At 63.2% G+C, this 46130-nt stretch carries 48 protein-coding genes; 27 read left to right on the forward strand and 21 right to left on the reverse strand.

Annotated features, from left to right (window positions below):
• Positions 1-17: 17 nt before the first annotated feature.
• Positions 18-740 (reverse strand): monofunctional biosynthetic peptidoglycan transglycosylase, encoded by a 723-nt coding sequence (gene mtgA / locus J4E53_RS11060; protein WP_060740192.1) that lies wholly within the window; start codon positions 738-740, stop codon positions 18-20.
• Positions 741-813: 73 nt separating this feature from the next.
• On the opposite strand from mtgA, the gene J4E53_RS11065 reads away from it, so the two are divergent.
• The 4 genes from J4E53_RS11065 (at position 814) to trmB (ending at position 3060) form a co-directional block, all read left to right on the forward strand.
• A complete protein-coding gene (locus tag J4E53_RS11065) occupies positions 814-1185 on the forward strand; it encodes a DUF423 domain-containing protein (protein ID WP_060740193.1) in 372 nt (123 codons plus the stop codon).
• A 90-nt stretch (positions 1186-1275) separates the two neighbouring features.
• Positions 1276-1476, forward strand: coding sequence for a sulfur carrier protein ThiS (gene thiS, locus J4E53_RS11070; RefSeq protein WP_060740194.1), 201 nt, complete (start codon positions 1276-1278; stop codon positions 1474-1476).
• Between the two features lie 54 nt (positions 1477-1530).
• Positions 1531-2325, forward strand: coding sequence for a thiazole synthase (locus J4E53_RS11075; protein WP_060740195.1), 795 nt, complete (start codon positions 1531-1533; stop codon positions 2323-2325).
• A 9-nt stretch (positions 2326-2334) separates the two neighbouring features.
• Positions 2335-3060: a tRNA (guanosine(46)-N7)-methyltransferase TrmB gene (gene trmB / locus J4E53_RS11080; RefSeq protein WP_014340682.1), complete on the forward strand. Its 726-nt coding sequence runs from the start codon at positions 2335-2337 to the stop codon at positions 3058-3060.
• Positions 3061-3205: 145 nt separating this feature from the next.
• On the opposite strand, the gene J4E53_RS11085 is transcribed toward trmB, so the two are convergent.
• The 9 genes from J4E53_RS11085 to J4E53_RS11125 all read right to left on the reverse strand — a co-directional run bounded on the left by J4E53_RS11085 (position 3206) and on the right by J4E53_RS11125 (position 9923).
• Positions 3206-3529 (reverse strand): DUF3392 domain-containing protein, encoded by a 324-nt coding sequence (locus J4E53_RS11085; protein ID WP_060740196.1) that lies wholly within the window; start codon positions 3527-3529, stop codon positions 3206-3208.
• Positions 3530-3547: 18 nt separating this feature from the next.
• A complete protein-coding gene (gene hemW, locus J4E53_RS11090; protein WP_092474683.1) occupies positions 3548-4747 on the reverse strand; it encodes a radical SAM family heme chaperone HemW in 1200 nt (399 codons plus the stop codon).
• Positions 4744-5340: an RdgB/HAM1 family non-canonical purine NTP pyrophosphatase gene (gene rdgB, locus J4E53_RS11095; RefSeq protein ID WP_103308877.1), complete on the reverse strand. Its 597-nt coding sequence runs from the start codon at positions 5338-5340 to the stop codon at positions 4744-4746. The genes hemW and rdgB overlap by 4 nt, the downstream gene beginning before the upstream one ends.
• On the reverse strand, positions 5337-5771 hold the full coding sequence (locus tag J4E53_RS11100) for a DUF4426 domain-containing protein (RefSeq protein WP_060740199.1): 435 nt from the start codon (positions 5769-5771) through the stop codon (positions 5337-5339). Before J4E53_RS11100 ends, rdgB begins: the two co-directional genes overlap by 4 nt.
• A gap of 25 nt (positions 5772-5796) precedes the next feature.
• Positions 5797-6417: a methionine biosynthesis protein MetW gene (metW, locus tag J4E53_RS11105; protein WP_060740200.1), complete on the reverse strand. Its 621-nt coding sequence runs from the start codon at positions 6415-6417 to the stop codon at positions 5797-5799.
• Between the two features lie 7 nt (positions 6418-6424).
• On the reverse strand, positions 6425-7564 hold the full coding sequence (locus tag J4E53_RS11110; RefSeq protein WP_046063237.1) for a homoserine O-acetyltransferase: 1140 nt from the start codon (positions 7562-7564) through the stop codon (positions 6425-6427).
• A 217-nt stretch (positions 7565-7781) separates the two neighbouring features.
• Entirely contained in the window at positions 7782-8372 is a 591-nt protein-coding gene (locus tag J4E53_RS11115; RefSeq protein ID WP_060740201.1) for a YggT family protein, read from the reverse strand.
• A gap of 10 nt (positions 8373-8382) precedes the next feature.
• Entirely contained in the window at positions 8383-9201 is an 819-nt protein-coding gene (gene proC, locus J4E53_RS11120) for a pyrroline-5-carboxylate reductase (RefSeq protein ID WP_060740202.1), read from the reverse strand.
• A 35-nt stretch (positions 9202-9236) separates the two neighbouring features.
• The gene (locus J4E53_RS11125) at positions 9237-9923 is read right to left on the reverse strand and encodes a YggS family pyridoxal phosphate-dependent enzyme (RefSeq protein WP_060740203.1); all 687 of its coding nucleotides are present in this window, start codon (positions 9921-9923) and stop codon (positions 9237-9239) included.
• A gap of 54 nt (positions 9924-9977) precedes the next feature.
• On the opposite strand from J4E53_RS11125, the gene J4E53_RS11130 reads away from it, so the two are divergent.
• A complete protein-coding gene (locus tag J4E53_RS11130; protein ID WP_060740204.1) occupies positions 9978-11012 on the forward strand; it encodes a type IV pilus twitching motility protein PilT in 1035 nt (344 codons plus the stop codon).
• Between the two features lie 162 nt (positions 11013-11174).
• On the opposite strand, the gene J4E53_RS11135 is transcribed toward J4E53_RS11130, so the two are convergent.
• Complete coding sequence (locus J4E53_RS11135; protein WP_060740205.1) at positions 11175-11786, reverse strand: C40 family peptidase; 612 nt, start codon at positions 11784-11786, stop codon at positions 11175-11177.
• A 249-nt stretch (positions 11787-12035) separates the two neighbouring features.
• On the opposite strand from J4E53_RS11135, the gene J4E53_RS11140 reads away from it, so the two are divergent.
• Positions 12036-12464, forward strand: a complete 429-nt coding sequence (locus tag J4E53_RS11140) for a TM2 domain-containing protein (RefSeq protein ID WP_060740206.1) — start codon at positions 12036-12038, stop codon at positions 12462-12464.
• Between the two features lie 118 nt (positions 12465-12582).
• On the opposite strand, the gene J4E53_RS11145 is transcribed toward J4E53_RS11140, so the two are convergent.
• From J4E53_RS11145 to gshB, 7 genes are all read right to left on the reverse strand, one after another.
• Positions 12583-13854, reverse strand: coding sequence for a dihydroorotase (locus J4E53_RS11145; protein ID WP_060740207.1), 1272 nt, complete (start codon positions 13852-13854; stop codon positions 12583-12585).
• Entirely contained in the window at positions 13851-14855 is a 1005-nt protein-coding gene (locus J4E53_RS11150) for an aspartate carbamoyltransferase catalytic subunit (RefSeq protein ID WP_003177495.1), read from the reverse strand. Before J4E53_RS11150 ends, J4E53_RS11145 begins: the two co-directional genes overlap by 4 nt.
• A 24-nt stretch (positions 14856-14879) precedes the next feature.
• Positions 14880-15386 (reverse strand): bifunctional pyr operon transcriptional regulator/uracil phosphoribosyltransferase PyrR, encoded by a 507-nt coding sequence (gene pyrR / locus J4E53_RS11155; RefSeq protein ID WP_060740208.1) that lies wholly within the window; start codon positions 15384-15386, stop codon positions 14880-14882.
• Positions 15387-15471: 85 nt separating this feature from the next.
• The gene (gene ruvX, locus J4E53_RS11160) at positions 15472-15909 is read right to left on the reverse strand and encodes a Holliday junction resolvase RuvX (protein WP_003177497.1); all 438 of its coding nucleotides are present in this window, start codon (positions 15907-15909) and stop codon (positions 15472-15474) included.
• Positions 15909-16478 (reverse strand): YqgE/AlgH family protein, encoded by a 570-nt coding sequence (locus J4E53_RS11165; RefSeq protein WP_053126215.1) that lies wholly within the window; start codon positions 16476-16478, stop codon positions 15909-15911. The genes ruvX and J4E53_RS11165 overlap by 1 nt, the downstream gene beginning before the upstream one ends.
• A gap of 220 nt (positions 16479-16698) precedes the next feature.
• Entirely contained in the window at positions 16699-17595 is an 897-nt protein-coding gene (locus tag J4E53_RS11170) for an energy transducer TonB (protein WP_060740209.1), read from the reverse strand.
• A gap of 76 nt (positions 17596-17671) precedes the next feature.
• Positions 17672-18625: a glutathione synthase gene (gene gshB, locus J4E53_RS11175; protein WP_060740210.1), complete on the reverse strand. Its 954-nt coding sequence runs from the start codon at positions 18623-18625 to the stop codon at positions 17672-17674.
• Positions 18626-18849: 224 nt separating this feature from the next.
• Here gshB and J4E53_RS11180 point away from each other — a divergent pair, with 224 nt between their 5' ends.
• The 17 genes from J4E53_RS11180 to madM all read left to right on the forward strand — a co-directional run bounded on the left by J4E53_RS11180 (position 18850) and on the right by madM (position 37803).
• Positions 18850-19278: a PleD family two-component system response regulator gene (locus tag J4E53_RS11180; protein WP_060740211.1), complete on the forward strand. Its 429-nt coding sequence runs from the start codon at positions 18850-18852 to the stop codon at positions 19276-19278.
• 48 nt (positions 19279-19326) lie between these two features.
• Positions 19327-19692, forward strand: coding sequence for a twitching motility response regulator PilH (gene pilH / locus J4E53_RS11185; protein ID WP_003206465.1), 366 nt, complete (start codon positions 19327-19329; stop codon positions 19690-19692).
• A 10-nt stretch (positions 19693-19702) separates the two neighbouring features.
• A complete protein-coding gene (locus J4E53_RS11190) occupies positions 19703-20242 on the forward strand; it encodes a chemotaxis protein CheW (protein WP_060740212.1) in 540 nt (179 codons plus the stop codon).
• Positions 20243-20400: 158 nt separating this feature from the next.
• On the forward strand, positions 20401-22464 hold the full coding sequence (locus J4E53_RS11195; RefSeq protein WP_060740213.1) for a methyl-accepting chemotaxis protein: 2064 nt from the start codon (positions 20401-20403) through the stop codon (positions 22462-22464).
• A 186-nt stretch (positions 22465-22650) separates the two neighbouring features.
• A complete protein-coding gene (locus tag J4E53_RS11200; RefSeq protein WP_103308876.1) occupies positions 22651-28587 on the forward strand; it encodes an Hpt domain-containing protein in 5937 nt (1978 codons plus the stop codon).
• The gene (locus J4E53_RS11205; RefSeq protein WP_060740215.1) at positions 28580-29059 is read left to right on the forward strand and encodes a chemotaxis protein CheW; all 480 of its coding nucleotides are present in this window, start codon (positions 28580-28582) and stop codon (positions 29057-29059) included. Before J4E53_RS11200 ends, J4E53_RS11205 begins: the two co-directional genes overlap by 8 nt.
• A gap of 198 nt (positions 29060-29257) precedes the next feature.
• Positions 29258-29887 carry a nucleotidyltransferase domain-containing protein gene (locus J4E53_RS11210; protein WP_103308875.1) on the forward strand — a complete coding sequence of 210 codons (630 nt, stop codon included), beginning with the start codon at positions 29258-29260 and terminating at the stop codon, positions 29885-29887.
• Positions 29850-30275, forward strand: coding sequence for a hypothetical protein (locus tag J4E53_RS11215; RefSeq protein WP_103308874.1), 426 nt, complete (start codon positions 29850-29852; stop codon positions 30273-30275). The genes J4E53_RS11210 and J4E53_RS11215 overlap by 38 nt, the downstream gene beginning before the upstream one ends.
• A gap of 254 nt (positions 30276-30529) precedes the next feature.
• Positions 30530-32200: a malonate decarboxylase subunit alpha gene (gene mdcA, locus J4E53_RS11220; protein ID WP_103308872.1), complete on the forward strand. Its 1671-nt coding sequence runs from the start codon at positions 30530-30532 to the stop codon at positions 32198-32200.
• Positions 32201-33076, forward strand: coding sequence for a triphosphoribosyl-dephospho-CoA synthase (locus tag J4E53_RS11225; RefSeq protein ID WP_060740217.1), 876 nt, complete (start codon positions 32201-32203; stop codon positions 33074-33076). It begins immediately after the preceding gene.
• On the forward strand, positions 33076-33375 hold the full coding sequence (locus J4E53_RS11230) for a malonate decarboxylase subunit delta (protein ID WP_003206454.1): 300 nt from the start codon (positions 33076-33078) through the stop codon (positions 33373-33375). The genes J4E53_RS11225 and J4E53_RS11230 overlap by 1 nt, the downstream gene beginning before the upstream one ends.
• Complete coding sequence (locus J4E53_RS11235) at positions 33368-34219, forward strand: biotin-independent malonate decarboxylase subunit beta (RefSeq protein ID WP_103308871.1); 852 nt, start codon at positions 33368-33370, stop codon at positions 34217-34219. The genes J4E53_RS11230 and J4E53_RS11235 overlap by 8 nt, the downstream gene beginning before the upstream one ends.
• Positions 34216-35019, forward strand: a complete 804-nt coding sequence (mdcE, locus tag J4E53_RS11240) for a biotin-independent malonate decarboxylase subunit gamma (protein WP_060740219.1) — start codon at positions 34216-34218, stop codon at positions 35017-35019. Before J4E53_RS11235 ends, mdcE begins: the two co-directional genes overlap by 4 nt.
• Positions 35013-35636, forward strand: a complete 624-nt coding sequence (locus tag J4E53_RS11245; protein WP_177431710.1) for a malonate decarboxylase holo-ACP synthase — start codon at positions 35013-35015, stop codon at positions 35634-35636. Before mdcE ends, J4E53_RS11245 begins: the two co-directional genes overlap by 7 nt.
• A complete protein-coding gene (gene mdcH, locus J4E53_RS11250; RefSeq protein ID WP_103308870.1) occupies positions 35633-36553 on the forward strand; it encodes a malonate decarboxylase subunit epsilon in 921 nt (306 codons plus the stop codon). The genes J4E53_RS11245 and mdcH overlap by 4 nt, the downstream gene beginning before the upstream one ends.
• 67 nt (positions 36554-36620) lie before the next feature.
• Entirely contained in the window at positions 36621-37037 is a 417-nt protein-coding gene (madL, locus tag J4E53_RS11255) for a malonate transporter subunit MadL (protein ID WP_060740222.1), read from the forward strand.
• A gap of 1 nt (position 37038) precedes the next feature.
• On the forward strand, positions 37039-37803 hold the full coding sequence (madM, locus tag J4E53_RS11260) for a malonate transporter subunit MadM (RefSeq protein ID WP_060740223.1): 765 nt from the start codon (positions 37039-37041) through the stop codon (positions 37801-37803).
• A 137-nt stretch (positions 37804-37940) separates the two neighbouring features.
• Here madM and J4E53_RS11265 read toward each other — a convergent pair whose 3' ends face one another.
• Positions 37941-38855 (reverse strand): LysR substrate-binding domain-containing protein, encoded by a 915-nt coding sequence (locus J4E53_RS11265; protein ID WP_060740224.1) that lies wholly within the window; start codon positions 38853-38855, stop codon positions 37941-37943.
• Between the two features lie 158 nt (positions 38856-39013).
• On the opposite strand from J4E53_RS11265, the gene trhA reads away from it, so the two are divergent.
• Positions 39014-39631: a PAQR family membrane homeostasis protein TrhA gene (gene trhA / locus J4E53_RS11270; RefSeq protein ID WP_060740225.1), complete on the forward strand. Its 618-nt coding sequence runs from the start codon at positions 39014-39016 to the stop codon at positions 39629-39631.
• Positions 39632-39757: 126 nt separating this feature from the next.
• Here the strand turns inward: trhA and J4E53_RS11275 are convergent, their stop codons facing one another.
• On the reverse strand, positions 39758-40477 hold the full coding sequence (locus J4E53_RS11275) for a 16S rRNA (uracil(1498)-N(3))-methyltransferase (protein ID WP_060740226.1): 720 nt from the start codon (positions 40475-40477) through the stop codon (positions 39758-39760).
• A 156-nt stretch (positions 40478-40633) separates the two neighbouring features.
• Complete coding sequence (locus tag J4E53_RS11280; protein ID WP_092177031.1) at positions 40634-42040, reverse strand: adenosylmethionine--8-amino-7-oxononanoate transaminase; 1407 nt, start codon at positions 42038-42040, stop codon at positions 40634-40636.
• A 246-nt stretch (positions 42041-42286) separates the two neighbouring features.
• Between J4E53_RS11280 and J4E53_RS11285 the strand changes: the two genes are divergently transcribed.
• The 3 genes from J4E53_RS11285 (at position 42287) to J4E53_RS11295 (ending at position 46049) form a co-directional block, all read left to right on the forward strand.
• A complete protein-coding gene (locus J4E53_RS11285) occupies positions 42287-44041 on the forward strand; it encodes a flavin monoamine oxidase family protein (RefSeq protein ID WP_103308869.1) in 1755 nt (584 codons plus the stop codon).
• An 827-nt stretch (positions 44042-44868) separates the two neighbouring features.
• Positions 44869-45420 carry a cytochrome b gene (locus J4E53_RS11290; protein WP_060740229.1) on the forward strand — a complete coding sequence of 184 codons (552 nt, stop codon included), beginning with the start codon at positions 44869-44871 and terminating at the stop codon, positions 45418-45420.
• Positions 45421-45452: 32 nt separating this feature from the next.
• On the forward strand, positions 45453-46049 hold the full coding sequence (locus tag J4E53_RS11295; protein WP_025215936.1) for a YceI family protein: 597 nt from the start codon (positions 45453-45455) through the stop codon (positions 46047-46049).
• The last annotated feature ends 81 nt before the right edge of the window (positions 46050-46130 follow it).

Consider the following 46130-nt stretch of genomic DNA (forward strand, 5'->3'; position numbering starts at 1 on the left):
GGGTTTCAGTGTCTGGGCTACTGCGCCCAGGGCGCTCGCCGCGAACGATCGAGCTCCAGCAGGTAGCTGTCGCCCCCCAGCTGGCTCATCTGCTGGCGAATCCAGCCTGCCCGCCGTAGCACATAGGGGCTCGGCCGGCTGGCGCTCCACTTCCGCGGGTTGGGCAATACCGCCGCCAGCAGGCTGGCCTGTTGCCGGGACAAGGCGTCGGCGCTGGTGCGGAAGTGGTGGCGTGCTGCGGCTTCCGCCCCGAACACACCGTCATCCCACTCGACGCTGTTGAGGTACACCTCAAGGATCCGCTGCTTGGGCCAGAGCACCTCGATCAGCGCGGTGAACCAGGCCTCCAGGCCTTTGCGCAGCCAACTGCGGCCCGACCACAGGAACAGGTTCTTGGACACTTGCTGGCTGAGGGTGCTGGCGCCGCGAATCGAACCGCCACGCCCATTGTGAGCGAAGGCGGCCTGGATCGCGCCAATGTCGAAGCCCCAGTGCTCGGGGAATTTCTGATCTTCACCAGCGATCACCGCCACCTTGAGGCTGTCGGAAATCCGGTCCCAAGGCTGCCAGGTGCGTTGCAGGTCGATCGGCTCACCGCCGAACCAGGATTCAACCTTGCGCTCGATCATCAGTGCGGTGAACGGCGGCGGCACCACGCGAAACAGCAGCACCAGCACGACGCTGCCGACGGCGAACCAGAGCAGGGCTTTAAGGAATCGTCGAAACAATAAACGCAGCATAGAGATGGCTTGGCCGAACCCGTCGAGCGGGCCATTATACAGACCCTGTCCACCGAGTCTGACTGGAGTTCCCATGTTGCGTAGCTTTCTGATGCTGGCGGCTTTTTTCGGTTTTACGGGCGTGGCGCTGGGGGCATTTGCCGCCCATGGCCTGAAAAATCGCCTGAGCGCCGATTACCTCGCGATTTTCCACACCGGCGTCACCTACCAACTGGTGCACACCCTGGCGTTGCTGGGCGTTGCGTTGCTGGCCACGCACATTCCCGGACGCGTCGTCACCTGGGCCGGGATTGCGTTTGTCATCGGCATCCTGTTGTTCTCCGGCAGCCTGTACCTGTTGACCCTGACCGGTATCAGCAAGCTGGGCATCATCACCCCGTTGGGTGGCGTGGCGTTCCTGATCGGCTGGTTGTGCCTGGGGCTTGCCGCCTGGCGGCTGGGCTGACCTGCCGGTCCATTTCATGACGAATGGCTTGGGTCGCCCTGACTGATCGGGCTAGAATGCCAGCCCCTAAAAATGATGGCGGCATCCGGCATGCGCATTCAGTTGAACGGCGAACCCCTTGAACTGCCCGACGGTGAAACCGTTGCGGCCCTGCTGACCCGTCTGGAACTGGCTGGACGTCGCGTCGCGGTGGAGCTCAATCTGGATATCGTCCCGCGCAGCCAGCACGCCGAAACCACGTTGAACGACGGCGATTCGGTCGAAGTGGTCCACGCCATCGGTGGTGGCTAGCCGCCTCGGTTTCGCAGCATTTCGCAAGAACCTCACCCCAACAGAGGATTTCCCATGAGCATCGTTCGTAGCGACAAGCCCTTCGTCCTGGCCGGTCGTACCTACCAGTCGCGCTTGCTGGTAGGTACCGGCAAATACCGCGACATGGAAGAAACCCGCCTGGCCATCGAGGCCTCGGGCGCCGAGATCGTGACCGTCGCCGTGCGCCGGACCAACATCGGCCAGAACCCGGGCGAACCGAACCTGCTGGATATCCTGCCGCCGGATCGCTACACCATCCTGCCGAACACCGCCGGTTGCTTCGACGCCATCGAGGCCGTGCGCACCTGCCGCCTGGCCCGTGAGCTGCTCGACGGCCACAACCTGGTGAAGCTGGAAGTGCTGGCGGACCAGAAAACCCTGTTCCCCAACGTGATCGAAACCCTCAAGGCCGCCGAAACCCTGGTCAAGGAAGGTTTCGACGTGATGGTCTACACCAGCGATGACCCGATCATTGCCCGTCAACTGGCGGAAATCGGCTGCATCGCGGTCATGCCGCTGGCCGGCCTGATCGGCACTGGCCTGGGGATCTGCAACCCGTACAACCTGCAGATCATCCTGGAAGAAGCCAAGATCCCGGTGTTGGTGGATGCCGGTGTCGGCACCGCCTCCGACGCCACTATCGCCATGGAGCTGGGTTGCGAAGCGGTGCTGATGAACTCGGCCATCGCCCACGCCCAGCAGCCGGTCCTGATGGCCGAAGCCATGAAGCACGCCATCGTCGCCGGTCGCCTGGCGTACCTGGCCGGCCGCATGCCGAAAAAACTTTACGCCAGCGCCTCCTCGCCGCTGGATGGTCTGATCAAGTAAGAGCCATTGATGACTGAATCGAACGACACGCCGGTCCTGCCGGAAGAAGGCGAAGAGCGCCAGCACCGCCGCATCAAGAGTTTCGTGATGCGCGCCGGGCGCATGACCGAAGGCCAGCAGCGCGGCCTGGAGCAGGGCGCGCCGCTGTTTGTCCTGCCCCTGGCCGATGCACCGGTGGATTTTGACCAGGTGTTCGGCCGCTCGGCCCCGCGCTCGCTGGAAATCGGCTTCGGCATGGGCCACTCGTTGCTGGAAATGGCCGCCGCTTCGCCGGAGCAGGATTTCATCGGGGTGGAAGTCCACCGTCCCGGTGTCGGTGCGCTGCTCAACGGCGTGCTGACCCAAGGGCTGACCAACCTGCGGGTCTACGATTGCGATGCCATCGAAGTGCTCAACCGCTGCGTGGCCGACAACAGTCTCGACCGGCTGATGCTGTTCTTCCCGGATCCTTGGCACAAAAGCCGGCACCACAAGCGCCGTATCGTCCAGGCGTCGTTCGCTGAACTGGTGCGCAGCAAGTTGAAGGTCGGCGGTGTGCTGCACATGGCCACCGACTGGGAACCCTACGCCGAGTACATGCTGGAAGTGATGAACGTTGCCCCGGGCTATCGCAACCTGGCCGAAGACGGCAAGTGCGTGCCACGCCCGGCCGAACGGCCGATCACCAAGTTCGAACGCCGTGGCGAACGGCTGGGGCATGGGGTTTGGGATTTGAAGTTCGAGAAGGTGGCGTAAGCATCAGAAGATCCTGTTGAAACAGGATCCCTTGTGGGAGCGAGCTTGCTCGCGATGAGGGCATGACATCCAACATCAATGTTGACTGTTATACCGCCATCGCGAGCAAGCTCGCTCCCACATTTGTTTTGTGTAATGGTCGAAATCAGCGCCGATCCGCCACCACGCCAATCAACACCAGCACCACCAACAACACCGGCGCCAGGCTGTAGTTGTTGAACTGGCTCAAGCCCCTGACGATCCATGGCGTGGCATAGATCAGCGCGGCACCGCTGCCGATCATGCACAGCAGGGCGATCAAGGGGACGCGCAAGGCGCCGGCGATGCTGCCCAGGCGTTGGTCGACCCAGCCCTTGATGTCGGCACCAAACAGCACCAGCAGGCAACCTACCAATGCCAGGGAGATTTCCGACAGGTTGCTGCGGCTCCAGCGGGACACGGTGGCCAGCAGGTCGAGTACCAGATCCATTCGATTTCCTTGTGTTGATCAGCTCAGAAATGTCTGCAGCAAGTCATTGAGAAACAGCTGTCCGCGCTCGGTGGCCGCCAGACGTGTCGGTTCGACCTGCAACAACCCGCTTTGTTCGGCCTCGCGCCGGCCTTCGGCCAGGCTTTGCAGGGGCAACCCGGTGCGTTCCGGGTACAGCCGCGCGTCCACGCCTGCGGTCAGGCGCAGGGCGTTCATCAGGAACTCGAACGGCAGTTCTTCATTGGCCAGGGTTTTCTCGCCAGCCTGGAAGCTTTTGGCCGGATTGAGATAGTCCTTGGGCAGTCGGGTCTTCCAGGTGCGCACGATGCGCCCGTCCGGATGGCTGAGCTTGCCGTGGGCGCCGGCGCCGATGCCGATGAAGTCGCCGAAGCTCCAGTAGTTGAGGTTATGCCGCGCCGCCCGACCGGGCTGGGCGTAGGCCGAGACTTCGTATTGGGCGTAGCCGTGTTCGGCCAGCAAGGCCTGCCCGGCTTCCTGGATATCCCACAGCGTGTCGTCTTCGGGCAAGGTCGGCGGTTGGTTCCAGAACACCGTGTTCGGCTCCAACGTCAGCTGGTACCAGGACAGGTGAGTCGGCTTCAAGGCAATGGCCTGGCGCAGGTCGCTCAAGGCGTCGTCGAGGGACTGGTCGGGCAGCCCATGCATCAGGTCCAGGTTGAAGTTGTCGAACCCGGCCTGGCGGGCCATGCCGGCGGCGCGCACCGCCTCGTCACCGTTATGGATCCGCCCCAGGGCTTCGAGCTTGGCCTGCTGGAAGCTCTGGATGCCGATGGACAGGCGGTTGATGCCCAAGGCCCGGTAAGCGACGAATTTTTCTTGCTCGAACGTGCCGGGGTTGGCTTCCAGGGTGATTTCGATGTCCTGGGCGAAGGGTATCCGCGCCTCGACCCCCTTGAGCAATCGGCCCAGGGCCTGGGCACTGAACAGGCTTGGCGTACCGCCTCCGAAGAAGATCGAGCTCAGTTCGCGGCCATGAACCCCGTGCAGGTCCTGATCGAGATCGGCCAGCAAAGCATCGACGTATTCCTCCTCCGGCAGCTGCGGGCTGGCGGTATGGGAGTTGAAGTCGCAATAGGGGCATTTGCGTACGCACCACGGGATGTGGATGTACAGCGCCAGGGGCGGCAGCACCGGGAGCGGCGCCCGCGGGGTTTGTGCACCGCCATGGATCAGGGGGGCGGGGGCGTCGTCGGTCATTGCAGGCCCAGGCGTTGACGCAGCAGGGCCATGGCACGGGCGCGGTGGCTCAGTTGGTTCTTTTCCACCGGCCCCAGCTCGGCGCTGGAGCAATTGCGCTCTGGCACCCAGAACAACGGGTCGTAGCCAAAACCGTGCTCGCCGCTGGCTTGGGTAAGAATGCGCCCGTGCCACAGGCCTTCGCAGAGGATCGGCAGCGGATCGTCGGCGTGGCGGACCAGGGCCAGCACACAGACGAACTGCGCGCCGCGCTCGGCTTCGGACACGTCCTTGAGGGCATCGAGCAGCTTGGCGTTGTTCGCCGCGTCACCCTTGCCGTCAGCGTAACGGGCCGAGTAAATGCCCGGTGCGCCGCCGAGGAAGTTCACGGCCAGCCCGGAGTCGTCGGCGAGCGCCGGCAGGCCCGAGATGCGTGCGGCATTGCGGGCCTTGAGGATGGCGTTTTCCACGAACGACAGGCCGGTCTCTTCCGGTTCCACCTGGCTGAATTCGCCAATCGAGCGCAACTGCACCGACCCGCCAAGCATGGCCTGCAGTTCCTTGAGTTTGCCGGCGTTGTGGCTGGCCAGTACGAGTTGGGTGAGGTTCATCATTCGCCGGGGAACAGTTCCTGGTTGAAGTTGATGGTGTTGATCTTGTCGCCGGTTTGCACCTTGATCTCGAAGGTGCGGGTTTCCTGTTGGTCCACTGGATACTGGGCGATGTAATAGATCGCGCCTTGTTCGGTGATCTGGCGGAAGGAGAGGGGGACTGTCTTGCTGGTCAGGTCCTTCACCGTGCCGCTGACGTCGGCGATCAATGGCTTGCCGCTTTTGATCACCGAGACATTGATCACACCTTGGTTCTTGCTGCGAATCAGCTCGGCAGCCTTGGCGATCTCCGGCGTCAGGAAGGTGGAGTTGAACGTGTTGTAGTGCACGGTGATATCACCGAACACTTCCTTACGCTCGCCCTTGATGACGTCGGCGGCCATGGCGCCCACGCTCAGGCAAGCGGTGATGAGAAACAACGCTAGACGTTTCATGTCGTGCTCCTGGTGAGGCCGGGGCTTACACCGCGACCTGGTAATCGGCAAGGCCTGGGCTGCTGACCCGATAGATGCCTATTTCACCTAACAGATTAGGCCATAGCTTGCTGGCCCACCCGTGGCGGTGCTGCTGGTCCACGGCCAGGCGATCGATGACCTTGGCTTCGCGTTCGCGGCACAGCGCTTCGAAATCCTTGAAGGTGCAGAAGTGGATGTTCGGCGTGTTGTACCAGGTGTAGGGCAGGAAATCCGAAACCGGCATGCGTCCCTTGCTCGCCAGGTACCAGCGGCAGCGCCAGTGACCGAAGTTGGGGAAGGTGATGATGCACTGGCGCCCGACCCGCAGCATTTCGTCGAGGATCTTGTCCGGGTAGTGCACCGCTTGCAGGGCTTGGGTCATGACCACGATGTCGAAGCTGTTGCTGGCGAAGTTGCCCAGGCCCTTGTCCAGGTCCTGCTCGATGACGTTGATGCCCTTGGCGACGCATTCGGCAATGTTGTCCGGGTCGTTTTCCAGGCCGTAGCCGGTGACCTGTTTGTTGTCCCGCAGCCAGGTCAGCAGTTCGCCGTTGCCGCAGCCCAGGTCGAGCACGCGGCTGCCGGCGGGGATCCATTCCTGGATGATGTCCAGATCGGCTCTCATGGCGTCCTCACAGCGTTATACGGTTCATGTAGTTGCCGAACGCCTGCAGGTAGCGCGGGATCGGGATCAAAAAGGCGTCGTGGCCCTGGGGCGCGTCGATTTCCAGGTAGCAGACGTCCTTGCGCGCGGCCATCAGCGCGTCCACCAGCTCCCGCGAGCGCGCCGGGGAGAAGCGCCAGTCGGTGGTGAACGACATCACGCAGAACTTGGCGGTGGCATTGGCGAAGGTTTTCGCCAGGTTATCGTCGAAGTTCGCCGCCGGATCGAAGTAGTCCAGCGCCTTGGTCATCAACAGGTAGGTGTTGGCGTCGAAACGCCCGGAGAATTCTTCACCCTGATAGCGCAGGTAGCTCTCGACCTGGAACTCGACGCTGTGGAAGTCGTAGTTGAGCTTTTCGCTCTTGAGGCCACGGCCGAATTTCTCGCCCATGGAGTCGTCGGACAGGTAGGTGATGTGCCCGACCATCCGTGCCAGCATCAGCCCGCGCTTGGGAATCACGCCGTGTTCCTGGAACGAACCGCCGTGGAATTCGGGGTCGGTGAGGATCGCCTGGCGCGCCACTTCGTTGAAGGCGATGTTTTGCGCCGACAGCTTGGGGGCCGAGGCGATTGCCAGGCAGTGGCGCACGCGGTCCGGGTAAGTGATGGTCCATTGCAGGGCCTGCATGCCTCCCAGGCTGCCGCCGATCACGGCGGCCCACTGGCCGATACCGAGGCGGTCGGCCAGGCGGGCCTGGCTGTGGACCCAGTCTTCCACGGTCAGCACCGGGAAATCGGCGCCGAAGGGCTTGCCGGTGTCCGGGTTGAGGCTGCTGGGGCCGGTGGAACCGTTGCAGCCGCCCAGGTTGTTCAGGCTGACCACGAAGAACTTGCTGGTGTCGATGGGCTTGCCCGGGCCGATGCAACTGTCCCACCAGCCGGGCTTGCGGTCGTCGATGCTGTGGTAGCCGGCGGCGTGGTGATGCCCCGACAAGGCGTGGCAAATCAGCACGGCATTGCTCGCCGTGGCATTGAGGGTGCCGTAGGTTTCGTAGATCAGGTCATAGGCTGGCAACGAACGGCCGCAGGCCAGGGCCAGGGGCTCGCTGAAATGCGCCGTTTGCGGCGTCACCAGACCAACGGAATCGGGGGGAAAGGCAGCTGGCATCGACCCTGCTCGCGTTGAAATGAGGCGTAAGTCTAAAGACCGCTGTGGCGGGCGGCAAGCAAAGGGCGGCGCTGATTCTTCGGTGAACGTAGACCCTGTGGGAGCAAGGCTTGCCCGCGATGGGGCCGATGCGGTCTTTTGGGGACCGAGGCGCCTGTTTCGCGAGCAAGCTTTGCTCCCACTGAGAGAGGTGCTGACTGATCAGGCCGGTATCGGGTCAGATCAGCAGCCGCAGGATTTCCGGCATCATGGTCATCGCCGCCAGGTTGTTGATCACCAGCATGTCGATCAGCTTGAGCACCATGAACGCCAGGATCGGCGAGATATCCAGGCCGCCCAGGTTCGGCACGATGCGACGGAACGGCGCCAGGGCCGGCTCGCAGATCTGGTTCACCAGTTCGGCCCCCGGGTTATGGCTGCCCGGCGCGACCCACGACAGGATCACGCTGATGATCAGGGCGAAGAAGAAGATCTTCAGGAACAGCGCGGTCACGCCAATGAGCGACCAGATCAGCAATTGCAGCGGGTTGCCGGTGGTGCCGTAGGTCAGCAGCAGGGTCAGGGCCATCAGCGCCATTTGCACGAGGATCGCCAGGACCAGCGACGACATGTCCAGGCCGAACAGGCTCGGGATGATCCGGCGCAGCGGCTTGAGCAGCGGCTGGGTGGCCTTGACGATGAACTGGCACAGCGGGTTGTAGAAGTTGGCGCGCACCAGTTGCAGCACGAAACGCAACAGCACGATCAGCAAGTACAGGCTGCCGAGGGTTTGCAGCACGTAGACCGCTGCAGTGTTCAATCCAATCATGAATGGCTCCTTATTGGCCCAGTTGTTCGGCCATTTCGGCCGAGCGGTGCGCGGCGGCGCCGAGTGCTTTTTCCACCAGGGCTTCGAAGCCCCCGGCCTGGAACGATTTGATGGCCGCTTCGGTGGTGCCGGCCGGCGAGGTCACGCGACGACGCAGCTCGGCCGCATCGACGTCGCTCGACACCGCCATGTGCGCGGCACCGAGGGCGGTCTGCAAGGTCAACTGGGCGGCGGTTTCCCGGGTCAGGCCAAGTTTTTCGCCAGCGGCGGTCATGGCTTCGATCAGCAGGAAAAAGTACGCCGGGCCGGAGCCGGAGACGGCGGTGACCGCGTCCAGTTGCTGTTCGGTGTCCAGCCACAGGGCCAGGCCGACGGCCGACAGCAGCGTTTCGGCCTGCTGGCGTTGCTCGGCGCTCACGTGTGGCGTGGCGAACAGGCCGCTGACGCCCTGGCGCAACAGCGCCGGCGTGTTGGGCATGCAACGTACGATCGGCTGCTCGCCGAGCCAGTTGTTCATGCTGGCACAGGTGATGCCAGCGGCAATCGACACCACCAGTTGATGGGGCTTGAGGCTGGGGCGAAGGGCTTCGCAGACGGTTTTCATCGCTTGCGGCTTGACCGCCAGCACGATGACGTCGGCGCCGTCGATGGCCTGGGCATTGTCGGCGAAGGTTTCGATGCCGTGCTCGGCACTCACTCGGGTGCGGGTCTCTTCACCCGGATCGCTGGCGCGGATCAGCGAAGCGTCCAGGCCCTTGGCCCGCAGGCCGCCGATCAGGCTGGCGGCCATGTTGCCGGCGCCGATGAAGGCAATACGCGTGTTGCTCATGACAGGTCCTTATAAAGAGATGAGTCGGTCATGGTTCAGGAGTGACCATAGTCGCGGGCACCAAACAGGGCAGTACCGATGCGCACCCAGGTGGCGCCTTGGGCAATGGCCGACTCGAGGTCGTGGCTCATGCCCATGGAAAGCGTGTCCAGCGGCAGTGCCAGGCTGGCTTGCAGGCGTTGAACGGCGGCGAAGGCTGCATCCTGGGCGGCACGTTCTTCGGTGGGTTCGGGAATCGCCATCAGCCCGCGCAGCTTCAGGCGTGGCAAAGCGCTGATGGCGCTGGCCAGGGCGGGCAGGTCCGCCGGGGTGCAGCCGGATTTGCTGGCTTCACCGCTGACGTTGACCTGAATGCAGATGTTCAGCGGCGGCAACTCGGCCGGGCGCTGCTCGGACAGGCGCTGTGCAATTTTCAAGCGATCCACGGAATGCACCCAGTCGAAGTGTTCGGCGATAGCGCGCGTCTTGTTCGATTGAATGGGGCCGATGAAGTGCCAGATCAAGGGCAGGTCGGTCAATTCGACCTGTTTGCCCAGGGCCTCTTGCAGGTAATTCTCGCCGAAGTCCCGCAGGCCGGCGGCATAGGCTTCACGCAGGGCCTGGGCAGGCTTGGTCTTGCTCACGGCCAGCAGTTGGACACTGCCTTCGGCACGTTGGGCGGTCTGCTCCGCCGTGCGGATGCGCGAACTAACCTGAGCAATGTTGTCTGCTATCGTGGACATAAAGGAAGCGCCAGCGGTGAGGTTCGCGGCATTCTACTGGAATTGAGGAGCGCTATGGATATCACTGAACTGCTGGCGTTCAGCGCCAAACAGGGGGCGTCGGACCTGCACCTGTCCGCCGGGCTGCCGCCGATGATCCGCGTGGATGGCGATGTGCGACGGATCAACCTGCCGGCGCTGGACCACAAGCAGGTGCATGAGCTGATCTACGACATCATGAACGACCGGCAACGGGTGGATTACGAAAAGTTTCTGGAGACTGACTTTTCCTTCGACGTGCCGGGCGTCGCGCGATTCCGGGTCAACGCCTTCAACCAGAATCGCGGCGCGGGGGCGGTGTTCCGGACCATTCCGTCGAAAGTCCTGACCATGGAAGACCTGGGAATGGGCGAGGTGTTTCGCAAGGTGACCGAATCGCCGCGCGGGCTGGTGCTGGTGACCGGGCCGACCGGTTCGGGCAAGTCCACCACCCTGGCGGCCATGATCGACTACCTCAACAGCCATAAGCACCATCACATCCTCACCATCGAAGACCCTATCGAATTCGTTCACGAGCCGCGCAAATGCCTGATCAACCAGCGCGAGGTGCACCGCGACACCCAAAGTTTCTCCACGGCGCTGCGTTCAGCCCTGCGGGAGGATCCGGACGTGATCCTGGTGGGCGAGATGCGCGACCTGGAAACCATCCGCCTGGCGCTGACCGCCGCCGAAACCGGGCATCTGGTGTTCGGCACCTTGCACACCACCTCGGCGGCCAAGACCATCGACCGGGTGGTGGATGTGTTCCCGGGCGATGAAAAGTCCATGGTTCGCTCGATGTTGTCGGAGTCGTTGCAGGCGGTGATTTCCCAGGCGCTGATCAAGAAGATCGGCGGCGGCCGGATCGCGGCGCATGAAATCATGCTGGGGACCTCGGCCATCCGGAACCTGATCCGTGAAGACAAGGTGGCGCAGATGTACTCGTCCATCCAGACCGGCGGCTCGCTGGGGATGCAAACCCTGGACATGTGTTTGAAGGACTTGGTGAACAAGGGCCTGATCAGCCGCGAACATGCCCGGGAGCGGGCGCGTACGCCGGATAATTTCTAGGGGATCTGTCAGGAGATTTGCAGCGCTTTTGCAGGCCTCATCGCGAGCAAGCTCGCTCCCACATTTGATTTGCGGCGGACACAATTTCTGTGAGCACTGAAAATCAAGTGTGGGAGCGAGCTTGCTCGCGATGGGGGCATCAGCTGTGACACAAATGCTTGATCAGCGCTGAACCACGCGCAGCGCACCTGGTTCTTTCGGCAATACCCGCTTGGCCACTACGTAGTGGGTGTCCCAGTACGGCTTGTTCAAGGTGTCGATGGTCACCGACTTGCCACGGCGTGGGGCGTGGATGAAACGGTCGTTGCCCAGGTAGATGGCCACGTGGTTGACCCGGCGGCTCTTGAGCTTGAAGAAAATCAGGTCGCCGGGCTTGAGATCCTTGCGCTCGACTTTCTCGCCATGACCGGCGGCCATGGCGTTGGACGTGCGTGGCAGATCGAACGTGGCGTCGTTGAAAGCGTATTTCACCAACCCGCTGCAATCGAAGCCTTTACTTGGGCTGCTGCCGCCCCAACGATAAGGTGTGCCGAGTACATTCACGGCGCGGCTCAGCACGTTGCTGCTCGCTTTGGTCGCCATGGGCGGCACCAGCTTGCTGTTGGCCGTGCCCACGCGCTGGACGCTTGGCTTGTTCTTGCTCGAAGGAGCAGAAACATGGGATTTCGGGGTGTAGCCGTTGACGTTGGGAAGACGTTGCTCACGATTGGTGGCGTGGGCGGCCAGTGGCAATAATAGGCAAATGGTTAGCCATGTCTTGAAAAATGGACGCATTAGGCAAGGCTCTTAAAGGTTAGCGCGCAACTTTATAACAGCTTTTTTTGCCATTCCGAGGCCGTTTGTCGATTCGAAACCCAGCGTAAACCCTGCACAATGGCGACAATTGGGCTTGATTGTCCGACAGAACCCCCGTGACACGGGGGTTTCCCCGGTTCGTGTCGCCCAGGACCGCTTGTCGGCGAGACACAAAAAAGTCACAAAAAGTCCGAACAAATTTTTCTATCGAGGCAAAAGAGGCCATTCATGAACAGCTATCAGCAGGACGCAATCCGCGATACCCACAGCAAAGTCATCGGGTATCTGCTGTGGATTTTCGGTTTTACCGGCGCCCACCGTTTCTATTACGGCAAGCCGGTCACGGGGACGATCTGGTTCTTCACCTTCGGCCTGCTGGGCATCGGTTGGCTGATCGACCTGTTCCTGATCCCGGCCATGGACCGCGAGGCGGACCTGCGTTTCACCCCAGGGCCGATCGAGTACAGCGTGGCGTGGATTCTGCTGACGTTTCTCGGGGTGCTGGGCGTACACCGGATGTATCAGGGCAAGTGGATCAGCGGGATTATTTACCTGCTGACCGGCGGGGTGTTTTTTCTCGGGGTGCTGTATGACTTCTGGACGCTGAACGATCAGGTGTCGATTCGTAATGCGCAGAAGCGGGGTGCTTTTCAGTAAGACCGAGTCGCCTGTATCGCGAGCAAGCTCGCTCCCACATTGGATCGAGGTGTTCACACATCATGTGTTCACCGAAGATCCCCCTGTGGGAGCGAGCTTGCTCGCGATAGGCGCGGTATCAGGCCTGGTGGGTGATCCGCCCATCCATCAGGGTATAGCGCACCACTCCCGGCAGGCTGTGACCGAGGAACGGGCAGTTGTCGCCCTTGGAGCGCCAGGCTTCGCCGGCCACGGTGGACGCGGCAGGGTCGAACAGCACCAGGTCCGCCGGGGCGCCCACCGCCAGTTTCCCCGCTGGCAATTGCAGCGCCTGGGCCGGGCCGGCGCTCAGGCGGGCCAGCAAGGTCGGCAGGTCCAGCAAGCCGTCTTCCACCAGCGTCAGGGCCAGCGGCAGCAGCAGTTCGACGCTGCTGATGCCCGGCTCGGTGGCGCCGAACGGGGCCAGCTTGGCATCGCGCTCGTGGGGTTGGTGATGGCTGGAGATGGCCGAGATCACCCCGGACTTCACCGCCTCGCGCAGGCCATCGCGGTCGGCGCGGGTGCGCAGCGGCGGCTGGACGTGGTAGACGCTGTTGAAGTCGATCAGCGCCTCGTCGGTCAGGATCAACTGGTACAGCGCCACATCGGCGGTCACCGGCAAGCCGCGGGCCTGGGCCTGGGCGATCAACGCCGCGCCGCGGGCGCTGGTCAGCTGGCTGAAGTGGGCGCGCACGCCGCTTTGTTCCACCAACAGCAGGTCCCGGGCCAGGGCCACGGTCTCGGCGGTTTCCGGGATGCCCGGCAGGCCGAGGAAACTGGCGGTCGGGCCTTCGTGGGCCAGGCCACCTTCGGCCAGGTCGTGATCCTGGGAATTGAAGATCACCGTCAGGCCGAAGGTCGCCGCGTATTCCAGGGCGCGGCACAGGGTGCGGGTGTTGCGGAAACTGTTCAGGCCGTTGCCGAACGCCACGCAACCGGCGTCCCGCAGGGCGATGAGTTCGGCCAGTTGCTCGCCGTCGAGGCCTTTGCTCAGTGCGCCGATCGGGAAGACCTTGGTGTTGCCGGCTTCGCGGGCGCGGTCGAGGATCAGTTCGGCCACGGCCGAGGTGTCCAGCACCGGTTTGGTCTGCGGTGGGCAGCACAAGCTGGTCACGCCACCGGCAGCGGCGGCCCGGGTTTCGCTGACGATGCTGCCTTTGCGGCTGTAGCCCGGTTCGCGCAGGGCGACGTTCAGGTCCACCAGGCCCGGCGCGGCCACCAGGCCCTGGGCGTCGAGGATTTCAGCCGCCACGAAACCGGTGGGCGCGGCGCCCAGGGCGACGATCTTGCAGGCATCGATATGAATGTCAGTCACTTGATCCAGGCCACTGGCTGGATCGATCACGCGTGCGCCGAGAATGCTGAGCTTCACTGGGCGTTCTCCTGGTCGAATTGGCGCTGGGCCGTTTGCCCGCTCATGGCCATGGACAGCACGGCCATGCGGATGGCGATGCCGTAGGTCACCTGGTTGAGGATCACCGAGTGCGGGCCGTCGGCCACCGCCGACTCGATCTCCACGCCGCGGTTGATCGGCCCCGGGTGCATGACGATGGCATCCGGCTTGGCCCCGGCCAGGCGGGCGGTGGTCAGGCCGAATAGGCGGTAGAACTCGCCTTCGCTGGGCAGCAGGCCGCCGGTCATGCGCTCGCGTTGCAGGCGCAGCATGATCACCACGTCGACATCCTTGAGGCCTTCGGTCATGTCGGTGTAGACCTTCACGCCGTATTGCTCGACGCCGATGGGCAGCAGGGTTTTCGGCGCGATCACGCGGATGTCCGGGCAACCGAGGGTCTTGAGGGCCAGCATGTTCGAGCGGGCGACCCGCGAGTGCAGGATGTCGCCGACGATGGCCACCGACAGGTTTTCGAAGCTGCCCTTGTGCCGACGGATGGTCAGCATGTCGAGCATGCCCTGGGTCGGGTGGGCGTGACGGCCGTCGCCGCCGTTGATGATCGCCACTTGCGGGCACACGTGTTCGGCAATGAAATGCGCTGCGCCGGAGTCGCCGTGGCGCACGACGAACATGTCGGCGGCCATGGCTTCGAGGTTGCGCAAGGTGTCGAGCAGGGTTTCGCCCTTGCTCGCCGAGGACGTGGACACGTTCAAGGTGATCACGTCCGCCGACAGGCGCTGGGCCGCCAGTTCGAAGGTGGTGCGGGTGCGGGTGGAGTTTTCGAAGAACACGTTGCACACGGTCTTGCCGCGCAGCAACGGGACTTTCTTCACTGCCCGGGCACCGACCTCGAGGAACGAGTCGGCAGTGTCGAGGATTTCCGTCAACAGCTCGCGGCGCAGGCCGTCGAGGGACAGGAAGTGCCGCAGCTGGCCCTGATCGTTGAGCTGCAGCGGGCGCTTGGTTTCGAGAGGCGTCATCGCGATGGACTCTTACAAGGGCAGTTAAAGGGCAAGGTCTTGCAGTTCGAGTTGCAGCGGCGACGGCCCGGAGAGCTTGACCCGCTCATGGGCGGCCAGCGTCAGCGTCGCGCCGACCACGTTCGGCCGGATCGGCAGCTCGGCGGCGTCCAGGTCCAGCAGGCACACCAGCGTCACGCTGGCCGGGCGACCGTAGTCGAACAGTTCGTTCATGGCGGCGCGGATGGTCCGGCCGCTCATCAGCACGTCGTCGATCAGCACCAGGTGCTGGCCTTCGATCTCGAACGGCAGCGCCGAGGGGCGTACTTGCGGGTGCAGGCCGTTCTGGCTGAAGTCGTCGCGGTAGAAGGACACATCCAGGGTGCCCAGCGGCGATTGGCTGCCCAGTGCTTCGAGCAAGGCCTGGGCGACCCAGACGCCACCGGTGCGAATGCCGATGTAGCGCGGTTCGCTGATGCCGCGGTGTTCCAGGTGTGCCGTGAGACGAATCGCCATCTGGCTGATCAGTTCGGCAGGATTGGGCAGGCTCATGCTGGCTCCTTCAGGTTCCCGGGCCGGTGGTGAGTGGCGCGGCTTGTCGCTAAAAGAAAGCGCCTTGGCGGCGCTTTGTAAAAAATCAGGTTTCGAACAGGGCGGCGTTGGCGTCGAGCCAGCCTTGCAGCAGCAGGGCGGCGGCGATGGCGTCCACCGGGTTGTCGCGGTAGCTGCCTTTCTGCCCGCCGCGCACCAGGCGCTCGCCCTTGGCCTCGAAGGTGGTCAGGCGCTCGTCATGGGTATAGAAGGGCAGGTTGTAGCGGCCATTGAGCCGGCGGGCGAACTTTTCGGCGCGCAGGCACATGTCGCTGGGCGTGCCGTCCATGTTCAGCGGCAGGCCGACCACCACGGCATCGGGTTTCCATTCCTTGATCAGCGCTTCGACCTGGTTCCAGTCCGGAACACCGTTCTGCGCTTTCAAGGTGCACAACTCGCGGGCCTGGCCGGTAATGACCTGGCCGACCGCTACGCCGATCTGTTTGGTGCCGTAATCGAAGCCCAGCAGCAAGCGCAGGGCCATCAGGCGTGTCCTGCCTGGCTGGTGAGCAGGCTGAGGTTGACCCCCAACCGGCTGGCCGCCGCTTCCAGGCGCAGTTCGCTGCTGGTGTTGAACAGGATGTCGGCGTCGAACGGGCAGGTCAGCCAGGCGTTGTCGGCCAGCTCGGCTTCCAGTTGCCCGGGTTCCCAACCGGCATAGCCGAGGGCGATCAGGCTTTTCTCCGGGCCGACCCCATCGGCGATGGCGAACAGCACGTCCTGGGAAGTGGACAGCGACAAGCCGTCCAGGTCCACCGTGGCCTGGTATTTGGGGCCCGACGGATGGAGCACGAAGCCGCGGTCGGTCTGCACCGGGCCACCGATGAAAATCGGCACGTGCTGGCACAAGAGTGGCGGTTCGATCTCGGGCCGCAGTTGCTCAAGAATGTCCGCCAGGTTCAGCTCCTGCGGGCGATTGATCACCAGCCCCATGGCCCCATTGGCCGTGTGCTCGACGATGTAGGTCAAGGTATGGGCAAAGTTCGGATCGGCCATGTGCGGCATGGCAATCAGGAAGTGATGCTTGAGGTAGGTGGGGCTGACGTTTTTCATAGGCGCTAGTGTGGCGGGGCAGGGGCGAACTGACAAGCTGGGGATGTGCAGGAAATGCTCCGATCTGGCTGGCGACACCAATCAAATGTGGGAGCGGGCTTTGTGGGAGCAAGGCTTGCCCGCGATGAAAACGCTGCGGTCTCTTGAGGACCGCAGCGCCTGGATCGCGAGCAAGCTTTGCTCCCACAAAGCTCGCTCCCACAAGGGGATTGGGTGGTTATCAGTTGCTGGACAGCCGGTCGCCGCGGGCGAATTTCCAGGTGCGGATGATTTCCAGCCGGTCGATGTCCGACAGGTCCCCGGTAAACGGCGCGAACGGTGCCGCCAGACGGACGATCCGCTGGGCGGCCTGGTCCAGCAGCGGCTGGCCGGAGGATTCGAGCACCAGCACTTCATACAACGAACCGTCCCGATTGATCGAGACCATTAGCCGCAGGTTGCCGTAGATCTGCTTGCGCCGCGCTTCGTCAGGGTAGTTGAGGTTGCCGATGCGCTCGACCTTCTTGCGCCACTCGTCCTTGTACCAGGCACCCTTGTCGCGCATGGTCGAAGCGGCGCTCAGGCGGTGGATGCGCGGGCGCTTGGCGTAGAGCTGTTGCTCCTGGGCCAGTTCGGCTTCCAGGCTGGCGATGTCGCTGGACAGTTGGGAGCTGTCGAAGGTAGGCAAGGGGGCCTGGGGCTTGGGATCAGGCTTGACCTCTTCCTTGACCGGGGCTTTCTTCGGTTTCGGCGCGACGGTGGTCACGGCCGCCTTGGGCGCCGTTTCCTGCACTTCGGGCTTGGCCGCTGGCGGCGGGGTGACTTTCTGCACCGTGTTGTCCTGGAAGGGCGCGATCTCGGTAGTCTTGGGGATCGCCTTTTTTTCCAGGGTGCCGCTGCCTTGCTGGTTTTCCTGGGCGAGGAAGTCGGCCTTCTTGGGCTTGGTCTCGCTCTTGAAAGTGGCCAGGGTGATTTCCAGGGTCTGGCTGATCTGTTTCGGCTCGACCGTGGCAAACCCGACGCCCAGCAGCAAGGCCAGGTGGATCAACGCCGCCAGGAACAGGGTAAAACCGAGGCGATCGGCCGGGCGCACGCCACGATGGGCGAGCTCTAGGGGCAGATCGGACGGGAGTGTCATGACAAGGAAACCAACATCGCGTTTTTTTCAGGCCGGGCATGATAACGCAATGTGGGTTTCCTTCAGCAGATCTGGATCAACGAGCCTTGAGCTTCTGATCGATGGCATCCATCAGCATGCCGCCGATGTCGGTGCCAAAGGCGTTATCGATCTCGCGGATGCAGGTCGGGCTGGTGACGTTGATTTCCGTCAGGTGCTCGCCGATCACGTCCAGGCCCACGAACAACAGGCCTTTTTCCCGCAGGGTCGGGCCGACCTGGGCAGCGATCCAGCGGTCCTTCTCGGTCAACGGCCGCGCCTCGCCACGTCCGCCGGCCGCCAGGTTGCCCCGGGTTTCACCGGCCGCCGGGATACGCGCCAGGCAATAGTCCACCGGTTCGCCGTCGATCATCAGGATGCGTTTGTCGCCATCGACGATAGCCGGCAGGTAGCCCTGGATCATGATCTGCTGCTTGCCGTGCAGCGTCAGGGTTTCCAGGATCACCGACAGGTTCGGGTGGCCGGCGGTGTGCCGGAAGATCGAGGACCCGCCCATGCCGTCCAGGGGCTTGAGGATCACGTCGCCGTGATGGTCGGCAAATTCGCGCAACACGTCCGGGCGGCGGCTGACGATGGTCGGCGGCGTGCACTGCGGGAACAGCGTGGCAAACAGCTTTTCGTTGCAGTCGCGCAGGCTCTGGGGCTTGTTGACCACCAGCACGCCGGCGTTTTCCGCTTGTTCCAGCAGGTAGGTGGAGTACACGAACTCCATGTCGAACGGCGGATCCTTGCGCATCAGGATCACGTCCAGGTCGCTGAGCAGCGCATCGCGCTCGTCGCCCAGCTCGAACCACTTCTCAGGGTTGGCGAAGACGTTCAGCGGCTTCATCCGCGCCCGCGCCTGGCCTTCGGCCTGGTAGAGGTCGCGCTGCTCCATGTAGAACAGCTCCCAGCCGCGCTTCTGAGCGGCCAGCAGCATGGCCAGCGAGCTATCCTTTTTATAGGAAATGCTGGCGATAGGGTCCATGACAATGCCGACGCGTACGCTCATGGCTTGGTTCCTCGAAATATGATGGGCACATAATGGCGTGAAAAAGTGGCGTCAGAGTGGCGCCCGGAAGATTGGCGGTCAAGGAAAAACCACCGCGCCCAGCGGCCGATAGATCGGCGATGGAGACTGTGCTAAAAAGGCTGCCATGTGACGTGCGGGCCTTGAACATCAAGGGTTTGCGCTGTCGTTCACTCTCAGGCGTTAAAAACCGGTCCGCAGCGGCAATGGCAGAGCACTCTACGCAACAGCAACCCAGCGCCTTGAAGGTCATGGTCATCGACGACTCGAAGACCATCCGCCGCACCGCCGAAACCTTGCTGCGCAACGTGGGCTGCGAGGTGATCACGGCGATCGACGGTTTCGATGCCCTGGCCAAGATCGCCGACCATCATCCGGGCATCATCTTCGTCGACATCATGATGCCGCGCCTCGATGGCTACCAGACCTGTGCCCTGATCAAGAACAACAGCGCATTCAAGGCCACGCCGGTGATCATGCTGTCGTCCCGGGATGGGTTGTTCGACAAGGCCAAGGGGCGCATCGTCGGTTCCGATCAGTTTTTGACCAAGCCGTTCAGCAAGGAAGAACTGCTGGGGGCGATACAGGCCCATGTCCCGGGCTTTGCCGCTGTCCAGCCGCACCAGGCACATTAATGACACTCGGCCAACGGGCCTGGGGTCAACAAGAAAATGGGGAACACCATGGCACGAGTTCTGATCGTCGATGATTCGCCGACTGAAATGTACAAACTGACCGGCATGCTGGAAAAGCACGGCCATCAGGTCCTGAAGGCCGAGAATGGCGCCGATGGCGTGGCGCTGGCCCGCCAGGAAAAACCCGATGCGGTGCTGATGGATATCGTCATGCCCGGCCTCAATGGTTTCCAGGCCACGCGCCAGTTGACCAAGGACCCGGACACCGGCCATATCCCGGTGATCATCATCACCACCAAGGATCAGGACACCGACAAGGTCTGGGGTACGCGCCAGGGGGCGAAGGACTACCTGACCAAGCCGGTGGACGAAGAAACCCTGATCGCGACCCTGAACAAAGTGCTGGCGGGTTGACGGCGCGGCCATGAGCCAATCCCTGACGGCCTTCGAACTGCTGCTGCAGATCGACCGGCGTTGCCGGCTGCTGGGGGCGGACCTGCCTTCCCAGCCGACCCACCGTGCCGGCTGGAGCGGCATCGGCTTTCGCCTGGGCGAGCACTGGTACGTGGCGCCGATGGGCGAAGTCAGCGAAGTGCTGCACGAGCCTCGTCACACGCATTTGCCCGGGGTCAAGCCGTGGGTGCGCGGCGTGGCTAACCTGCGTGGGCGCTTGTTGCCGTTGATGGATTTGTGCGGGTTCTTCGGCCATGAGCTGTCCACCGTGCGCAAGCAACGGCGGGTGCTGGTGGTGGACCACGACGAGGTGTTCGCCGGGTTGCTGGTGGACGAGGTCCTCGGGCTGCAGCACTTTGCCCAGGACAGCCTGGAACCGATGCTGGTGGACGACCACGACGGCCCCGAAGCGGCCTTCGTCAAGGGCCGGTTCGGCGGCGAGCGCGAGTGGCAAGTGTTCAGCCCGTTTGCCCTGGCGCGGTCGCCGGGGTTCATGGATGTGGCGATTTGACGAGATGCAGCGCAGGCCCCTTGTGGGAGCGAGCTTGCTCGCGATTGCGGTGGGTCAGCCAGAGCAATGCTGACTGATCCAAGGCTATCGCGAGCAAGCTCGCTCCCACATGGGGACCACGGTGAGTGAGTTGGACTGGGTAGCACAGGCGAGAACCGATGATCAAAGCAAAAACAGGCAAGCCACTGGAAGCGTCGCGCAGTCGTTCGCAGATCATCGTGCTGTTCGTCGCGCTGATCGTCTTCATCGTGCTGCTGTTCGCCAACTTCGCTTACCTCAACACCCAATCCACCTACGACAAACAGTACATCGGCCATGCCGGTGAGCTGCGGGTGCTGTCCCAGCGCATCGCCAAGAACGCCACCGAGGCCGCCGCCGGCAAGCCTGCGGCGTTCAAGCTGCTGAGCGATGCGCGCAATGACTTCGCCCAGCGCTGGGGCTACCTGAAACAGGGCGACCCGGTGACCGGCCTGCCGCCTGCGCCCGCCACCCTGCGCCCGCAGATGCGCGCCGTGCAGCTGGATTGGGAGCGCCTGCTCAAGAACACCGATGCCATCCTCTCCAGCGAACAGACTGTGCTGTCGCTGCACCAGGTGGCGGCCACCCTGGCCGAAACCGTGCCGCAGTTGCAGGTCGAGTACGAAAAAGTCGTCGAAATCCTGCTGCAACGGGGCGCCCCCGCCACCCAGGTGGCCATGGCCCAGCGCCAGTCCCTGCTGGCCGAGCGGATTCTCGGCGCAGTGAATACCGTGCTGGCGGGGGACGAAAACGCCAGCCAGGCCGCCGATACCTTCGGTCGCGACGCGGCGCGTTTTGGCCAGGTGCTCAATGGCATGTTGCAAGGTGACCCGGCCCTGAAAATCTCCCAGGTCCAGGACCGCGATGCCCGGGCGCGACTGAGCGAAATCAGCGAGCTGTTCGAGTTCGTCTCCGGCTCGGTGGATGAAATCCTCGAGACCTCACCGGAGCTGTTCAAGGTCCGCGAATCGGCCGGCAATATCTTCAACCTGTCGCAGACCTTGCTCGACGAGGCTTCGCACCTGGCCACGGCCTTCGAAAACCTGGCCGGCGGGCGTTCCGTCAATACCATCGGCGGTTATGTGCTGGGCCTGCTGGCGCTGATGTCGATCATCCTGATCGGGCTGGTGATGGTCCGCGAGACCAACCGCCAGTTGCACGAAACCGCGGAAAAGAACGAGCGCAACCAGAACGCGATCATGCGGCTGCTGGATGAAATCGAGGACCTGGCCGACGGCGACCTGACCGTCACGGCCTCGGTCACCGAGGATTTCACCGGCACCATCGCCGACTCCATCAACTACTCGGTGGACCAACTGCGGGATCTGGTGGCGACCATCAACCTCACCGCCGGCCAGGTCGCCGCCGCCGTGCAGGAAACCCAGGCCACGGCGATGCACCTGGCCCAGGCGTCCGAGCACCAGGCCCAGCAAATTTCCGAAGCTTCGACTTCAATTAATGAAATGGCCCAGTCCATCGACCAGGTGTCGGCCAATGCCGCCGAATCGTCGGCGGTGGCCGAACGTTCGGTGGAGATTGCCAACAAGGGTAACGAGGTGGTGCACAACACCATTCACGGCATGGACAACATTCGCGAGCAGATCCAGGACACCGCCAAGCGCATCAAGCGCCTGGGTGAGTCGTCCCAGGAAATTGGCGACATTGTCAGCCTGATCGACGACATCGCCGACCAGACCAACATCCTGGCCCTCAACGCCGCCATCCAGGCGTCCATGGCCGGTGATGCCGGGCGCGGGTTCGCGGTGGTGGCCGATGAAGTGCAACGCCTGGCCGAGCGTTCTTCGGCGGCGACCCGGCAAATCGAAACTTTGGTGCGGGCGATCCAGGCCGACACCAACGAAGCGGTGATTTCCATGGAGCAGACCACCACCGAAGTGGTGCGCGGTGCGCGACTGGCCCAGGACGCCGGCGTCGCCCTGGAAGAGATCGAAGGTGTGTCCAAGACCCTGGCGGCGCTGATCCAGAGCATCTCCAACGCGGCGCAGCAACAGACCACCTCGGCGGGGCAGATTTCCTTGACCATGAACGTGATCCAGCAGATCACCACGCAGACTTCCTCGGGCTCCACCGCCACCGCCGAAAGCATCGGCAACCTGGCGAAAATGGCCAGCCAACTGCGCCGTTCGGTGTCGGGGTTTACCTTGCCGGCGGCGGCAGCGGCTGGCGATGAGGAAAAAGGGTGACCAACCGGATCCACCTGTTGGAAAAGGCTTTTTGTGGCGAGGAGGTTTCTGTGGGAGCAAGGCTTGCCCGCGATGAAGGTAGCGCTGTACCTCGGAAACCGAGGTGTTTGCGTCGCGAGCAAGCTTTGCTCCCACAGGTAAATCTCTTCTTCACAGGCGTGTTGTGTTCTCCTGATTGGAGTGGTTATGGGTGATCGGCACGACTACGTGGCCCTGGAATGGGTCAAGGGCGAGATTGCCGAAACGCTGAAGCAGGCCCATCTGGCCCTCAACCGCCTGGTGGACGATCCCCAGGCGTCGGACGCCCTCGGGCAATGCCTGGCCGGCATTCACCAGGTCCACGGCGGCCTGCAGATGGTCGAGTTCTACGGTGCGGCGTTGCTGGCCGAAGAGATGGAGCAACTGTGCGCCGCCCTGCAGGACAACCGCGTCATCCATCGCGACGAAGCCATCAGTCTGTTGAGCCAGGCCCTGGGGCAGTTGCCGATCTACCTGGACCGCATACAAGGCGCTCGCCGTGACCTGCCGCTGGTGGTATTGCCCTTGATCAACGACCTGCGCAGTGCCCGGGGCGAGAGCCTGTTGTCGGAAACCAGCCTGTTCAGTCCCGAGTTGCCCGATATTGCGCCGCTCAGCGACGAAGCCTTGCAGCGCCTCGAACCCGCTGACCTGCCGAACACCTTGCGCAAATGGCGCCAGACCCTGCAAATGGCCCTGGTGGGCCTGCTGCGCGAACAGGATGACGCGACCCACCTCGGTTACCTGGCCAAGGTTTTCCAGCGCCTGGAAACGTTGTGTGCCGGGGCGCCGCTCAATGCCTTATGGCAGGTGGCCTCAGCGCTGGTCGAAGGCATGCGTGACGGACGCATCGCCAACAGCCCGGCGCTGCGCAGCCTGTTCAAGGAAGCCGACAAGGAACTCAAGCGTCTGCTGGACCAAGGCATGCCCGGCATCAATCAGCCGGCACCGCCCCACCTGCTCAAGAGCTTGTTGTTCTATATTGCCAAGGCCGAACATCCCAGCGGGCAGATGCAGATCATGAAAGAACGCTACTCACTGGACGACGCGCTGCCCGACAGCGCCATGGTCGACGAAGAACGCGCGCGCCTGGCCGGGCCCGACCGCGATGCCATGCGCTCGGTGCTCGCCGCGCTGTGCGAGGAGTTGGTACGGGTCAAGGAGCGCCTGGACCTGTTCGTGCGCAGCGATCGCCAGCACGCCTCGGAACTGGACAGCCTGCTGGCGCCGTTGCGGCAGATCGCCGACACCTTGGCGGTGCTGGGTTTCGGCCAGCCGCGCAAGGTCATCATCGATCAGCTGGCGGTGGTGCTGAGCCTCGCCCAGGGCCAGCGCGAGCCGGATGACGCGACCCTCATGGACGTTGCCGGGGCCTTGCTCTATGTCGAGGCGACCCTGGCCGGCATGGTCGGCACCGTCGAGCCCGAGAGCCGCGAAGACACGCACCTGCCCACCACCGACCTGACCCAGATCCACCAGATCGTCATCAAGGAAACCCACACCTGCCTGCAACAGGCCAAGGATATGATCGTCGACTACATCGACGCGGACTGGAACAGCGAGCAGCTGCAACCGTTGCCGGCGCTGCTGACCCAGGTGCGCGGTGCGCTGGCGATGATCCCCCTGAGCCGTGCCGCCAGCCTGGTGGAGTCCTGCAATGCGTTCATCCGCGACCATCTGTTGCTGGAGCAGGCCCAGCCGGGCTGGGAAGAACTCGACCATTTGGCCGACGTGATCACCGGTCTCGAATACTACCTGGAGCGCTTGAGCGAGGACCCGGAAACCCCTGGCGAGCCCTTGCTCGATGGGGTCGAACGGAGCCTGGCCGCGCTCGGTTATTACCCTGATGAAGCGCGGGTGCCGGTGCTTGACGATGTGTTGAGTCCCAACGAAGCCCAGGTCATGCAGGACCTGCAGGAGCTGGATGACCCGCAGACGGTGCAGTCCTTGGCACAGGTGCTGGCCAGCCCGGTCTCGGCGGTCAATCCGCCGGCCAGGAGCACCCCGGGCAGCCTGTTGCCCCCACCACGGGACGAGAGCCCGGTGGACGACGAGTTGCGCGAGGTCTTCCTCGAGGAAACCGCCGAGGTGCTCGACGTTCTGCGCGAATACTTGCCGCGCTGGAGTGCGCATCCCGACGACCACGGCGCCCTGAGCGAACTGCGCCGGGCCTTCCACACCCTCAAGGGCAGTGGTCGGATGGTGCGGGCGCTGGTGCTGGGTGAACTGGCCTGGGCTGTGGAAAACCTGCTCAACCGGGTGCTGGAGCGCAGCGTCGAACCGCAGGCGTCGGTCCGTCAGTTGATCGAAGACACGGTGCAGTTGTTGCCGGCCCTGGTGGCCGAATTCGCGGCCAATCGGCAACGCCAGCGCGATGACGTCGACCGCCTGGCCGCCCGCGCCCATGCCCTGGCCAAGGGCGGCGATGAAGACGACGAAGACGACGAGCAGGACGTGGCCGCTCTCGATCCGCTGTTGTTGAAGATCTTCGACAACGAAGCCCAGGGCCACCTCGCCAGCCTCAATCGTTTTCTCGACCAGGCGGCCGACCACCTGCCATTGCAGGCCAGCGATGAATTGCAGCGGGCCTTGCACACCCTCAAGGGCAGCGCTTCGATGGCCGGCGTCCTGCCCATCGCCGAGCTGGCCGGTGCGATGGATGAGCTGGCCCGGGAGTACCGGGCGCACCTGATTGCCCTCGACCTGGATGAGGTGGAATTGCTGCTGGAGGCCGAAGGGTTGCTGCGCCGCGGCCTGCGCCAGTTGCACAGCGAGCCGCTGGCGCCGATCCCCGACGCCGAGGATCTGATCCAGCGTGCCCAGACCCTGCTGGCCGAGCGTCTGCACGCCGCCAACAGTGCGCCGGACAAAGCACTACGGACTAAGCGCGATCCACAACTGATCAACAACTTCCTCGCCCAGGGCATGGACATCCTGCTGGACGCCGAAAGCCTCTTGCAGCGCTGGCAGCAGCACCCCGGTGAAGGCCAGGAACTGAGTGCACTGCTGGATGAGCTGACCACCCTCGGCGAAGGCGCGCACCTGGCCGATCTGCACCCGGTGGACGAACTCTGCGAAGCCTTGCTGGACCTCTACGGCGCGGTGGAAGAAAGCAGCCTGGCGGTCAGCGATGAATTTTTCCGGCAGGCGCAGCTCGCCCATGAAGCGCTGATCGACATGCTCGATCAACTGGCGGCCGGGCAGCACGTGCGTCCGCAGCCGGAGCGGGTAGCGGCCCTGCGTCGCCTGCTTCAGGAGAGCCTCGACCCGTCGGCCACTGGCCTGATCCGCAGCGACGGCAGCCGCACGCTGAGTATCCGCGAACTGGGCCACGCGACGGCGGAAATGGAACGCGACGCGCCCGCCGAAACCTCGGTGGAAGATGACCTCGCATCGATTTTCCTCGAAGAGGCCCAGGACATCCTCGAAAGTGCCGCCCAGGCCTTGCAACGCTGGTTGGCCGATCCGGATAACGGTGCGCCGCTGTCCTCGCTGCAACGTGACTTGCACACCCTCAAGGGCGGCGCGCGGATGGCCGACATCCGGCCGGTGAGCGACCTGGCCCAGGAGCTGGAAAACCTTTACGAAGGGCTGGTGGACCGGCGCTACAGCTACAGCGAGGAACTGGCGCAACTGCTCGGCAGCAGCCACGAACGCCTCGACCTGTTGCTCGGGCAGTTGCAACAGGGCCAACCGTTGGGCGATCCCGTTGCACTGATCGACTCTATCCGAAGGTTCCGCCAGGACAAGCCGAACGCCATCGAGACGAGCGCAGCGGCCCAGGCCGACGGTGCCGGCCATGATCCCGAGTTGCTGGAAATCTTCCTTGAAGAAGGTTTCGACATTCTCGACAGCTCAGGCGCGGCGTTGCTGCGCTGGCAGGAAGAACCGTCGAATCGCCAGGCCGTGGAGACCCTGCTGCGGGATTTGCACACCCTCAAGGGCGGTGCGCGGATGGTGGAAATCGTCCCTATCGGCGATTTGGCCCACGAGCTGGAAAACCTCTATGAAGGCCTGTCGGCGGGCCTGCTCCAGCCGACCCCGGCGCTGTTCGCCTTGCTGCAAAGCAGTCATGACCGACTGGCGCAGATGCTCGATGCGGTGCGCGCCGGCCATCCGTGTCCGCTGGCCGATCGGCTGATCGCGCAGATCCAGGCGGTGAATCATCCCCAGGCAAGTGCGGTGGCCCAGGCTGCCCCGGCGCCGGAGCCGATCACGCCCCCCATCGCAAGTCCGCCCGCGGCGCCCGCCAGACAAGACCCCAGTGCAGCGGGCGACGGTGCGGACATGGTCAAGGTCTCCGCCGAGCTGCTCGACGACCTGGTGAACCTGGCGGGGGAAACCTCGATTTTCCGTGGGCGCATCGAACAGCAGGTCAACGACGCACACGTGGCCCTGGGCGAAATGGAAACCACCATCGAGCGCATGCGCGACCAGTTGCGGCGCCTGGATACCGAGACCCAGGGACGGATTCTCAGTCGTCAACAGGTGGAGGCCGAGCGCCTGGGCTACGAAGAGTTCGACCCGCTGGAGATGGATCGGCATTCCCAGTTGCAGCAACTGTCCCGGGCGCTGTTCGAGTCTGCCTCGGACTTGCTCGAGCTCAAGGAAACCCTGGATCGCAGCAATCACGATGCCGAACTCCTGCTGCAACAGCAGGGGCGGATCAATACCGAGCTCCAGGAAGGCCTGATGCGCACGCGCATGGTGCCGTTCGAGCGCATGCTGCCGCGGCTCAAGCGCATCGTCCGGCAAGTGGCGCAGGAACTGGGCAAGGACGTGGAATTCGTGGTGGGCAATGCCGACGGCGAGATGGACCGTAACGTCCTGGAGCGTATGGCCGCGCCCCTGGAACACATGCTGCGCAACGCCGTCGACCACGGCCTGGAACCGGCCGACGTGCGCCTCGCCGCTGGCAAGCCGGCGCGAGGGCGCATCAGCCTCGACCTGTCGCGGGAAGGCGGCGACATCATTTTCGACATCCGCGACGACGGTGCCGGCGTGCCGCTGGAGGCGGTGCGGAGCAAGGCGATCAAGCGGGGCCTGCTGGCGCCGGACAGCGATATCAGCGACCGCGACGTGCTGCAGTTCATCCTGCAGCCGGGGTTTTCCACAGCGGAAAAAATCACCCAGATCTCCGGGCGTGGCGTGGGCATGGACGTGGTCCACGAAGAGGTGCGGCAGTTGGGCGGCAGCATGACCATCGATTCCACGCCGGGGCAGGGCGTGCATTTCCGCATTCGCCTGCCGTTTACCGTGGCGGTGAACCGGGCGTTGATGGTGCATTGTCACGAAGACCAGTACGCGATCCCGTTGAACGCCATCGAAAGCATTGTCCGGGTGTTGCCGGCCGAACTGGACGGCCATTACCAACTCGACCCGCCGACCTACACCTACGCCGGGCAACGCTATGAACTGTGCTACCTGGGCGAGCTGCTGAAAACTGGCGCCCGGCCGAAGCTGCTGGGCCAGAGCCAGCCGTTGCCGGTGCTGCTGGTGCAGTGCAACGAGCGGCACGTCGCCGTGCAGGTGGACGCTATCGCCGGGACCCGGGAGATCGTGGTCAAGAGCCTTGGCCCGCAGTTCTCGGCGGTGCAGGGTCTGTCCGGGGCGACGATCCTGGGGGATGGCCGAGTGGTGCTGATTCTCGACCTGCTGGCGCCGATCCGCGCCTTGCCCCATCAAGTCCCGCGCCGCCAGGTGCCGGCGGAAGGCGAGGGCGAACCGCAACGGCCACTGCTGGTGCTGGTGGTGGACGACTCGGTGACGGTGCGCAAGGTCACCAGCCGCCTGCTGGAGCGCCATGGCATGCACGTCCTGACCGCCAAGGACGGCGTGGACGCCATGGCGCTGCTGTCCGAGCACGCGCCTGACCTGATGCTGCTGGACATCGAGATGCCGCGCATGGACGGCTTCGAAGTGGCCACGCAAGTGCGCAACGACCCACGCCTGGCGCATTTGCCGATCATCATGATCACCTCCCGCACGGGCCAGAAACACCGCGACCGCGCCATGGCCATCGGTGTCAACGACTACCTGGGCAAGCCGTACCAGGAATCGGTGCTGCTCGACAGCATCGCCTACTGGAGCAGAACCCATGCATGACCTGCATCACTCACGCGCCAGCCACCTCACCGGCCTGCTGCTGCCCCTGGCCGACCGCCACCTGATCCTGCCCAACGTGGCGGTGGCCGAACTGATCGACTACCAGAGCAGTGCCTTCGATATGGACACCCCGCCGTGGTTCCTGGGGTGGGTGAGCTGGCGCGAACGGCAAATCCCGCTGCTGAGCTTCGAATCGGCCTGCGGCCAGAAAACCGTGATCGGCGAGCGAGCACGCATCGTCATCCTCAACGCCCTGGGCGGCCGGCCGGAGCTGCGCTTCATCGCATTGCTGGTGCAAGGCATTCCCCGCTCCTGCAAGCTCGACAGTCAGTTGAGCTATGTCGACGTGCCGCTGTGCGGGTTGGAGCAGGCGGCGGTGCAGGTGGGGGAACATGTGGCGAAAGTGCCGGATTTGTTGGCGTTGGAGGAGTTGGTGGTGGCGGCCGGATTGGTTCAGCAGCACAAATCCTGAAGCCTATGCAGGGCCCATGTGGGAGCGAGCTTGCTCGCGATAGCGGAGTGTCAGCCGGCTCAGTGTTGACTGATCCACCCTCATCGCGAGCAAGCCCGCTCCACAAAAGTCCAGACGCTTACGTTTAACGCCACTTCCAACTTGATAAGTCCCAAAAAGGGACCTATCGTTCCCTTTTTGGGACTTGTGGCCTTTTCCATGAATCACCTCTCTCTAAGCGATGCCTTGTTCACGGCCACTCAGCAACGGGTCCTGGGCCTGTTGTTCGGTAAACCGGATCAAAGTTTCTATGCCAATGAAATTGCTCGCTGGGCTCAAGTCGGTAAGGGCAGTCTGATGCGGGAGTTGGAGCGTTTGCAAAACTCAGGGATCTTGATGATGACTCGCCAGGGCAATCAAACCCATTACCAAGCCAATGTGAACTGCCCGATTTACGCGGAACTGTTGGGCATCGTTCAAAAAACCATGGGTATAGCGGAACCTTTGCGCCAAGCCTTGCAGCCGTTTTCCAGGCAGTTGAGCTGGGCATTCGTCTACGGTTCCATCGCCAAAGGCCAGGCGAACGCATCCAGTGACATAGATCTCATGCTGATCGGCGAAGGCCTGCACTACAGTGAAGTGATGGAGCGGCTTATGCCTCTGGAAGAGCAACTGGGCCGTCCTCTTAACCCTACGCTCTACACGCCCCAGGACTGGGCCGCAAAATTTGCGGCGGGTAACAGCTTCGTGGTTCGGGTAGCGCAGCAGGACAAGATCAACTTGTTGGGTGAAGACCCTTTGGAGTCCAAGGATGGGCAAGCAGGAAAGCCTGGAAAATCTGTTACGTAGCGGCAGCCTCAAGGCAGAACCGCCTGATCGCCAGGAATGTGAGGGCTTGATGCGTTCTGCAATGGACCGCCTGACAGATGCGCAAACAGTGTCTCTTTCGTTTGCCAGTCGATTCGACTTGGCGTACAACGCCGCCCATGCCGCCGCCCTTACGGCGTTACGTTTGAGCGGCTATCGTTCGGACAAGCGTTATCTGGTCTTTCAGTGTCTGGTTCATACGGCGGATGTCACTAAAGTGCAGGTCCGGCTATTCGCCCTATGCCATGAGCGGCGCAACCTTGCCGAGTACGAGGGCTACATGGATGAAGATGACGCGCTTCTTACCCAACTGATTGAGAGTGCGGTAGAGCTGCTCGAACGGGTCCGGCAATTGATGGGTATGAGTTGATCCCTGCTGGCCGCCACAAAATCCAAAGCCAAACGCAATACTTGTGGGAGCGAGCTTGCTCGCGATAGCGGAGTGTCAGCCGGCTCAGCGTTGACTGATCCGCCGTCATCGCGAGCAAGCTCGCTCCCACAGGGGACTGGGTCCGTTTTTCCCACCATTACTCCAACCGTAACGATCCGCCGCTGAGCTTGATTGATGCCCTCGCCACAACACTCCTAAGGTAACCCCCACGACAGCGAACCCGTGGAGTGGTCATGACAACAACAATATCCCCCGACTCGCGCTGGACGCGGCGGCGCAGCGAAAAGCAGCGGCGTCTCGGGCTGGTGAAGGGGCTTGCCGACGGTGTGGTGTTGCCCACCGACAAGATCGTCGCGGCGCTGGAGGCGTTGATCCTGCCCGGCGACCGTGTGGTGCTGGAGGGTAACAACCAGAAGCAGGCGGACTTCCTCTCGCGCTCCCTGGCCAAGGCTGACCCGAGCAAGCTGAATGATTTGCACATGATCATGCCCAGCGTCGGCCGTTCCGAGCACCTGGACCTGTTCGAGCGCGGCATTGCCCGCAAGCTCGATTTCTCCTTCGCCGGTACCCAGAGCCTGCGCATCAGCCAGTTGCTGGAAGATGGCCTGCTGGAAATCGGTGCGATCCACACCTACATCGAACTCTATGCCCGGCTGGTGGTGGACCTGATTCCCAACGTGGTGCTCTCGGCCGGTTTCATGGCCGACCGCGCCGGCAACATCTACACCGGCCCCAGCACCGAAGACACCCCGGCGCTGATCGAGCCGGCGGCTTTCAGCGACGGGATTGTCATTGTCCAGGTCAACCAGTTGGTGGATGACGTCAGCGACCTGCCGCGAGTGGACATTCCGGCGTCCTGGGTGGACTTCGTGGTGGTGGCCGACAAGCCGTTCTACATCGAGCCGCTGTTCACCCGCGACCCGCGCCACATCAAGCCTGTGCATGTGTTGATGGCGATGATGGCGATCCGCGGGATCTACGAAAAACACAACGTCCAGTCCCTCAATCACGGCATCGGTTTCAACACTGCCGCCATCGAATTGATCCTGCCGACCTACGGCGAATCCCTCGGTTTGAAGGGCAAGATCTGCCGCAACTGGACCCTCAATCCCCACCCAACCCTGATCCCGGCCATCGAAAGCGGCTGGGTCGAAAGCGTGCATTGCTTCGGCACCGAGTTGGGCATGGAAAACTACATCGCCGCTCGCCCCGACGTGTTCTTCACCGGCCACGACGGCTCCCTGCGTTCCAATCGCATGGTTTGCCAACTGGCCGGGCAGTACGCGGTGGACCTGTTCATCGGCGCCACCCTGCAAGTGGACGGCGACGGCCATTCCTCCACCGTGACCCGCGGCCGCTTGGCCGGCTTCGGTGGTGCGCCGAACATGGGCCACGACCCCCGCGGTCGCCGTCATGGCACGCCGGCCTGGCTCGACATGCGCCATGGCGATGGCGAGGCGCCGTTGCTCGAACGCGGCAAGAAGCTGGTGGTGCAGATGGTCGAGACGTTCCAGGAGGGCGGCAAACCGACCTTCGTCGAGACCCTCGATGCGGTGGACGTGGCGAAGAAAGCCGGCATGCCCCTGGCGCCGATCATGATCTACGGCGACGACGTCACCCACCTGCTGACCGAAGAGGGCATCGCCTACCTGTACAAGGCTCGTTCCCTGGAAGAACGCCAGGCGATGATCGCCGCCGTGGCCGGGGTCACTGCCATCGGCTTGCGCCACAACCCGAAAGACACCGCGCGCATGCGCCGCGAAGGGCTGATCGCCTTGCCCGAAGACCTCGGCATCCGTCGCACCGACGCCACCCGCGAGTTGCTCGCGGCCAAGAGCGTGGCCGATCTGGTGGAATGGTCCGGTGGCCTCTACAACCCACCCGCCAAGTTCAGGAGCTGGTAAATGCACGCCTTCAACCTGCAACCGAAAAAACTGTCCTTGGCCGAACGTCTGGCGGACATGGCAGTGGATGCGCTGATCGACGAAGCCGACCTGTCACCTAAACCGGCCTTGGTGGACCGTCGCGGCAATGGCGCCCACACCGACCTGCACCTGGGCCTGATGCATGCTTCGGCGCTGTCGCTGTGGCCGGCGTTCAAGGAAATGGCCGAGGCCGCCCTGGAATGCGGCGAAATCGGCCTGCCGTTGCGCGAAGCCCTGGGGCGGATCGGCCGTGAGGGGGAAGCGGCGATGCTTGCCACCACGGGCGGGGTAAACACCCATCGTGGCGCGATCTGGGCCTTGGGCCTGTTGGTCGCTGCAGCGGCGCTGGAACCTGAATCCAGTGTCGCCAGCGCCGTTACTTTGCGCGCCGCCCGCCTGGCCTTGCTCAACGACCGTTATGCGCCTCGCCCCTTGAGCCATGGCGCCCAGGTCGCCCAGCGCTACGGCGTGCGCGGTGCCCGGGAAGAAGCGCAACTGGCGTTTCCGGCGGTGACTGGCCTGGGCCTGCCGCAACTCAAGCGCAGCCGCGCGGCAGGGGCGGGCGAGCAGAACGCCCGGCTCGATGCCTTGCTGGCGATCATGACCACCCTGGCCGACACCTGCGTGCTCTACCGCGCTGGCGAGCCGGGTTTGCAGGCCATGCAACAAGGCGCCAGAGCGGTGCTCGATGCCGGTGGCAGTGCGAGCCTGGGCGGTCGGCGCCAATTGCACGCGCTGGACCAACAACTGATTGCCTTGAACGCCTCGCCCGGCGGCGCTGCCGACCTGCTCGCCGCCTGCCTGTTCCTCGATCGTATCGAGCGTGGCGATGGCCTCTTCCCTGGAGTGTGCTGATGGAAACCCTATCCTTTGAATTCCCCGCCGGGCAGCCGCCACGGGGCCGGGCGCTGGTGGGCTGCGTCGGCTCGGGCGACCTGGAAGTGCTGATCGAACCTGGCCTGGCGGGCAAGCTGACCATCCAGGTGCAGACCTCGGTCAATGGCAGCGAGCAACGCTGGCAACATCTGTTCGCCCGCATGTTCGACGGCCAGACGCCACCGGCCCTGTCCATCGACATCCATGATTTCGGCGCCACCCCTGGCGTGGTGCGTCTGCGCCTGGAGCAAGGTTTCGAGGAGATCGGCCATGACTGACAGCGCAGCGTTGCTCAACAAGCACAGCTTCGTCGAACTCGGCGCCCGGCAGCGGGCCCAGGCCTTGCTCGATGACGGCACTTTCCGTGAATTGCTCGACCCGTTCCAGCGGGTCATGTCGCCGTGGTTGTTGCGTCAGGGCGTGGTGCCGCAAAGCGACGACGGCGTGGTGATCGCCAAAGGCTCGCTCGATGGCCTGCCCGTGGTGATCGCCGCCATTGAAGGTGCGTTCCAGGGTGGCAGCCTCGGCGAAGTCGGCGGGGCGAAGATTGCCGGGGCGTTGGAACTGGCCGCCGAAGACAACCGCAAAGGCATTCCGACCCGCGCCGTGCTGCTGCTGGAAACCGGTGGCGTGCGGTTGCAGGAGGCCAACCTGGGGCTTGCGGCGATTGCCGAGATTCATTCGGCGATTGTCGATTTGCGTCAGTACCAGCCCGTGGTGGGCGTGGTGGCCGGCAGCGTCGGTTGCTTTGGCGGCATGTCCATCGCCGCCGGGCTGTGCAGTTATCTGCTGGTGACCCGGGAAGCGCGGCTGGGCCTGAACGGTCCGCAAGTGATCGAACAGGAAGCCGGCCTCGACGAATACGACTCCCGTGACCGGCCATTCATCTGGAGCCTGACGGGCGGCGAGCAGCGTTTCGCCACGGGACTGGTGGATCGTTATGCGGCCGACGATGTGACGCAGATCCGCCAACAGGTCAGCCAATTGCTGCACCTGGGCGTGCCCGTGCAACACCGTAGCGGCCAGGCCGAACTGTTCCTGCAGCGCTTGGCGCGCTTGGACACTGATGTGCAAATCGAACCGGCAGCGGTTCGTCAGTTGTATCAGGGAGAACGCCCATGAGTGCCTATTCATTGAGAGGCTTGCGCTGGTTCGAAGCCTTGAGTGGCGATGCCAGCGCGGTACAAGGTTTGCCTGCTTCGTTGAAGGTCGCCGATGTCCGCCTGGGCGAGCAAACCGCGCGCCTGCTGGCGGTGGTGGCCGATCCCGACAACCGTTTCCCCCGGGCGCGCAACGGCGAAGTCGGCTTGCTGGAAGGCTGGGGCCTGGCCAAGGCGGTGGATGACGCCATCGATGCCGACCGCGATGCCGCCCACAAGCGTGCGTTGATCGCGATTGTCGATGTACCGAGCCAGGCCTATGGCCGGCGTGAAGAAGCCCTGGGCATTCATCAGGCCTTGGCCGGTGCGGCGGACAGCTATGCCCGTGCGCGGCTGGCCGGGCATCCGGTGATTGGCTTGCTGGTGGGCAAGGCGATGTCGGGGGCGTTCCTGGCCCACGGCTACCAGGCCAACCGGCTGATTGCCCTGCGCGACCCGGGCGTGATGGTCCACGCCATGGGCAAGGCCTCGGCGGCGCGGGTGACCTTGCGCAGTGTCGAAGAGCTTGAAGCCTTGGCCGCCAGCGTGCCGCCGATGGCCTATGACATCGACAGTTTTGCCAGCCTGGGCCTGCTGTGGGAAACCTTGTCGGTGGAGCAGATCGAGCAGCCCTGCGCGAGCGATCTGGCTCGGGTGACTGACTGCCTGCAACAAGCGATCAACGATGTCGCCAATGCGCCTCGCGACTTGCGCAGCCGCCTCGGTGCGACCCATCGGGCCGCCTCCAGCACGGTTCGCCAATTGTTGAGCGCGCAGTGGTGAACGGGTTCCTGGCCCATGACCTGCTCTGGGGAATGACGCCGGAGCACTTGCCGGCGGATGCGCCACGCTGGGCCGTCGAGAGCCTCGGCCTCGGCCAACCGGTGGTGGTGCGCCGGGCGTTGACCTTGCCCGGGGATGTCGCGGTGGGCGTGCGCGGTCGCTCCAGGGCGCAGCGTTACGCCACGTCGATGCCGATGGCTGCGATCCAGCGCCGGGTGCGCCCGGAGGACCTGTGCCAGGTCGAGTCGCCGCGCGATCTGCCGGCCCTGCACGCCCTGGCCCGGCTGCGCCCGCTGCTCGATGGCAGTGGCTGGACCTGGGGCGTCAGCGGCAGCGCCGGGTTCGAACTCGCCAGCGGTGTCGAGGCCCTGCATGAACGCAGTGACCTGGATTTGATTCTGCGCACACCGCACTGTCTGGATCGTCTCCAGGCCAGGGATTTGCTGGCGCTACTGGATGCTTCGGTATGCGCCGTGGACATGCAGTTGCAAACGCCTCGCGGCGCCGTGGCCCTGCGGGAATGGGCGGGTTCGTCGCCTCGGGTCTTGCTCAAGGACGATGTTCAGGCCCGGCTGGTGAGCGATCCTTGGCAGCCTTGCGTGGAGCAGGTCGCGTGAGCAGCCTCTTCGTCTTTCCCGGCCAGGGTGCGCAGCGCGTGGGCATGCTCCATGGGCTGGCGCCGCTGATCCTGGACGAGGCAGGGGATGTGCTCGGTGAAGACGTCTTGCGACTGGACAGCGCCGAGGCGTTGCAATCGACCCGCGCCGTGCAGCTGTGCCTGCTGATCGCCGGCGTGGCAGCGGCCCGCAGATTGCTGGAACAAGCCCCCACGCCGGATTATGTGGCAGGGCTGTCCATCGGTGCGTATCCGGCGGCGGTCGTTGCCGGGGCGCTGGGCTTCGAGGATGCGCTGCGGCTGGTCAGCCTGCGTGGCGAATTGATGCAACGGGCGTATCCGCAAGGCTACGGCATGAGCGCGATCATCGGCCTGGATCTGGCGACAGTGGAAGCCTTGCTGGAGCAGGTGCACGGTGAAACAACGCCGGTCTACCTGGCCAATATCAACGCCGACAACCAAGTGGTCATTGCCGGCAGCGACGAAGCCATGGGCCTGGTCGCCGAAAAGGCTCGGCGCCAAGGGGCTGGCAAAGCCTGTCGGCTGGCGGTGAGCGTGCCGTCCCATTGCCCGTTGCTGGAGGCTCCGGCGCGGACATTGGCCCAGGCGTTTGCCGAGGTGCCGTTGAAAGCCCCCACACTGGGCTATCTCAGCGGCAGCCGCGCCCGGCCGGTGATCAGCACTGAGGCCCTGCGCGACGACCTGGCGTTCAACATGTGCCGCGTCGTCGATTGGCGCGGCACCGTGCAAAGCGCCTACGAGCGTGGCGTGCGGCTACAGATCGAACTGCCACCCGGCGCGGTACTCACCGGGCTGGCGCGCCGGGTGTTCGAGCAGGGCACCGTCATTGCCTTCGACGGTGCCCGGCTCGATACCTTGCAGGCGCTGTTGCGTGAGGAGGGAAACCGCCAACCCTAGACCACCGACTCAAGCTGACGAAGCACAAAAACAACAACTTCGACGATGCACTTTGAGGACTACGACAATGATTATTTACGGTGTGGCGCTGTTGGCGATCTGTACGCTGACAGGGGTGATCCTGGGCGACATGCTCGGCGTGTTGCTGGGCGTCAAATCCAACGTGGGCGGGGTCGGCATTGCCATGATCCTGCTGATCTGCGCACGGTTGTGGATGCAAAAACGCGGCGGCATGACCAAGGACTGTGAGATGGGCGTGGCCTTCTGGGGCGCCATGTACATTCCGGTGGTGGTGGCGATGGCCGCGCAGCAGAACGTGGTCACGGCCCTGCACGGTGGCCCGGTGGCGGTGTTGGCGGCCATCGGTTCGGTGGTGCTCTGTGGTTGCACCATTGCGCTGATCAGCCGGACCCACAAAGGCGAGCCATTGCCCGATGAGCCGGCGGAACTGACCCCGCTGGGCACGCCAGCAGGAGGTCGCTGATATGTGGGATCTCATCGAGAAAGGCCTGGAGCATAACGGTCTGATCACGGCGTTCGCGTTCGTGGGCGTGATCATGTGGGTATCGGTGGTGTTGTCCAAGCGCCTGACCTATGGACGGATCCACGGTTCGGCGATCGCCATTGTCATCGGCCTGGTGCTGGCCTGGGTGGGCGGCACCATGACTGGCGGGCAAAAAGGTCTGGCGGACTTGTCCCTGTTCTCCGGTATCGGTTTGATGGGCGGGGCCATGTTGCGTGACTTCGCCATCGTTGCCACGGCCTTCGAAGTGCAGGCCACCGAGGCGAAGAAGGCCGGGATGATTGGCGTCATCGCGTTGCTGCTGGGCACGATCCTGCCGTTCATCGTCGGTGCGAGCATCGCTTGGTTGTTCGGTTATCGCGACGCGGTGAGCATGACCACCATCGGCGCGGGTGCGGTGACCTACATCGTCGGGCCCGTGACCGGGGCCGCGATTGGCGCCACGTCCGATGTGATGGCGTTGTCGATTGCCACCGGCTTGATCAAGGCGATCATCGTAATGGTCGGCACCCCCATGGCGGCGCGCTGGATGGGCCTGGATAACCCGCGCTCGGCCATGGTATTCGGTGGCTTGGCCGGGACGGTGAGTGGCGTGACGGCCGGCCTGGCCGCGACGGACCGGCGGCTGGTGCCGTACGGCGCGTTGACGGCGACCTTCCACACCGGGTTGGGGTGCTTGCTGGGGCCTTCGTTGTTGTACTTCATTGTTCGCGGGATTGTTGGTTAAGCCTCCGGATCGGCTCTGAGTGGGCCGATGCCATCGCGAGCAAGCTCGCTCCCACAGTGGATCGGGGTGAACCTGGATTCTGGGTATGCCACGAACCTTGTGGGAGCGAGCTTGCTCGCGATGGGGGCAGCACGATTTCAGGCCTGGCGATTGGCATACATCCGGCACTCGGCCAACAGCGCCAGCAGGTTCGGATCACGCTCCTTGGCCTTGAGGAACACCACGCCGATGTGCTGCTGCAACCGGTACTTTTCCTGCAACGGGATCAGTTTCACCCGGTTTTCATACACCGCCGCGATCCGGCCGGGCAGCAACGCATAACCCACCCCGGAGCTGACCATGCTCAGCAGGGTGAAGATGTCGTTGACCTGCATCGCCACCTTCGGTTCGAACCCCGCCTGCTTGAATACCCGAATCCCGTCCTGATGTGTGGCAAAACCCTGGGTCAAGGTGATGAATGTCTCGTCGCGGACCTCGGCCAGGTCGACTTCGCTGCGCTGGGCAAAGGGTGAGTCGGCTGGCGTGGCGAGGAAGATGTCATCGGAAAACAGCGCAATCTGCTCGCAGTCCGGGTCGTTGACGCTGTCGTCCAGGGACACCAGGATCGCATCGACCTCCATGTTCTTGAGCTTGTACAGCAAGTCGATGTTGGAGCCCATGATCAGGTCGATATTGAGTTCGCTGCGGCGGATCTTCAGGCCCATGATCAACTGCGGCACGGTCTTGACCGTCAGCGAATACAGCGAGCCGAGCTTGAAGCGCTCGGCGGAGAAACCGGCGGCCTCACGGGTCAGGCGCACGCTGTCGACCACGTCCTGGATCAGCTTCTGCGCCCGTTCTTCCAGCACGTAAGCGCTTTCCAGCGGTGTGAGGTTGCGCCCTTCGTGCTTGAACAATGGGCAGCGCAGGGCGCTTTCCAGCGAGTGAATGGCCCGGTGCACACTGACGTTGCTGGTCTGCAACTCGGCCGCCGCCCGCGCCAGGTTACCGGTGCGCATGAAGGCCAGGAACACCTCCAGTTTCTTCAGGGTCAATTCTTCGTCGATCAGCATGGGGCGGACTCTTATTCGTATGGTTTGATTGTGCCCCAATCGACTCTTTTTGGAGGAGTTAATCAGTGGTGGGTTCAGAGGGGTAGCAGCAAAGCATTGCACTTTGCAGCGCCAAGCCTGAGCCTGGGCACCTGTTTCTAAGTGTGAGGTGGTATTGGATGTATCACGGGGAACGACTCAACGCCTGGACGCACCTGGTGGGCGCGGTGGCGGCGTTTATCGGCGCGGTGTGGTTGCTGGTGATCGCCGGGATGGCGGGCGATCCGTGGAAGATCGTCAGCGTGGCGATCTACGGGTTCACCTTGTTGGTGCTGTACAGCGCTTCGACGGTTTATCACAGCGTGCGCGGGCGCAAAAAAGAAATCATGCAGAAGGTCGATCACTTTTCGATCTACCTGTTGATCGCCGGCAGCTATACCCCGTTCTGCCTGGTGACCCTGCGCGGGCCGTGGGGCTGGACGTTGTTCGGGATCGTCTGGGGGCTGGCGGTGATCGGGATCTTGCAGGAAATCAAGCCGCGTTCCGAAGCGCGGATCCTGTCGATCGTGATCTACGCCGTGATGGGCTGGATCGTGCTGGTGGCGGTCAAACCGTTGTTGGCGGCCCTGGGCAGCACCGGGTTTGCCTGGCTGGCCTCGGGCGGCGTGTTGTACACCGTGGGCATCATCTTTTTCGCCCTTGACCACCGTCTGCGCCACGCCCACGGCATCTGGCACCTGTTCGTGATCGCCGGCAGCCTGCTGCACTTCGTGGCGATTCTGTTTTATGTGCTCTAACCCCTGAGCAACCTGGATTCAATGTGGGAGCGAGCTTGCTCGCGATAGCGTCGGATCAGTCAGCATCGATGTTGACTGGCCCACCGCCATCGCGAGCAAGCTCGCTCCCACAGGGGGTATCAGACTTCAGAAATCCCCCCACAACTGCTGCGCCACGGCCAGGGCCACCACCGGCGCGGTTTCGGTGCGCAGCACGCGGGGGCCGAGGCGGGCGGCCTGGTAGCCGGCGGTCTTGGCCTGCTCGACCTCGGCATCCGACAACCCGCCTTCGGGACCGATCAGGAAGGCCAGGGTCGACGGTTTTTCATGACTGACCAGCGGTTCGGCCACCGGGTGCAGCACCAGCTTCAGTTCGGCTTCGGCCTGCTTCAACCAGTCAGCCAGCAGCAGCGGTGGATGGATCACCGGCACGGTCGAGCGCCCGCACTGCTCGCAAGCGCTGATCGCCACCTGGCGCCAGTGCAGCAGGCGCTTGTCGGCGCGCTCGTCCTTGAGGCGCACTTCGCAACGTTCGCTGAAAATCGGCGTGATCTCGCTGACCCCCAGCTCCGTGGCTTTCTGGATCGCCCAATCCATGCGCTCGCCCCGGGACAGGCCCTGGCCGAGGTGGATACGCAACGGCGATTCAAGTTGTCCGGCGAACTGCTCGTCCAACTGCACCCGCACGCGCTTTTTGCCGACTTCGGCCAACGTGCCGCGAAACTCCTGGCCGGAGCCATCGAACACTTGCACCGCATCGCCCTCGGCCATGCGCAGCACCCGACCGATGTAGTGGGCCTGGGCTTCAGGCAGTTCGTGGTCGCCGAGGCTCAGGGGGGCGTCGATGAAGAAGCGGGACAGTCTCATGTTTTGTTCTCTATTGAATCTGAATTCGACATTGCTGCAGGGGAGCTTTTTTGGCGAGGGAGCTTGCTCCCGCTCGGGTGCGCAGCGCCCGCTCTTCTTTAGGGCCGCTTCGCAGCCCAGCGGGAGCAAGCTCCCTCGCCACAGAGAAACGTGTCGTCAGCCCGGATCGCGATAGCCCGGGTGAAAGTCCTTCGGCACCGCCACGCTGACCTTGTCCCGGGTGGCGATGTCGATGCCTTCACTGGCCACTTCGGCGAGGAAGTCGATCTGCTCGGGGGTGATGACATACGGCGGCAGGAAATACACCACGCTACCCAACGGCCGCAACAATGCACCGCGCTCCAGGGCATGCTGGAACACCGCCAGGCCACGCCGTTCCTGCCACGGATACGCGGTTTTGCTGGCCTTGTCCTTGACCATCTCGATGGCCAGCACCATGCCGGTCTGGCGCACTTCGGCGACGTTCGGGTGATCGGCCAGGTGCGCGGTGGCGCTGGCCATGCGCTGGGCCAGGGCCTGGTTGTTTTCGATGACGTTGTCTTCTTCGAAGATGTCCAGCGTCGCCAGGGCCGCCGCGCAGGCCAGCGGGTTGCCGGTGTAGCTGTGGGAGTGCAGGAAGGCGCGCAGGGTCGGGTAGTCGTCGTAGAACGCGCTGTAGACCTCGTCGGTGGTCACGCACGCCGCCAGCGGCAGGTAGCCGCCGGTCAGGGCCTTGGACAGACAGAGAAAATCCGGTGTGATACCGGCCTGCTCACAAGCGAACATTGTCCCGGTGCGGCCAAAGCCGACGGCGATTTCGTCATGGATCAGGTGCACGCCATAGCGGTCGCATGCCTCGCGCAATAACTTCAGGTACACCGGGTGGTACATGCGCATGCCGCCGGCACCCTGGATCAGTGGCTCGACGATCACCGCCGCCACCGTGTCGTGGTGCTCGGCCAGGGTCTGCTCCATGGCGGCGAACAGGTTGCGCGAATGTTCTTCCCAGCCCATGCCTTCGGGGCGGTGGTAGCAGTCGGGGCTCGGCACCTTGATCGTGTCCAGCAGCAACGCTTTGTAGGTTTCAGTGAACAACGGCACATCGCCCACTGACATCGCCGCGATGGTTTCGCCGTGGTAGCTGTTGCTCAGGGTGACGAAGCGTTTCTTGTCCGGCCGGCCGCGATTGATCCAGTAGTGGAAGCTCATCTTCATCGCCACTTCGATGCAGGACGAGCCGTTATCGGCATAGAAGCACCGGGTCAGGCCCTCGGGCGTCATCTTCACCAGGCGCTCGGACAGTTCGATCACGGGCTGATGGCTGAAGCCGGCCAGGATCACATGCTCCAACTGATCGACCTGGTCCTTGATGCGCTGGTTGATGCGCGGGTTGGCGTGGCCGAACACGTTGACCCACCAGGAACTGACGGCATCGAGGTAGCGCTTGCCTTCGAAATCTTCCAGCCACACGCCTTCACCACGCTTGATGGGGATCAGCGGCAGCTGTTCGTGGTCTTTCATCTGGGTGCAGGGATGCCACAGCACCGCGAGGTCGCGTTGCATCCACTGGTTATTCAGGCCCATTTACAGTCTCCTCGAGGCGGCTCGCGGCGGGCGCGGGCAAAACAATCGCGCAAGCCTATGCAATGGCGGCCCTGGGGACAACCCATTGTGTCGTTGACGCGACTTTGCGCGAGGCGATAGACGCCGCTGGCGGCGCTTTGATGGCTGTCGTATTCTTCGCCGTTCCCTGAGCCGACTGGCTCGAAAAACCGAGAGCCGCCTGGCTCGAAAGCTGAAATTTCCTACGTTTAATCCGGAGTTCGTTGAATGTCTGCTGGTTGGCTGCGCGCCTGTGCGCTGGTGATGATAGGGCTGTTCAGCGTTTCGGCGCTGGCCAAGGACAAACAACCGACGGCCATCGTCATCGGCGGCGGCCTGGCGGGACTCACCGCGGCCTATGAGCTGCAGAACAAAGGCTGGGCCGTGACGCTGCTGGAAGCCAAGCCGGACCTGGGCGGTCGCTCGGGCATGGCCACCAGCGAGTGGATCGGCAATGAGAAGACGCAGCCGGTGCTGAACAAATACGTCTCGGCCTTCAAGCTGAGCACCACGCCGGCCCCGGAGTTCGTGCGTACCCCCAGCTACCTGATCGACGGCACCTACTTCACCGCCGCCGATCTGGCGACCAAGCAGCCGGCCACCGCCGAAGCCCTCAAGCGCTACGAAACCACCCTGGACGACCTGGCGCGCTCCATCGAAGACCCGCAGAACCCGGCGGCGAATAACACGTTGCACGCGCTGGACCAGATCACCGTCTCCAACTGGCTCGATCGTCTACAACTGCCGGCCACGGCGCGTCAGTTGGTGAACCAGGAGATTCGCACCCGTTATGACGAACCTTCGCGCCTGTCGCTGCTGTATTTCGCCCAGCAGAACCGCGTCTATCGTGGCGTGTCCGACCGCGACCTGCGGGCCTCGCGCCTGCTCGGCGGCAGTCCGACCCTGGCCCAGGCGTTCGTCAAGCAACTGAAAACCATCAAGACCAACTCGCCGGTGTCGGCCATCTCCCAGGACAAGGATGGCGTGACCGTCAAGGTCGGCAGCGTGGGTTACCAGGCTGACTACGTGGTGCTGGCGGTGCCGTTGCGGGCGCTGAACAAGATCCAGTTGACCCCGGCCCTGGACGCCCAGCATCAAGGCGCGATCAAGGGCACCAACTACGGTTGGCGCGACCAGATCATGCTCAAGTTCAAGACCCCCGTCTGGGACAGCAAGGCACGCATGTCGGGCGAAATCTACAGCAACGCCGGCCTGGGCATGATGTGGATCGAGCCGGCCATGAAGGGCGGCGCCAACGTGGTCATCAATCTGTCCGGCGACAACGCCCGGGTGATGCAGGCCTTCGGCGACAAGCAGATGGTCGATCAGGTGCTGATCCGTCTGCACGCGTTTTATCCACAGGCCCGTGGCGCGTTCACCGGCTATGAAATCCGCCGCTACAGCACCGACCCGTCCACGGGCGGCGCGTACTTGGCCTTTGGCCCGGGCCAGATCAGCAAGTACTGGCGTCTGTGGGAAAAACCGTTGCAGCGTGTAGCCTTTGCCGGCGAACACACCGACACCCTGTATCCGGGCACCCTGGAAGGCGCGTTGCGCAGCGGCCAGCGGGCTGCCAGCCAGGTTGAAGACCTGGCGGCCGGCAAGTCGTTCGAACCGGCCAAGGTCGCTCCCGCCGCGACAGCCGCCGCTGCCGGTGCGGTGGCGGCGAAGAAGGGCAACTTCTTCAGCAACCTGTTCGGTGGCTCGGATGACGACAAGAAGCCGGAGCCGGTCAAGGCGCCAGAGCCGGTAGCGCCAGCACCGACGCCAGCGCCAGCACCTGTGCCGGCACCTGCGCCGGTAGAGGCGCCTAAGGCCGCAGCCCCGGTAAAAGCCGAGCCTGCCAAGAAAGCATCGGCGAAGAAACCGGCAGCCAAGACCCCGGCAAAAAAAGCCCCGGCCAAGGCCCCGGTGAAAAAGACCGAACCGGCGAAGAAGCCAGCGGCGAAGCCGGCGACGACCACTGAAACCAAGGTTCAGTAGTCGTCCTGGCGAAAAGCGCGGCTCAAGGGTCTAGCACTGTTCGCTCAAGGCTTGTCTGAATCATTGTGGCGAGGGAGCTTGCTCCCGCTGGGCTGCGCAGCAGCCCCTTTTTGTGAGCGCTTCGCACTCAAGCGGGAGCAAGCTCCCTCGCCACGGGCTCATCGCTTTTCTTAAGTAAGCAGCATAAGGCCCAAGGGCTGCTCTTTTTTTATCCTGCATTAGGCGTGTACTGACGCTGTCACCCAGAGCCCGGCGTTGTGCAACGAGCGCTAACTTCTTACACGCTGCGGCGATATATCGGAAACTTCCCACCCATTAACAGGATGGAAGTGATAGAGCGCACCAGTCATAGGCTCTAGGCTCCTAAAAAACTGGAGCGCTTATGAAAATCCTAATAGCGATGGTTGCGTTGGTAGTACTTTCTGGGTGTGTCTATGGCGAATGCCGGGATCCTTTGAGGATTCCGATGATCCCAAAAAGAGATCTGCAGTTGGCATACAAGTGCACGATGGATCCATACAAGCCCGAGTGCTCGGTGAATTAGTACATCAACTGTCAGGCTATCCTAGGATATTAGAGCTGGGGAGGGCCCAGCACACATGCTTCATGGCAAAAAAGCGCCGTGAGCAGGCTGCGATAGGGCCCTTTCAATCACGCGATCGCTGTTTGCACCGGTCGCCATCACCACCGTTTCCCCTTTAATCTTTCCTTAACCCACCCCCTCCAGACTGATGATCGTATTTCTCGATATTTCAAAGCGAAAATTTCCGCTTTAAATCGATAGATAACTCGCTAGTCTTGATCGCAGTTTTTACAGGATATGAGCAATGCAGCTTCGCAACTCTTCTTCTCGCTATGGCTGGGTCAGTATCGCTGTGCACTGGGGCGTTGCGCTGGTGGTGTACGGGCTGTTCGCCCTGGGCCTGTGGATGGTCGGCCTGGATTACTACAGCACCTGGCGCAAAGACGCGCCGGACCTGCACAAGAGCATTGGCCTGGTGCTGCTGGCGGTCATGTTGCTGCGGGTAATCTGGCGGTTTGTCAGCCCGCCACCACCGACTCTGCCAACCTATGGCCGCCTGACCCGCGTCGGCGCCAAGCTTGGCCATAGCGCACTGTATCTCGGGTTGTTCGCCGTGATGATTGCCGGTTACCTGATTTCCACCGCAGACGGTGTCGGGATTCCGGTGTTTGGCCTGTTTGAAGTACCCGCGCTGGTGTCCGGACTGCCCGATCAGGCAGACGTCGCCGGTGAGATTCATTTCTACCTGGCATGGGCGTTGGTCATTTTTTCCGGCCTTCATGCGTTGGCAGCATTGAAACACCACTTTATCGACCGTGACGCGACCCTCAAGCGAATGCTGGGGCGCCAAGCCTGATGTTCAACCTCGACTCCAAAGGAATAGAAAGCATGTTGAAAAAGACGCTCGCCGCCCTGGCAATCGGTTCTGCCCTGCTGTCTGCCGGCCAGGCCATGGCTGCCGACTACGTCGTCGACAAGGAAGGCCAGCACGCCTTCGTCGACTTCAAGATCAGCCACCTGGGCTATAGCTACATCACCGGTACCTTCAAGGACATCGACGGCAAGTTCAGCTTCGACGCCGCCAAGCCTGAAGCCAGCAAGATCGAGTTCAACGTGAATACCGCCAGTGTGTTCACCAACCACGCCGAGCGCGACAAGCACATCGCCAGCGCTGACTTCCTGAACGCCAGCAAATTCGGCAAGGCCACCTTCGTTTCCACCAGCGTCAAGTCCACTGGCAAGAACGCTGATGGCAAGGAAACCGCCGATGTGACCGGTGACCTGACCCTGCTGGGCGTGACCAAGCCGGTCGTGGTCAAGGCCACCTTCCTGGGTGAAGGCAAGGACCCATGGGGCGGCTACCGTGCTGGCTTCGAAGGCACCACCAGCATCAAGCGTTCGGACTTCGGCAAGCAGAAAGACCTGGGTCCAACCTCCGACGCGGTCGAACTGTACGTCTCGTTTGAAGGTGTCAAAGCGAAGTAACCTTCGCGCCTGACAAAAAAACGCCCCTGGTCTTGGGACCAGGGGCGTTTTTTATTGCGCGGATTCGGGCAACGCAGAGAA

It is taken from the genome of Pseudomonas sp. FW305-28, from assembly GCF_017351395.1.
Classification (GTDB): Bacteria; Pseudomonadota; Gammaproteobacteria; order Pseudomonadales; family Pseudomonadaceae; genus Aquipseudomonas; species Aquipseudomonas fluorescens_AA.

Bases quoted from the DNA above. Each gene is read 5' to 3' on its own strand.
- proC (WP_060740202.1), bottom strand. From the start codon at position 9,201: ATGAGCAACACGCGTATTGCCTTCATCGGCGCCGGCAACATGGCCGCC.
- J4E53_RS11130 (WP_060740204.1), top strand. From the start codon at position 9,978: ATGGATATCACTGAACTGCTGGCGTTCAGCGCCAAACAGGGGGCGTCG.
- J4E53_RS11195 (WP_060740213.1), top strand. From the start codon at position 20,401: ATGATCAAAGCAAAAACAGGCAAGCCACTGGAAGCGTCGCGCAGTCGT.
- J4E53_RS11115 (WP_060740201.1), bottom strand. From the start codon at position 8,372: ATGATTGGATTGAACACTGCAGCGGTCTACGTGCTGCAAACCCTCGGC.
- gshB (WP_060740210.1), bottom strand. From the start codon at position 18,625: ATGAGCGTACGCGTCGGCATTGTCATGGACCCTATCGCCAGCATTTCC.
- J4E53_RS11140 (WP_060740206.1), top strand. From the start codon at position 12,036: ATGAACAGCTATCAGCAGGACGCAATCCGCGATACCCACAGCAAAGTC.
- rdgB (WP_103308877.1), bottom strand. From the start codon at position 5,340: ATGATGAACCTCACCCAACTCGTACTGGCCAGCCACAACGCCGGCAAA.
- J4E53_RS11265 (WP_060740224.1), bottom strand. From the start codon at position 38,855: ATGCTGATCGACGAAGAATTGACCCTGAAGAAACTGGAGGTGTTCCTG.
- pyrR (WP_060740208.1), bottom strand. From the start codon at position 15,386: ATGAGCCTGCCCAATCCTGCCGAACTGATCAGCCAGATGGCGATTCGT.
- J4E53_RS11150 (WP_003177495.1), bottom strand. From the start codon at position 14,855: ATGACGCCTCTCGAAACCAAGCGCCCGCTGCAGCTCAACGATCAGGGC.
- mdcA (WP_103308872.1), top strand. From the start codon at position 30,530: ATGACAACAACAATATCCCCCGACTCGCGCTGGACGCGGCGGCGCAGC.
- J4E53_RS11085 (WP_060740196.1), bottom strand. From the start codon at position 3,529: ATGGATCTGGTACTCGACCTGCTGGCCACCGTGTCCCGCTGGAGCCGC.
- J4E53_RS11075 (WP_060740195.1), top strand. From the start codon at position 1,531: ATGAGCATCGTTCGTAGCGACAAGCCCTTCGTCCTGGCCGGTCGTACC.
- J4E53_RS11180 (WP_060740211.1), top strand. From the start codon at position 18,850: ATGGCAGAGCACTCTACGCAACAGCAACCCAGCGCCTTGAAGGTCATG.
- J4E53_RS11295 (WP_025215936.1), top strand. From the start codon at position 45,453: ATGTTGAAAAAGACGCTCGCCGCCCTGGCAATCGGTTCTGCCCTGCTG.
- J4E53_RS11135 (WP_060740205.1), bottom strand. From the start codon at position 11,786: ATGCGTCCATTTTTCAAGACATGGCTAACCATTTGCCTATTATTGCCA.
- J4E53_RS11230 (WP_003206454.1), top strand. From the start codon at position 33,076: ATGGAAACCCTATCCTTTGAATTCCCCGCCGGGCAGCCGCCACGGGGC.
- J4E53_RS11215 (WP_103308874.1), top strand. From the start codon at position 29,850: ATGGGCAAGCAGGAAAGCCTGGAAAATCTGTTACGTAGCGGCAGCCTC.
- J4E53_RS11100 (WP_060740199.1), bottom strand. From the start codon at position 5,771: ATGAAACGTCTAGCGTTGTTTCTCATCACCGCTTGCCTGAGCGTGGGC.
- J4E53_RS11210 (WP_103308875.1), top strand. From the start codon at position 29,258: ATGAATCACCTCTCTCTAAGCGATGCCTTGTTCACGGCCACTCAGCAA.
- J4E53_RS11065 (WP_060740193.1), top strand. From the start codon at position 814: ATGTTGCGTAGCTTTCTGATGCTGGCGGCTTTTTTCGGTTTTACGGGC.
- madL (WP_060740222.1), top strand. From the start codon at position 36,621: ATGATTATTTACGGTGTGGCGCTGTTGGCGATCTGTACGCTGACAGGG.
- hemW (WP_092474683.1), bottom strand. From the start codon at position 4,747: ATGACCGACGACGCCCCCGCCCCCCTGATCCATGGCGGTGCACAAACC.
- trhA (WP_060740225.1), top strand. From the start codon at position 39,014: ATGTATCACGGGGAACGACTCAACGCCTGGACGCACCTGGTGGGCGCG.
- J4E53_RS11280 (WP_092177031.1), bottom strand. From the start codon at position 42,040: ATGGGCCTGAATAACCAGTGGATGCAACGCGACCTCGCGGTGCTGTGG.
- madM (WP_060740223.1), top strand. From the start codon at position 37,039: ATGTGGGATCTCATCGAGAAAGGCCTGGAGCATAACGGTCTGATCACG.
- J4E53_RS11170 (WP_060740209.1), bottom strand. From the start codon at position 17,595: ATGACACTCCCGTCCGATCTGCCCCTAGAGCTCGCCCATCGTGGCGTG.
- J4E53_RS11110 (WP_046063237.1), bottom strand. From the start codon at position 7,564: ATGCCAGCTGCCTTTCCCCCCGATTCCGTTGGTCTGGTGACGCCGCAA.
- J4E53_RS11275 (WP_060740226.1), bottom strand. From the start codon at position 40,477: ATGAGACTGTCCCGCTTCTTCATCGACGCCCCCCTGAGCCTCGGCGAC.
- J4E53_RS11205 (WP_060740215.1), top strand. From the start codon at position 28,580: ATGCATGACCTGCATCACTCACGCGCCAGCCACCTCACCGGCCTGCTG.
- mdcE (WP_060740219.1), top strand. From the start codon at position 34,216: ATGAGTGCCTATTCATTGAGAGGCTTGCGCTGGTTCGAAGCCTTGAGT.
- mtgA (WP_060740192.1), bottom strand. From the start codon at position 740: ATGCTGCGTTTATTGTTTCGACGATTCCTTAAAGCCCTGCTCTGGTTC.
- J4E53_RS11235 (WP_103308871.1), top strand. From the start codon at position 33,368: ATGACTGACAGCGCAGCGTTGCTCAACAAGCACAGCTTCGTCGAACTC.
- metW (WP_060740200.1), bottom strand. From the start codon at position 6,417: ATGAGAGCCGATCTGGACATCATCCAGGAATGGATCCCCGCCGGCAGC.
- pilH (WP_003206465.1), top strand. From the start codon at position 19,327: ATGGCACGAGTTCTGATCGTCGATGATTCGCCGACTGAAATGTACAAA.
- trmB (WP_014340682.1), top strand. From the start codon at position 2,335: ATGACTGAATCGAACGACACGCCGGTCCTGCCGGAAGAAGGCGAAGAG.
- J4E53_RS11125 (WP_060740203.1), bottom strand. From the start codon at position 9,923: ATGTCCACGATAGCAGACAACATTGCTCAGGTTAGTTCGCGCATCCGC.
- J4E53_RS11290 (WP_060740229.1), top strand. From the start codon at position 44,869: ATGCAGCTTCGCAACTCTTCTTCTCGCTATGGCTGGGTCAGTATCGCT.
- J4E53_RS11225 (WP_060740217.1), top strand. From the start codon at position 32,201: ATGCACGCCTTCAACCTGCAACCGAAAAAACTGTCCTTGGCCGAACGT.
- ruvX (WP_003177497.1), bottom strand. From the start codon at position 15,909: ATGGCCCTGCGCTTGCTGCTGGGCTTCGATTACGGCACCAAACAGATC.
- J4E53_RS11165 (WP_053126215.1), bottom strand. From the start codon at position 16,478: ATGAAAAACGTCAGCCCCACCTACCTCAAGCATCACTTCCTGATTGCC.
- thiS (WP_060740194.1), top strand. From the start codon at position 1,276: ATGCGCATTCAGTTGAACGGCGAACCCCTTGAACTGCCCGACGGTGAA.
- J4E53_RS11285 (WP_103308869.1), top strand. From the start codon at position 42,287: ATGTCTGCTGGTTGGCTGCGCGCCTGTGCGCTGGTGATGATAGGGCTG.
- J4E53_RS11200 (WP_103308876.1), top strand. From the start codon at position 22,651: ATGGGTGATCGGCACGACTACGTGGCCCTGGAATGGGTCAAGGGCGAG.
- J4E53_RS11190 (WP_060740212.1), top strand. From the start codon at position 19,703: ATGAGCCAATCCCTGACGGCCTTCGAACTGCTGCTGCAGATCGACCGG.